This is a genomic window from Acidovorax sp. GW821-FHT11A03 (assembly GCF_058809075.1).
In genome coordinates this window covers 216,112-271,618 of the sequence record NZ_JBXASG010000010.1, presented here as the reverse complement: position 1 = coordinate 271,618, position 55,507 = coordinate 216,112, and the positions used below count along the sequence as shown (strand labels likewise).

Sequence of the window (55,507 nt, the reverse complement as noted above, 5' to 3'; positions counted from 1 at the left end):
GTAGGCCACGCCATTGCGCAGCAGCAACCGCGCCAGAGGGCGCAGCACATGCAGGGCGGAAGCCAGGACGATGGCGGAGCGGGAAGGCATGCGGGTGTGGGCGCGGGGCGTGTCAGGGGCGGGTGGCCATTGTCATACGGTTGACCGATGGAAATTTTGTGGGATATTATCCCACTTATCCAAATCGAGGCCGGTGGCGAAGGCGCCCGGGGCCCAGATCCATCCACAGGGAGAAAAATCGAATGGCATACCGAGGGTTGATGAAGAAGGTCGCGGGCGTGCCGCCCGCCTGGCTGGCCGTGGCAACGGCCGCATTCGTGTCCGGGTGCGGCGGGGGCAGCGGGGATGGCGGCGGGCCGCTCACGCCCAACGAGGCGCGGCTGCAGGTCACGCGCTCTGGCGATCTGGTGGCGTACTTCAAGGCCAAGATCGCCCAGCGGGCCGCGCTGGGCTACAGCGGCACGGCCATCACCGTGCCCACCGTGGGGGCGCTGAGCGCCGCGGGCAGCGTGGTCGCCAACACGGGCGTGCCGCTGGCCGGGCCTGCGGTGGAGGAAGACGGCCTCATCAAGGCCGAGGGCGGCATGCTCTACGGCCTGCACCGGGCCTACGCCACGGACGCGGGCCGCGAACCTCCGCGTTTCTCGGCCCTGGCCCGCGCGGCCGATGGCAGCCTGAGCAACGTGGGCCGCGTCACGCTGGACGCGAAGTTCATCCCCTATGGCCTGTACGTGGCGGGCGGCGGCACGCGTGCCGCCGTGTTGTCCCAGCAGGACCCGTATGCCGATCGGCAGCCCATCGTGGCGGCGGACGCGGGCATCACCGTGATGCCCGAATACAGCCGCATGCTGTCGCTGGACCTGTTCTCGGTCGGCAAGGACGCGGCCCCGATGCAGCTCAAGCAGATGCGCATCGACGGGCTGCTGGTGGGCAGCCGCCTGATTGGCAACACGCTGTACCTGGTCACCACCTGGTCGCCCGACCTTCTGCGCTTCAACGTGCCTGCCGGGGCTTCGGCATCGGCCGTGGAGGCCGCGCTCAAGGACCTGAACACCGCCGCGCTGATTCCGACCCTGCGCGTGGACGGCGGCCAGCCCCAGCCGCTGGTGAACGAAGCCGACTGCCTGGTGCAGACGGGCAATGCCTCGCTGTCGCTGCAGCTCACTTCCATCACGGCCATCGACCTGGTGTCATCGAACCTGGCGCGCACGAGCCGGTGCTTCGCGGGGGGCAGCGAGGCGGTGCACCTGGGCGCGCGCAGCGTGTACGTGGCCAGCTCGCGCCAGTACCGCTATGGCGGCGACGTGATCAACACCGTGTTCCCGGCGGGCAGCCGCACCGACATCCACAAGTTCACCTTCCGGGGCGCGCAGGTGGACTATGACGCATCGGGCAGCGTGGACGGCCACCTGGGCTGGGACCTGCGCCGCATGCCGTCGCGCCTGAACGAGCACCAGAACGACCTGCGCGTGCTGACCTTCACGGGCGCGGCGGGCCAAAGCGGCATGCCGCCGGTGACCATCCAGGCGCAGCAGGCCTCGCCCGCGCTGCTGACGGTGCTGCGCGACAGCGGCAGCGACAGCCGCCTGAGCGTGCAGGCCAAGCTGGCCCTCAAGCCGCGCACGGCACGCGGCGACCAGCAGGTGGACACCGTGTTCTTCGCGGGCCCACGGGCCTATGCCACCACCTTCGCCGCGGCCGAGCCCGTGTGGGTGCTCGACCTGGCCAGCCCGGCGAACCCCACGGTGGCGGGCGAGCTGGCGGCTGGCGGCCATGCGGACCACCTGGTCCCGCTGCCCGGCGGGCTGCTGCTGGGCGTGGGCAAGGACAGCACGCTCGGCGGCACGGCCGAGGGCATCCAGCTTGCGCTGTTTGACGTGCGCAACCCGGCGCAGGGCCGGCGGCTGGCGGCCGGGAAGCTGGGTGGCCGTGGCAGCATCACCACGCTCGACAGCACGCGCCCCGTGCTCGACGTGCAGGCCCTGGACACCCGGGTGCGCCTGGCGTTTCCCGCCCGGGTCTACCAGGCCCCGACGGCCGCCGGCACATCGCCTGCGCTGCGGGGCTACCAGGGGGCCGCACGGCTGGAAGTGAACACCAGCGCCGGCACGCTGGCGCTGCGCTCCATGGCCGTCTCCACGCCCATCCTGAACGGCGACACGCCCGAGCTCCACCAGCGTTTCGACATCACCAGCGAGCGCAGCCTGCAGGTGGACAACGCCGCCTACCAGCTCTCGGGCGGGCAGGTGTTCACCAAGGTGGGGGACTGAAGGCGGCGCCAGGATGAACGTCCCGGCGCGGCCAGTGGCGGGCTGGACGGGGACGCGTGCTCAAGGGAGAAAAAACTACAAAAATAATAGCTGCCAGCGCTTGTGTGGAAAGCGCTGCCGGCATCTCGAAGGCCTGTCCGCCAGGGGGCGGCAGGCTTCTTTTTTGCGTGCTGGCAGGCCCGTGCCCCGCTGCTCAGAGGTCCGTGCGCAGCTTCCAGATCTCGGGGAACAGCACCACGTCCAGCATCTTGCGCAGGTAGCTCACGCCGCCGGTGCCGCCCGTGCCGCGCTTGAAGCCGATCACGCGCTCCACGGTGGTCACGTGCCGGAAGCGCCACAGGCGGAATGCGTCTTCCAGGTCGGTGAGTTCCTCGCCCAGCTGGTACAGGTCCCAGTGCTCCTTGGGGTTGCGGTACACCACCAGCCAGGCCTGCTCCACGCCGTCGCTTTCCGCGTAGGGCTGGGTCCAGTCGCGCTCCAGGTGGCTGGCGGGCACGGGGATGCCGCGGCGCGCCAGCAGGCGCAGGGCTTCGTCGTACAGCGAGGGCGCCTCGTACGCGGCCTGCACCTGGGCCAGCAGGTCGGCACGGTGCTCGTGGGGCTTGAGCATGGCGCGGTTCTTGTTGCCCAGGGCGAACTCGATGCTGCGGTACTGGTAGCTCTGAAAGCCGCTGGACTGGCCCAGGTACGGGCGCATGGCGGTGTATTCGGGCGGTGTCATGGTGGCCAGCACGTCCCAGGCGTGCACCAGCTGCTCCATGATCTTGGAGACGCGCGCCAGCATCTTGAAGGCCATCTGCAACTCGTCGTTGGCGATGTGCGTTATGGCCGCGCGCAGCTCGTGCAGCATGAGCTTCATCCACAGCTCGCTGGTCTGGTGCTGCACGATGAACAGCATCTCGTCGTGCGCGGGCGAGAGCGGCTTTTGCGCGGTGAGGATGGCATCGAGCTGCAGGTAGTCGCCGTAGCTCATCGACTGGCTGAAGTCGAGCTGGGCGCGTTCCTCGTGCACGATGGACTCGGGCAGGGGCGTGGCGGACGCTGCGCCGGCAGCGCCTTGCGACGGGGTTTGCGAGAAGGGGCACATGGTCAATCTCCTTCCCGGTCAGGTCACGGCGTGCGTCTGGTTGAACTCGGGCTTTTGCCAGTCGCCGCTCTCCAGCACCTGGCGCAGGTGCTCCACGGCATTCCACACGTCTTCAAAGCCCAGGTACAGCGGCGTGAAGCCAAAGCGCAGGATGTCCTTGTGCGGGCCCTGGCCGCCGTCCCCCTTGCGGAAGTCGCCGATCACGCCGCGCGCGATCAGCGCCTGCACGATGGCATAGGCGCCGCTGCCCTGGCCGTTGACGCCGGCGCCTTCGTCGCGCGTCAGGCACACCTGCGAGCCGCGCCGGGCATGGTCGCGCGGCGTGGCCAGGCCCAGGCCGTGGCCCGCGCAGCGTTCTTCCACGAGCTGTATGAACAGGTCGGTGAGTGCCAGCGACTTGGTGCGCAGCGCGGCCATGCCGCCCAGCGCCTGCGCGACCGTGAACACGTCCAGCCCGCACTGCAGCGCCGACAGGCTGATGATGGGCTGCGTGCCGCACAGGTAGCGCGTGATGCCTGGTGCGGGTTTGTAGTCGGGGGTGAAGGCAAACGGAGCCGCGTGGCCCCACCAGCCCGACAGCGGCTGCCAGAAGCGGTCGGCGTGGCGCGGGTGCACCCACACGAAGGCCGGTGCGCCGGGGCCGCCATTCAGGTACTTGTAGCCGCATCCGATGGAAAAATCTGCACCCGCGCCGTTCAGATCGACGGGCACCGCGCCTGCGCTGTGCGCCAGGTCCCACACGCACAGGATGCCCTGGGCATGCGCTGCGGCGGTGAGGGCGGCCATGTCGTGCATGGCGCCGGTGCGGTAGTTCACGTGGGTGAGCATCAGCACGGCTACGTCGGGGGCCAGCGCGGCGGCGATCTCCTCGGGCTCCACCAGCACCAGCTCCAGACCGCGCTCCTTGCACAGGCCCTCGGCGATGTACAGGTCGGTGGGGAAGTTGCTGCGCTCGCTCACGACGCGCTTGCGCGCCGGGCCGTCCTCGCGGGCGATGTTCAGCGCCGCGCTCAGCACCTTGTACAGGTTGATCGAGGTGCTGTCGGTGCACACCACTTCGTTCGGGCCCGCGCCGATCAGCGGGGCCAGCTGGTTGCCCAGGCGCTGGGGCAGATCGAACCAGCTCGCGGTGTTCCAGGATTTGATGAGGTCCGTGCCCCACTCGCGCGTCACCACATCGGCCACGCGCGCTGCCGCGGCCTTGGGGGCCACGCCCAGCGAGTTGCCGTCCAGGTAGACCACGCCCGGGGGCAGGGTGAAGTGCCCGCGCAGCGGGGCGAGGGGGTCTTGCGCATCGAGGGCGCGGCAGTCTTGTGCGGTGAGGGTCATGGTGGCAGGTGGATGGTTTGCTTCTGTTTTGATAGCTATTGGCGCTTGTCCATCAAGCGGTGGTGGCCAAAAAGGCTTGAAAATGCGGTGGTTCAGGCCAGCCGCCGCAGCACGGCGCGCACCGGCGATGCGTCGGCGGTGGCGAGCCTGAGAGGCAGGGCGATGAGCTCGTAGTCGCCTTCGGGCACCTCGTCGAGCACCAGGTTTTCGAGCACGCGCAGGCCGCGGTGGCGGATGACCTGGTGGCTGTCGAGCGTCTTGCTGTCCGCCGGGTCGATGCTGGCGGTGTCGATGCCCACCAGCAGCACGCCCAGGTCGGCCAGGCGCTCGATGGTGCCGGGGGCATAGGCCGCCAGCGCGCCATCCCAGCGGTCCACCGGCATGTGTTCGTAGGTGCGCACCAGCACCCGCTGGGGCAGGGTGGCGTCCACCGCGTGCGTGATGTGGTCCCAGGTGATGAGCGGCCCGCGCGCGATGGCGTGGATCACGCGGCAGGGGCCCAGGAAGGCGTCGAGCGGCACGTCGCCGATGCTGGCGCCATGCTCGTCGTAGTGCAGGGGCGCATCGGCATGCGCGCCCACGTGGGGCGACAGCGTGATGGCGCTCACGTTCACCGGGCAGCCGGGCCCGATGGCGGCGCACCACTGCTGGCTGTAGGCCGTATCGCCCGGGAACACGGGGCTGCCCGCGTGCACGGGCGGCGAAATGTCCCAGAGCCTGCGGGCTGTGGAAGAAGAGGGGCTGGTTGGCATGGGACAAAGTTTGCATGTCCCGCAAAAACCATGGTGTCGGTTATTTCCAACACCTTTCGCATTTTGTTGAAGCCTAAACGATCTGCGTGGCAGGCCTGGAAGATCGGCCCTGCCCCCGCGGCGGCAGCCCGTGCCGCGTGCGCGCCCGGTGGCTGGCGCGGTCTCTGGCCTGGAACCCCCCGGCAGGGGGACGGGCGCCCTGCGCAGATGCCGCAGGCGGCCGGATGCGCCTGGCGGGGCGGCCCAGGAAGGGCCTGTCAGGCAGCGCGCGGGAGGGGAATGCCGACGAAAAAGCCCACGCCCCGGCCATTCAGGCCGTCCCCCAGCTGCACCTGCCCGCCCATGCGCAGCACGGCCTGCCGCACGATGGCCAGGCCCAGCCCCGAGCCGTTGGCGGCATGCCCCAGGCCCCGGTAGAAACGCTCGAACACCCGGCTGCGCTCGGCGGCGGGAATGCCCGGCCCGTCGTCCTGCACCGCCAGGTGGAGCTCGCCGGCTTCCTCGCGCAGGGTGAGCGACACGCTACCGCCCGACTCGGCATAGCGCACGGCGTTGTCGATGAGGTTGTGCGCGATGGATTCGAAGGCGGGCAGGTCGAGCCGCGCGGGCAGGCTGTCGGGAGCGTCCAGCGACAGCTCGATCTGCCGCGCCATCGCCTGCGGCGCGGCCTGTGCGAGCGCGGCGCGCAGCCACTGCGCCACGTCCAGGTCGCGCGGTGCGGGGCGCTGCGCCTCGTCGAGCGCGGCCAGGTCCAGCAGCTGCTGCGCCAGGTGCGAGGTGCGGGCAATGGCCTGCTCCAGGTGCGCCTGGGCCTGCGTGCGTTCGTCCTCGCTCTGCGAGCGCGCCATCACATGGGCCTGCGCCGTGATCACGGCCAGCGGCGTGCGGATCTCGTGCGCGGCATCCTGCACGAAGGCCCGCTCGCGCTCGACCTTCTGGCGCAGCTGGGCGAAGAGGTGGTCCAGCGACTGTTCCAGCGGCTTGAGCTCGCGGTGCCGCGCGTTGAAGCCCACGGGCTTCAGGTCGTCGGTGTTGCGCTGTGCGATGCGCCGGGCGAGTTGCTGCAGGGGGCGCAGGCCATTGCGCACCGACAGCCAGACGGGCAGCAGCACGAAGGGCGAGGCCAGCAGCAGGTAGGGCACCAGCGCACGGCCGTTGTACTGCAGGAAGTTGGAGTCCGTGCGTTTGGGCTCGATCACCCGCAAGGCCCAGCGCGCGTTGTGGCCCGTGTAGATGCGGTAGACGGTGCCGCCCAGACGGGCCTCCGTGATCACGCCCACCGCTTCTGGCGTGGCGGGCGGCGGCGTCAACGGTTGCAGTCCGGGCGATGCGAATACCGGCTGGCCGGTGGCGGCGTCTTTCAGTTCATGCAGCAATGTGCCGGGCAGCAGGCCGATCTGGCGGCGGCGGATGTTGGTCCAGTGGTCGGTCGAGGCCAGAGCGGCGGAGGCTTGCGAACGGTCCGTGAGGTGGGCCAGTGAGTCCAGCACCGCGTCGCCATACTTCTGCAGGCCCGGGTCATAGGTGATGGCCTGCTTGTAGTTGACGTAGTTGTAGCCGAGCAGGACAACCCACACCAGGACGAAGGCCACCATGACCGAGATCACGCTGCGGCGCACCAGCGTGGGCTCCGCCAGCCTGGTCCAGGCGGTGTGCAGCTTGCGGGGAAGGGAGACGGGGCGGGTCATGCCTGCAGCAGATAGCCCACCCCGCGCACGGTGCGGATCAGCTCCGGCCCGATCTTGCGGCGCAGGTTGGACACGTGCACTTCGATGGCGCCGAAATCCACGGGTTCGCCCAGCGGGTCCAGCCGCTGGGCGAGCACGCCCTTGGGCACCACGGCGCCGGGCTCGCGCGCCAGCTCCAGCAGCAGCTGGAACTCGCGCGGCGACAGATCCAGCGGCTCGCCGCCGCGCCGCGCCTGGTGGCGCCGGGGCTCGACCACCAGCTCGCCCAGCACCCACCGCTCGCTGGCCTGCCGCGCGCTGCGGCGCAGCACCGCACGGATGCGCGACATCAGCTCGGCCGTGGCGAAGGGCTTGATCACGAAGTCGTCCGCGCCGCCGTCCAGCCCCGCCAGCCGGTCCTCGACCGCCGAGCGCGCGGTGATCACGATGATGGGCACCTGCTGGCCCTGCGCGCGCCAGCGGGCGAGCAGGTCGAACCCGCTGCCGTCGGGCAGGGTCAGGTCCAGCAGCACGCAGTCGATGGTGTTTGCGTCCACCGTGGCCGGCGCATCCACGGCGCGGCGCAGCCATTCGCTGGTCAGGCCCTCCACCTTCAGCGCGGACTGCAGCGCGCGGCCCAGGTCGAGGTCGTCTTCGATGAGCAGGATGTGCATGGCGAGATTGTGGCGGGTGCCGTGCCTGCTGGGCGGAGCCAGAAGGTCCGCCTTTGGCTGACGTTAAGGCAGCGGTTTGCACAATGGCAGCGCGCGCAGCGCAACATGGCTTGCTCACCGACGTTTGAGAGAGAAGAATGAATGAAAGAAGCTGGGGAGGATGCCCTTGTGGGTGAGGACAAATCGATGATGGGGCTATCGGCACCTTCACGGCTGGTGCTGCGGCCCTTTCGCGGCCCATCGGACTTCCCGGGCATGGCCGAGGTAGCCAACGCCAGCTTTGATGCCGACGGGGTGCTCGCACGGCGTGCACCCGAAGACCTGGCGCGCGACTACGCCGCGTTCACCCAGTGCGATCCGTATCAGGACGCGGTGATGGCCGAGCTGGACGGTGAACTGGTGGGCTATGGCCGTTGCTGGCGATTCACGCAGGCCGACGGGTTGACGCTTCACTCGCAAATTGGCTTTGTGCCAGGGCGTTGGCGCGGACGCGGCATTGGCCGTCTGCTGCAGGGCTGGATCGAGCAGCGGCACCACACCGTGGCAGCGCAGCAGCCGGGCGGCCCGCATGTGCACCATGCGTATGTGCAACAAGGTGAAGATGCGCGCGCCAGGCTGCTGCAGGCCAGCGGCTATGCGCCTATGCGGTATTTCTTCGAAATGCTGCAGACGCAGCTGCATGCTGTGCCCGACTTTCCCATGCCCGAAGGGCTGGAACTGCGGCCCGTGTTGCCCGAGCACTACCTCACCATCTGGGATGCGCACCACACCGCGTTTGAGGACCATTGGGGGATGGCGCCGCCCACGCCTCAGGACTACGACGCGTGGCTGGACAGCAGAGTTTTCCGGCCCGCACGCTGGCAGGTGGCATGGGACGGCGATGAGATCGCAGGCCAGGTCCGCACGTACATCAACGAGGACGAAAACCGCCATCTGTCCAGGCGACGGGGCTACACCGAGTTCATCAGTGTGGGTCGCCGCTGGCGTGGCCGTGGCCTTGCCAGAGCGCTGATTGCCCGCAGCCTGCGCCTGCTGGCGCAGGAGGGCATGTCGGAGTCGGCGTTGGTGGTGGACGGCGAAAACCTGACGGGCGCCAACCGGGTGTATGAGGACTGCGGGTTCCACACGGTCAAGCGCCACACGATCTACCGAAAACCGCTAGTGGTACCCGAGGTATAGGCGCAACGTGCGCTGGCGCCGCAATTTGCCTGTCGCAGGGATACAGCAGTTCCGCGACGCCATGGGGCAGAACGTGCTGGTCTTAGGCTGCGCTTAAGCCTTGTCCCCGGACAATCCTTGGCAGAGAGGATGTCTATGAGAAAAAAACATACCCACCGCGTCGTTGTCTGGGCGGCGTGCCTGGCAGGTGGCGCCGCATGGGCCCAAGGGTCGCCCGATGGAACGGGGGCCGGGGCATCAACGCCGCAGCTCGATGGCGTCACGGTGACCGCGCGCCGCTCGCTGGAGCAGCGTTTTTTTGCCGCCGGTTCGCTGGTCGTGGTGGACCGCGCCGACATTGAGCAAATGGGTGCGTTCTCGGTGGCCGACGTGCTGCGCCAGTTGCCGGGTGTGCAGGTAGTGCCATCTGCCGATGGCAGCGTCGAGATCCGCATGCGCGGCATGGAGCGCGGCGCCACGCAGTTGCTGATCGACGGCCAGCGCGTGGGTGGCAAGCGCACGCAGCTGCCCATTGACCAGCTGCCGCCCGAACTGATCGAACGCATTGAGGTGGTGCGCGCGCCCAGCGCAGAGTTTTCGGGCGCCACGGGCGGCACGCTCAACATCGTGTTGCGACAGGCCACTGTGAAGCGCGAGACGGTGCTGCGCCTCACCGACAACCACGTGTGGGGACGCAATGCGGGCCAGGCATTCTTTTCGCGCACGGGGCCTTTGGGCGGCGCTGTGAAGCCTGCCAAGGGTGCCCAAGGCTCCGATGGCGCCGAGGAGGTGCTCGAGGCGGAGAACAGGGAGCCGTGGTCCTACTTCGTCGCGGCCTCTGCGACGGGTTTGTTGCTGGGCTCGGACACCCACCGCAGCACGCAGGTCGGCGGTGCGGAGGTCGCACAGTCCGATACCAGTGCCCGCTACAAGCGCACCGACTACGCACTGGTGCCGCGTGCCAGCGGAAAGATCGGTGCTGCGGATCAGCTGACGCTGCGTGCCACGCTCAGCAAGGCCGATTTTGGTGGTACAGCGGACAGCGTGGGCAGCGGCGATGGTACGTATGCGGCGCGTTCGCAGGAAGCGCACAACTACGACCGGCGCTATCTGCAGGCCGCAGCCGACTGGACGCACCGCTTTGCGGCCAGCAAGCTCGAAACGACGTTGTCAGCGAGCCGTGCCAGCGACACCGTGGACCGCAGGGGCGACTTGCTGCGCAACATCGGCGTTGGCGGTGCTGCAGTCACGGACAGCTATAGCTTTGTGGACGACCGGCGTGAAGACGTCTGGAACCTCAGCACCAAGCTCACGGGTACGGCCGCCGCACTGCTGTGGAGCGCCGGGGCGCAGCTGGAAGACCGCAAACTTTTTGTCAACACGACGGCGAGTGGCGATCTGCCGGTGAACTCGGGTCTGGATGCCGGCATCCGCCGGTGGGTGGTTTGGGGGCAAAACGAATGGGAGCTGCCCGCGACCACCACGCTCACGCTGGGCCTGCGCGGCGAGCGCGTGGAACTGAGCGGTGGAAGCTCTGCAGTGACGGGCAGCAAGCAGTGGAGCATCCTGCAGCCATCACTGCATACACGCACGCCCTTGTCCGAGGACCTGCAGTGGCGCGTGAATCTCGCGCGCGTCACCCAGTTGCCGCGCGTGTGGGATCTGGTGGACCGCGCCATCCCCAGCCAGGGCAGCAACAGCCTGAACAATCCTGACACCATTGGCAATCCGAACTTGCGTCCCCAGGTGGCCTGGACACTGGACACCGGTTTTGAGCGGCGTCTTGCCACGGGCCACGCGGGCGTGAACCTGTTCGTGCGCCGGATGAGCGACGTTCTGGCGCCCACACTGCAGTTGATCGGTGCACGCTGGGTGGAGCAACGTGGGAATGTGGGAGACGCCATCGTGTGGGGCCTGGAGGCCGATGCCCGCACGGGGTTGGGCTGGGTGGGCCTGGGGAGCGAATGGACGCTGTCGGCCAATGCCAGTGCGCTGCAGTCACGCATGACCAGCGGGCCCAACGAAGGACGGCGCATTCCTGGGCAGGCACGCTATGTGGCCACGCTGACAGCGGCAAAACCCATGCCGCGCAATGGCGGCTGGTATGGCGGAGCCACGCTGTCGATGACGGGGCCGGCCGACCAGGACATCAACGGGACGTTGACCGGGAAGAATCGCGCAAGCGCCATGCTGGATCTGTATGTGGGTCAGCTGGTACGCGGGCTGGGTTACTGGCGGTTGGGGGTCTACAACGTGGGTGATGCCCATTTCCGCCGGGATCGCGTCGACGCATCGGGCGTTGTACCGGTTGTGAGCACCAGCAGCATGCAGTGGACACCGCGCGCATACCTCACCGTGGGGACGCAGTTTTGAAGGCTGCAGGACGCCTGGGCTGGAGGCCATGGGCTCGGTGCGTGGTCTTCATTGCATGGTCATCGCTGGCCTCTTTGGTTTTGCCGGCGGGCGCAACCCCGATGGCACCTGCGACAGCACCCGGAGCAAGCGCTCCCACTGAACCGGTGTTCACCCGGGCGCGCCTGGTTTCGGTTCAGCAAGAAGATGGAAATCGGCTGTATGTGCGCCTGAAGCTGCTGCCAAGCACGAAGCTCCCTTTCACGACGCAGAGGTTCAAGGTGAGCGATCGGGCGCTGCTGACTGGTATCCTGGAGGGCTCATGGGTCAAGTTCACGGCGCGCCACATGGACGGCGAGAACACCCTGACCTCGATCCAGTTGACCCCGGAGTGCAAGCGCTTTCAGCCCTGCGACTAACGCGCGGAGCGTGAATGTGGGGGGTGGCGGGTGCGAGGTCTGTGCCGTCGCTGCACCCCTCAGGCGTACAGACGGCCGTCCTTCAAGGCGTGCAGCGCATGGGCCAGGTTGCTGCGGGCCTGCACCTCATAGCGTGTCTGGAACCATTCGGTGCCGTAAATGCGCGGCCGCTCCAGAAACCCCTGTAGCACCGCGCTGCGCCCCGCTGCATACCGTGGCCAGCGCACGAAGAAGTACTCACGCCGCACGTTGCGCTCGAACTGGCGGTACACCGCATCGCTCTGGCCGAGGATGGCCAGGTCGATGTCGACAACCCATTGCGCATCACCGGCCAGCGCGCCGGGGTTGTGGCGGGTGTCGAGGATGTGCTGGTGCACGCGCAGGACCATGGGCTCGGGCAGGTTCTGGCTGCGCAGGAAGCACATGGCCCCGTCGGCACTGCGCTCCTCGTTGTGCTTGCTCCACGGCCAATAGATCGCGTCATGGAACCACAGGGCGAGGGCGGTGGCATGGGGGTCTTGCAGGGCACCGGGCTGCTGATCCTGCACCGTTTGCAGGTGCCGCAGGCAGGCCCACAGATGGGTGGTGTCGTGGTACGCGCGGGGCCAGTGGGCCCAGCCCAGGATGAGGCGTCGGCCCTTGGCGCGCCAGGCGGGGGTGTCGCGGCCCAGCGACTGGCCCAGCGCGTTCCAGTGCGCCTGCAGTTCGGCGCAATGGACGGGCTGGCGGCGCCAGGGCATGGTGGAGAAGTGGATCAGGCCACGCGGCCGAGCAAAAGGTACTCCATGAGTGCCTTTTGCACGTGCATCCTGTTGTGGCTTCGGCGCGCGGCCTGCGGCCGCTTCACGTCCGCTGTGCGGACATGAGCCTGCGCCGAAACAGGCTGCCGGCGCGGGCGCGCCACCGGATCGCATGTCATGCAATCCGGCCGAGCAAAAGGTACTCCATGAGTGCCTTTTGCACGTGCATCCTGTTTTCTGCCTCGTCCCACACCACGGACTGCGGCCCGTCGATCACGTCGGCCTCGACTTCTTCGCCCCGGTGGGCGGGCAGGCAGTGCATGAACAGGGCGTCCGGCTTGGCGGCGGCCATCATTTCGGCGTCCACGCACCAGTCGGCGAAGGCTTTCTTGCGCTCTTCGTTCTCGGCCTCGTAGCCCATGCTGGTCCACACGTCGGTGGTCACCAGGTCGGCGCCTTGGCAGGCTTCCAGCGGGTTGCTAAAGAATTGATAGCTGCCAGCGCTGATTCCGCGGGCACCAGCGGCCAGTTTCTCATCCACTTCGTAGCCGCGCGGCGTGCTCACGTGCACCTTGAAGCCCAGCAGCGATGCCGCCTGCAGCCAGGTGTTGGCCATGTTGTTGCCATCGCCCACCCAGGCCACGGTCTTGCCCTTGATGGCGCCGCGGTGCTCGATGAAGGTGAAGATGTCGGCCAGGATCTGGCAGGGGTGGTATTCGTTGGTCAGGCCGTTGATGACCGGCACGCGCGAGTTGGCGGCAAAGCGCTCGATCTTGGCCTGCTCGTAGGTGCGGATCATCACCAGGTCGACCATGCGGCTGATGACCTTGGCGCTGTCCTCGATGGGCTCGGCGCGGCCCAGCTGGCTGTCGCCGGTGGTCAGGTGCACCACGGAGCCGCCCAGCTGGTACATGCCGGCTTCAAAACTCACGCGCGTGCGCGTGCTGGCCTTCTCGAAGATCATGGCCAGCGTGCGGTCCACCAGCGGGTGGTGCTTTTCGTAGGCCTTGAATTTCTTCTTGATGAGCGCGGCGCGCTCGAACAGGTAGGCGTATTCGTCGGCGGTGAGGTCGTTGAACTGCAGGTAATGTTTCATGGATGCAATGTATCGCGGCGGGCCTATTCGGCCAGGATGGCCTTGACCAGCGGGGTCAGCTTGGCGACGATCTCGTCGGCCTCGGCGGTGGTGAGGATCAGCGGTGGCACCAGGCGGATCACGCTGTCGGCCGTGACCGACAGCAGCAGGCCCGCCTCGGCCGCGCGGCCAATCAGCGCGCCGCAGGGCTTGGCAAGCTCGATACCCAGCATCAGGCCCTGGCCGCGAATCTCCTTCACGCCGGGCAGGCTGCCCAGCTCGCGCTGCAGCGCCGCGCGCAGGTGGTCGCCCACGGTGACGGCGTTGTGCAGCAGGCCGTCCTCTTCCATGATGCGGATGGTCTCGACCCCGGCGCGCATCGCCAGCGGGTTGCCGCCGAAGGTGGTGCCGTGGTTGCCGGGCTGCAGCACGTTGGCGGCCTTGGGGCCGGCCACCACCGCGCCGATCGGCACGCCCGAGCCCAGGCCCTTGGCCAGGGGCATCACGTCGGGCACGATGCCCGCCCATTGGTGGGCGAACCACTTGCCGGTGCGGCCCATGCCGCACTGCACTTCGTCGATCATCATGAGCCAGCCACGCTCGTCGCACAGCTTGCGCAGCTGCTGCAGGTATTCGATGCGCATCGGGTTGATGCCGCCTTCGCCCTGGATGGTCTCGAAGAACACGGCCACCACGTTGGGGTTGCCTTCGGTGGCCTTCCTGATGGCTTCGATGTCGTTCAGCGGCACGCGGATGAAGCCTTCCACCAGCGGGCCGAAGCCGCTGTAGATCTTGGGGTTGCCCGTGGCCGACATGGTGGCGATGGAGCGGCCGTGGAAGGCCTTCTCGTACACCACGATCTCGGGCTTGGCGATGCCCTTGTCCACGCCGAACTTGCGGGCGATCTTCAGGGCCGCCTCATTGGCCTCCAGGCCCGAGTTGCAGAAGAACACGTTCTGCATGCCCGACAGCTCCACCAGCTTGGCCGCGAGCTGTTCCTGCAGCGGCACGTGGTAGTAGTTGGAGGTGTGGATCAGCTTGGTGATCTGGTCCTGCAGCGCGGGCACGAGCTTGGCGTGGTTGTGGCCCAGGGTGTTCACGGCGATGCCGCCCAGGCCGTCCAGGTATTCCTTGCCGTTCACGTCCCAGACTCGGCTGCCCTGGCCACGGGCCAGCGCGATGGGTACGCGGCCATAGGTGTTCATCACGTGGGGCGAAGCTGCCGGGGTGGTGGCGGTCATGCAGAAATCTCCTGACGGTACGGTGATGGGCTGCCCTTGAGGGATCGAAGCCCGAGAAAGCGAAGCACGATTCTAGGGGGAGCACGATGAACGGCTGTTGACGATTGCGCATTACTGCAATGCGGCGCGGCCCACGCTGTTTCGGGGCCTGATCCGGAGTCCAGCATGTGGATTAGGGTCCCAGCTCTTATATAAGAGTTAGAATGCGCGTTGCGGTGCAGCATGCAGTGATCCTGCCTTGGCCGCGCCCCACTACCACTCCAATCCCGATGGTTTCCCCCACCTCCAAAGAAGTCTTCATCCAGGGCATTACCCATGACGGGAAGACCTTTCGCCCCAGTGATTGGGCCGAGCGGCTGGCCGGGGTGATGAGCAGTTTTCGCCCGGGCGGAGCCCGGCCCGGCAGCCATTTGAGTTACTCGCCCTGGTGCATTCCGACCACGCTCAACGGGGTGAAGTGCGTGGTGGTGCACCGCGACCTGCGCGACCACGAACCCATGGCCTGGGACTTCGTCATCAACTTCGCACGGGACAACAATCTGCAGGTGGCCGAAGCCTGCCTGTTGCCAGACCCGCCCCCGGCGCCTTCCACCAGGCCTTGACCACCAGGCCTTGACCTTTCCCCCGGTGCGCCGGCGGGTGCGGAGCGTCTTTCGTGGCGTGGCCGGCCACTTCCGGGGCCCCGGTTCCACCGCCGTTCAGTGTTTTGCGATCACGCTGCGCCGTGGTCAGGATCCGGTGCGGGGCTGGCGCGCAGGAGCTGGTCCGACCGCAGCCTGGCCATCCAGGCCTTCTCCACGAACGGGTCCGTCACCCCGTAGTGCCCGTGCCGGACGCGCATGAGCAGGTTGGCCGAGGTCATCATCCCGATCACGCCCTGCACCTCCTGGGCCGTGGCCTCGCGGCCAATCTGCGCTGCGTAGGCCTTGAGGGCGTCGGCGGTGAACACGCCCTTGACGTCGCCACCGATGCTGCAGATGCGCGAGAACACGGCCTCGGCCAGAGGGCCCATGGCTTCCACCTTCTGCAGTTCGACGTCGGCCGCGGCCGCGCCCAGCGATTGGGCGATGGTCGGCAGATGTTCGTCGGGCCGCGCGTCCGGCGGCAGGCTGCGCAGGATGTTCAGGGCCTTCATCAGCTCCTCGGGCCGGCTCCCCATGCTTTTGAAGGCCGCCTCCGCGACATCCGGGGCCGGGAGCATGGGCCCGAGCTGGGGGCGGACCTGCTCCAGCACGTAGTCGATGAAGTCCCGGCCCAGCACCGGAAACTCGTTGGTCACCGCGCCGTTGAACGCCTGGTTGCCCTTGAGCGTGAGCTCCTGCACCCGCGCGCGGTGGGAGCCCGTGCCCAGGAACAGGAAATAGCCGGGCGTGCCGGGGCGGGTGTTGATGGCGTCGCGCGCGGCCTTGAGCGCGTGCAGCATGTTGTCGCCGTCGGCGCTGCCCAGGGCGTGCTGGACCTCGTCGATGATGAGCACCACGTCCGTGCGGGCTTGGTCGATCAGTTCCTTGAACGCCTGGGCCAGGCTCACACCTTTTTCCTTGCCCACATCGGAGAGCTTGAACCCGAACTTGAACCCCGCCGCGCCGGCATCGACGCTGGAGACATCCTTGAGCCGCCTGAGGATGGCCGAGCCCGGCGTCTGGAGCTCCTTCAAGGCCTTGCGGATCGCCTCGTGCACCAGGTCGGCCGGGTTGGCCTGGGGCTGGCTCCACAGGTCCACATAGACCACGATGGCGCCCAGGGCCTCCAGCGCGGGGATCAGGTCGGTGGCCAGGAAGGTGGTCTTGCCCACGCGCCGCTGCCCCGCCAGGAACAGGCCCGAGCGCAGCGACGTGTCGAGAAACGAGGGCCGCAGCAATTGCGTGGCCATCTCCTGCGCGAGGGCGGTTCGCCGGAAGGTCATGGTTTATTGGTTTTTATGAAATTCCAATAATTATGGTTCTTCAATAATTTATCGTAAAGAGACGGGGCGCGCCATTTGCATCCAGAAACGAAAAAACCGCCCGAAGGCGGTTTGTTCGTTTGCTGGCAGCGCACCCGTTACAAACGGCGAACGGCGGATGCCGTTCGGGCTGTTTGCCTGAAGTGGGTCAGGCGGCCAGGGCCAGGGCTTTCACCTTGGCGGACAGACGGCTCTTGTCGCGAGCAGCCTTGTTCTTGTGGAAGATGCCCTTGTCAGCCACGGTGTCGACCACGGCCTGCATCTTGGCGAACAGTTCGGTCGCCTTGGTCTTGTCGCCCGCCAGAACAGCCTTTTCGACGTTCTTGACAGCGGTACGGTATTTGGAGCGCAGCGAGGTGTTCGCAGCGTTGATCTTGACGTCCTGACGGACGCGCTTGCGGCCCGACGCCAGGCGCGGGTTCTTCTTCTTGGGTTTAGCGGATGCCATGGTTTTGATTCCTTGAGTCTGAGGATGATGCCAGCAAAGCCCGCGATTATAGCCCAGAGCCACTTACCGTGGTCACGGCGGCTGCTGCCGGCGCGTTGCCATCGCCTGCGCACCCGTGGAACCGGCTCTGCCAGGCCACCGGGTGCGGCCTCCCTGGGAGACGCTCCTGGGGGACGGCGCGCAGCGGCACAGGGGGGCTACACTTCTTGCGGTGTCACTGTTCAAAGCCGCCTCCACCGTCTCCCTCCTGACCCTCGTCTCCCGCATCACCGGGCTGGTGCGGGAGCTGCTCATGGCCTCGGTCTTCGGGGTCAGCGCCATGACGGACGCCTTCAATGTGGCGTTCCGCATTCCCAACCTGTTTCGCCGGGTCCTCGGCGAAGGGGCCTTCAGCCAGGCGTTCGTGCCGGTGCTGTCCGCCACCCGTGCCCAGGAGGGCGACGAAGGGGCCCGGGCGCTGATCAACCATGTGGGCACCTTGCTCGCATGGACGCTGGTGCTGCTGTGTATTGCCGGTGTGCTGGGCGCCCCCTGGATGGTGTGGGGCATGGCCAGCGGGCTCCAGCAGTCGCCCCAGGGTTTTGACGCCGCCGTCACCATGACGCGCTGGATGTTCCCCTACATCGGCTTTATGTCGCTGGTGGCCCTGGCGGGGGGCATTCTCAATACCTGGAAGAAGTTCGCGGTGCCCGCGGCGTCGCCGGTGCTGCTCAACATCGCGCTCATTCTCTCCATCGTCCTGGGGGCGCCCTGGTTCGCCCGCCATGGCATCGAGCCCATCTACGCGCAGGCCGCCGGGGTCATGGTGGGGGGGCTGCTGCAGCTGGCCATCCAGGTGCCCGCGCTGGCGCGCCTGGGGCTGCTGCCGCGCATCGGGGTGCGCTGGGCGGCGATCCGGGCCGCCTGGTCGGACCCCACCACGCGCAAGGTGATCCGCCTGATGCTGCCCGCGCTGCTGGGGGTGAGCGTGGCGCAGGTCTCGCTGCTCATCAACACGCAGATCGCCTCACACCTGGCCACCGGCAGCGTGAGCTGGATCACCTACGCGGACCGGCTGATGGAGCTGCCGACCGCGCTGCTGGGCGTGGCGCTGGGGGTGGTGCTGATGCCGCAGCTGGCCAGCGCCCGCGCCAAGCAGGACGACGAAAGGTATTCGGCCATGCTTGACTGGGGGCTGCGCCTGGTGGTGTTGCTGTCGGTGCCCTGCATGGTGGCCTTGCTGGTCTTTTCAGAGCCGCTGGTGGCGGTGCTGTACCACTATGGGGCCTTTGGTGACCAGGACGTGCGCCAAACCACCCTGGCACTCACGGGTTATGGCGTGGGCCTGGTGGGCATTGTGGCCATCAAGGTGCTGGCGCCCGGTTTCTATGCCAAGCACGACATGCGCACCCCCATGCTCATTGCGGTGGCGGTGCTGGTGCTGACGCAGCTGATGAACCTGGTGCTGGTGCGCTACCTGCAGCACGCCGCCCTGACGCTGACCATCGGCATCGGGGCCCTCGTCAATGCCGCCTGGCTGCTGATCGGCCTGCTGCGGCGCGGCAGCTACCGGCCCTTGCCTGGCTGGGGCAAGTTCGCCCTGCAGGTGATCGCCGCGAGCGCCTTGCTGGCCCTGCTGCTGGCGTGGGGCGCGCAGCACTTCGACTGGGTGGCGATGAAGGGGCAGACCCTTCGGCGCATAGGGCTGCTGGCCGGGCTCATGGCTGCGGCGGCCGTGCTGTACTTCGGCGCGCTGTGGGCGGCCGGCCTCAAGCTGCGCCAGCTGCTGCGGCGCTGACGGCGGCAAAGGCCGCAAATGTGCTGCCAAGCGGTGTCTTCTGTCGCTTGACGCAGGCCGGCGCGGCACTTACAACCCTGCCATATGTCCCTGAGCTATTCCGTGCCCACCTCGCTGGAGTACTTTGCATCGCTGGTGCAGAGCGACGACCACTTTCCGCTGCTGGAGGCCGCGGCCAGCCTGGCCCACGACGAGTACCCGGAACTGGATGTGCAGCAGTTGCTGGGCGACATGGACCAGCTGCTCGCCCGCATCAAGCGCCGCCTGCCCGCCGATGCGCCCGCGCTGCAGCGCCTGCGCACCCTCAACCAGTTCTTCTTCGCCGACCTGGGTTTTGGCGGCAACGTCAACAACTACTACGACCCCGAGAACAGCTACCTCAACGCCGTGCTGCGCACGCGCCGGGGCATCCCGATTTCGCTGGCCGTGCTGTGGATGGAGCTGGCCCAGGGCCTGGGCCTGCATGCGCGGGGCATCGCGTTCCCCGGGCACTTCATGGTCAAGGTGCTGCTGCCCAAGGGGCAGGTGGTGCTCGACCCGATCTCGGGCCAGTCGCTCAGCCGCGAGGAACTGGCCGAGCGGCTGGAGCCCTACAAGCGACGCAATGGCCTGGTGGACGACTACGATGTGCCGCTGGGCCTGTACCTCCAGGCCGCCACGCCGCGCGACATCATCGCGCGCATGCTGCGCAACCTCAAGGAGGTGCACCGCACCCAGCAGGACTGGCAGCGCCTGATCACCGTGCTCGACCGGCTCATCGTGCTGCTGCCCGAGGCCTGGGGCGAGCGGCGCGACCGGGGGCTGGCCCATGCCGAGCGGGGCAATACCGCCGAGGCCGTGGCCGACCTGCAGGCCTATCTGGCCCATGCCGAAGACGGTCTGGACATCGACCTGATTGCCGACCGCCTCAACGCACTGCGCGGCTAGAACGGCGCGCTGTGCGCGGGCTGGTCGGCCCGTAGCTGTGCCAGCTGCCGGCGCAGCTCGGTGTTCTCGGCGGTGAGTTCCGCCACGCGGTGGCGCAGGGCCTGCAGCTCGTCGGCACTTCCCTCGGCGCCCGTGCCCGGCTGTGGCGCGGCCTTTTCTTCCTTTTCTTCTTCCTCTGAACGCGCTTCGTCGCGCGGCTTGCGCTTGTTGAGCTCGCGCACGCGCTTGGCGGCCTGCTTGAGCTCATCCTTGCCCGCGGCGACGGCCGCCACCTGCTCCTCGGCGGGCAGCGTGGACACGGCGGCGGCGGCGTTGATGGAAATGGTGCCGGACTTCACGGCGGCCACCAGCTCGGGGGCGGCCTGCTTCTGGATCTTCTCGATCATCACCACCTGGCTGCTGCTCAGCCGCGCGGCCCGGGCGATGGCCTCGCGGCTGGCCAGCGGATCGGGGGCGGGCAGGGCGGCAGCGGCCTCGGGCGCCGCCGGGGCGTCCGCGGCCAGGGTGTCGGGTGACTCCGAAGGCTCCGGGGCGCGCGCCTTGCGCTCGGCCATGATCTCGCGCTTGCGCAGGGCCAGCACACCGCGCTGGAAGTCCGACACGCTGCGGCGCCCCAGGTGCTGGTCGATCATCCACAGGTGCACGTCCTCCATCGACTGGAAACGCGGGTTCTGCACCGTCTGGAAGGGCAGGCCGTGCTTCTGGCAGATGCCGTAGCGGTTGTGGCCGTCCACCAGCACGTCGCCCCACAGCACCAGCGCGTCGCGGCAGCCCTCGGCCAGGATGCTGCGCTCCAGGGCCTCGTGCTCGTCGGGGGTCAGGGGTTCGATATAGGCTTTGAGTTCTTCGTTGACGACGATGTTCATGGTGGAAAGCGGTCCGGGAGCAGGGCAAGGGGCGCGATTGTAGACATGCCAGGGCCCGCACCTACCGATCGCGGGTGTCCCGCAGCGTCAGCCAGCCCGCCACCGCCGTGAAGGCGGCCACCACGGCCACGATGATCCAGAAACCGTGCCCGTTGTCCGCCAGCGGCACGCCGCCCACGTTCATGCCGAACAGCCCCGCCAGGATGTTAATGGGCAGGGCCAGCACGGTCACCACCGTCAGCACGAAGAGGCTGCGGCTGTTGGCTTCCTGCACGTTGGCGGCGATCTCTTCCTGCAGCAGCTTGATGCGCTCCTGCAGGCCCTGCATGTCGCGCAGCACCACCGAGAATTCCTCCGTGGAGTCGCGCAGCTCCTGGGCATCGTCCGCGCCCATCCATGCGGGCGGGTGCTGCAGCAGGCGAAACAGCGCGGCGGGCTCGGGGGCCAGCAGCCGCTGCAGGCGCACGAGCAGGCGCCGCAGCACCCCGAGCCGCGCGCGCTTGTGGTCCAGGCGGCCGGCCAGCAGCTCGTCCTCCACGTCGTCGATGCGCTGGGTCACGCCGCGCACGATGTCCACCAGGCCCGAGGCCTGGGTGCGCATCAGTTCGGCCAGCAGGGCCACGCTGGATCGCGGCGCCTGCCCGCTGCGCACCGCCGTGCGCAGCGCATCCACCGAGCGCAGCGGCCGCGTGCGCCCGGTCACCATCAGGCGCGGCGCCACGCTGGTCCAGAGCGTGGCGATGTCCGAGGGCTCGAACGCGAAGTCGAAGTGCGCGTCGTTGAGGACGGCGATCAGCGTGTCGTCGTCGCGCTCGATGCGCGTCGATACCGAGCGGTCCTTGAGCGCATCGAAGAAGGCCTCGGGCAGGCCGGCGTGCCGCTCCATCCAGCGCACGGCCTGCGCGTGGCTCAGGTTGAAATGCAGCCACAGGAAGGTGGTGGCGTGCTCCGCTTGCGGCGCTGCGGTGCCCGTGGCTGGCGGATGCCGCAGCGCGCTCAGCCACTGCGCGGCCTGCGCCGAATCGACTTCGCGCGGGGGTGCGTCGGCATCCAGCAGATAGCCGCAGATCAGCCCGGCGGCATCGCCGCCGTAGTTCAGGTGGGCATTCACGGCAAAGAGGGCGCGCGGCGGAAAGGAGGGAGACAGGCTGGCACCGCCGCATGTTGGCGCGCGGGCGTGACAGCGCCGTGACAGATCACGCCGATGTCACAACACTGTCACCTGCCGGCGCCACGATGGCGCATCTCTCTGTCTATTTGCCTGCACGGATCGGTTGCCCATGTTTCACCAGAACACCCTTGACACCCAGGACTTGATGCAGCGCATCGCCAACGACCTGATCGACAGCTACGACGAAGAGCTGGAGCTGGAGATCGAGGACCGCAACGTGGACGATCTCGGCGCGCCCCAGCCCACGGACAAGCTGGCGCGCCAGCTTTACTTCAAGGAGCTGTTCCGCCTGCAGGGCGAGCTCGTCAAGCTGCAGGACTGGGTGCAGCACAGCCGCCAGAAGGTGGTGATCCTGTTCGAGGGGCGCGACGCGGCGGGCAAGGGCGGGGTGATCAAGCGCATCACCCAGCGCCTGAACCCGCGCGTGGCCCGCGTGGCCGCGCTGCCCGCGCCCAACGACCGCGAGCGCACGCAGTGGTACTTCCAGCGCTATGTGGCGCACCTGCCCGCCGCCGGCGAAATGGTGCTGTTCGACCGCAGCTGGTACAACCGCGCGGGTGTCGAGCGGGTCATGGGCTTTTGCACCGACGACGAATACGAGGAATTCTTCCGCACGGTGCCCGAGTTCGAGAAGATGCTGGTGCGCTCGGGCATCACGCTCGTCAAGTACTGGTTCTCGATCACCGACGAGGAGCAGCACCTGCGCTTCCTCGGGCGCATCCACGACCCGCTCAAGCAGTGGAAGCTCAGCCCCATGGACCTGGAAAGCCGCGTGCGCTGGGAGGCCTATACCAAGGCCAAGGAAACCATGCTGGAACGCACCCACATCGCCGAGGCGCCCTGGTGGGTGGTGCAGGCGGTGGACAAGAAAAAGGCGCGCCTGAACTGCATCGCCCACCTGCTGTCGCAGCTGCCCTACCAGGAGGTGCCGCATCCGGCGGTGGTGCTGCCCGACCGCGTGCGCAACCCCGAGTACCTGCGCCAGCCGGTGCCCGCGTCGATGTACGTGCCCGAGGCGTACTGAAGCCCTCGGGGTAAGATGATTGCTATTATTTATATAGCTGTCAGCGCTTTCCCATCAAGCGCTGGAGGCCAGAAAAGCCTCAAGTACAGGACTGCGGCGCCGCACCCCTGAGCCTCTGGACCGTCGGGACCACATCCCGCTCCTGCAGCGCCTTCGCGAGGGGACTCTGGCACGGCGGTGTCCGTGTGGCCGGGGCAGGGCCCTTGTGGATTGGCCACGCCACGCCGCACAGTGGTCTCCTGGGTGTTCCTTCTCAGTGGGGCCGCCGCGCCGTGCCCTGGGACGGCGTGCCGCCCCGGCCGAACTGGTGCCAGGCGCGGCGCAGCTGCGTGTCGGAGCTGAAGCCCGCCATCTGCGCGGCCTGGGTGACGTTGCGCCCGGACTGCAGGGCCGCTTCGGCCGTGGCCAGTCGGATGCGGCGCAGGTACGCCAGCGGCGCGATGCCCGCATGCTCCAGGAACAGCCTTGTGAGGTGCCGGGGCGAGGTGTGCGCCACCTCCGCCATGGCGGGTACGCTCCAGTCGGCCTGGGGTTGCTGGCCCACGGCGTCCTGCACGCGGTGCAGCGCGGCGTGCAGGTGGTTGCGGTGGTGCAGGAAGGGCGAGAACTGCGGGTCGTCCGGGCCCCGGCGAAGCCCGATCACCATGGCCTGCGCCACCTGCACGGCCACGGTGGGGCCGCACAGGTCCGAGATGCGGTGCAGCAGCAGGTCGATGCCGGTGGTGACGCCCGCGCTGGTATAGATGGGCCCGTCGGTCACGAACACGCGGTTGGCGGCCACGTCGCAGCGCGGGTCCACCTCGGCCAGTTCGTCGAGGTGCAGGTGGTGCGTGGTGGCGCGCCGGCCGGTGAGCAGGCCGGCATGCGCGGCGAGCACCGCCCCGGCGCACACGGTGACCAGCTCGAGCTGCCCGGCCACCGGGCGCAGGCCGCGCAGCCAGTGCAGCAGCGCCTGGGCCTCGCCGTGGCCCACGTCGATGCGCCGGCCCGGCAGGCCCACCAGCACCACCCAGGCGGGGCTGGGCAGCACCTCGGGCAACGGCGCCAGGCCCGTGAGCGCGACGCCCACGGAGGTCATGGACTCGGGCGTGGGGCTCACGAAGTGCTGCACGAAGCGCTCGGGCAGGCCCCGTGCGCGCAGCGTCTGGTTGGCGATGCGCAGCGCCTCCGCGGGGCCTGCCCAGTCCAGCACCAGGCTGCCGGGCAGCAGCGCGAAATAGACGTGGATGGGGGCGGGTGGCATGTCCTGCATCAGTGTTTCCTTGCTTCGTCCGCGGCCTTGAGAACCGGCACGGCCGGGGCCCGTGCCCCCGGAGCCGGCCTTGCCAGGCCCCGGCGGGAGAGGGGGAGGGGCGGCACGGGCGGCCTTCAGGGCGCGGGATTCCAGGGCGTGTCCATCTGGCGGGCGGTGCGCTGGGAGAGCGCCGAGCCCGCCAGGCGCGTGACCAGATGCAGGCTCATGTCGATGCCCGCGCTGATGCCCGCAGACGTGACGAGCGCGCCCCGGTCCACCCAGCGCACATTCTCCTGCACGTTGAGCGCGGGAAACTGCGCGCGCAGGTCCGCGATGTCCTCCCAGTGCGTGGTGACGGGCCCTTCGGTGACCACGCCGGCCGCCGCCAGGATGAACGCGCCGGTGCATACCGAGGCCGTGACCCGCGCGCCGCGCGCGGCCCGGGCCACCCAGGCGCGCGTCTGGGCGCAGGCGGCGGCTGCATCGACCACGCCCCCGGGCACGATGAGCACGTCCGGCGCCACGGCGGTGGCGAAGTCGGCATCGGGCAGCACCCGCAGGCCGGCGCGCGCCTGCACCGGCTGCATGCCGCGCGCCACGCACTGCACGGCAAAGGGCGCGGGTGCGCCGGGCCGCAGGCGCTGCTGCATGCGGGTGGCGGTGGTGAACACTTCGTAGGGGCCCGCGAGGTCAAGGGCCTCCACGTCGTCGAAGACGAGGATGGCGATCTTCAGCGGATGGGGGGCAAGGGTGGCTTCGGTCATGGTGCGGTGGCGGGCTGGGGTGGCGTGGGGGTGGAAAAGACGTAGCGCGGGTAGGTGTCCTGCGCGGCGGCGACCGCCTGCAAGTCCAGGTCCACGGTGCAAAAGGGCTGTGCGGGCGTGGTGCGCGCGAGCAGGGCGCCGTCGGGGCTGATGGCCCAGCCCGCGCCGCCATAGGTGCCGGCGGCGGCATCCACGCGGTTGGACGACAGGCTGTAGGCCCCCGTGCGCACGGCGGCCACGGTGCCCACCGCCAGCCATTTGGCGGTGGTGGCCGCCGCCGTGGCACGCGGCGACAGGATGGCCTGCACGCCGCCGAGCGCGGCATAGGCGCCGTAGGTGTCCAGTGCCCAGAGTTCGGAGCAGATATTGAGCCCGAAGCCGAGCGCACCGGCCTGCAGGCGGGGGAAGGCGGCGTCGCCGCGCTCGAACCAGTGCGCCTCCCAGCCGCCGGGTTCGTCGGGCAGGTAGAACTTGCGCCGCAGCGGCAGGTAGCCGCCCTGGCGCGACCAGGCAAAGCCCTCGTTGAAGCGCTGTCCGCCCACCGTGACCGGGCGGGCGCCCACCACCCAGTCGGTGTCCAGCGCGTGCAGGCGGGCTTGCCAGGCGTCGCTCAGCGCCACGGCGGCATCCCAGCGGGCGGGTTCGGGGGGCAGGGTCTCCCACAGGGGTTCGACAAACGCGAACTCGGGCAGCAGCACCAGCCCGGACCGCTCGGCGCGGGTGTGCGCGCACAGGGCGGCCCAGGCGGCCTCCAGCAGCGCGGGTTGGCAGGGAAGTTCACAGACGGTGGCGCGCATGGCGGTGGATCCTCGTGGCATGGGCAGGGTGGAAGCGGGCGGACAAGGGTGCGGTGCCGATCACTATCGGACAAATCTCAAGAGGCCTGCTTCTGCAGCGGGTATCTTGCAGCGCTCATAGTGCCTGCGGGTACTGGATGTGTCCGAACTCGATGGGACAGGTTTCGATCAATTTGCGCCATATATCGGGCGACACCTGCCGCGTGGATGCCGGCAAGGTGCCCAAGGGCTCTGGAAAGTCCGAGGAAATGGCCCACCACGCTGGATGGACAAGGGGTTCCAGCTATCAAATTGAGAGTTTCGTGCGCGGGAGGCCAGATGCTGTTATGGTGATTAGGGTTTTCCCTTGTTCCGTGGGGCGCCCCACCGCCTGCATTGGCCACGCCCCACCGCCATTTGTTTGCCGCCCTTCATTTTTTTTCTATTCCCCCACACCAGCACACCATGGCCCCACGCTCCCGCCTGTTCTCCCTGTCAGCGCTGACGCGGGCGTACCAGCGCAACCTGAAGGCCCTGGTGCGCGCGACACGGCCCGCGCGCCCGGTGCGGCGCAAGGCGGCGGTGCCGCTGGCGGCGCCAGTCGCCGCGCGGGCTGGGGCGGCGGCACCCGGCGCGCGCGCGCCGCGCAGCGCCGCCGTGCGGGGCGAATGGCTGGCGGGGGTGGCGCCGGGGCCCGCGGGGGCGCGGCGTTACCACCTCTACATCCCGCCGGGGCTGGCGCCCAGGCCGGGTGAGCGTTTTCCGCTGCTGGTCATGCTGCACGGCTGCGGCCAGACGGGGCGCGATCTGGCCATCGCATCGCGCATGAACCGGCTGGCCGCGCGCGAGCGGTTTCTGGTGCTGTACCCCGAGCAGGAGCGCGTGGCCAACGCGCACGGCTGCTGGAACTGGTTCGAGCGCCGCAGCGGCAAGGCACAGGCCGAAGCCGCCACGCTGCTGGCCGCCGTGGACAAGGTCGCGCGCCGCCAGCCCGTGGACCTTGCCCGCGTGGCGGTGGCGGGCCTCTCGGCCGGCGCGAGCATGGCGGTGCTGATGGCCGCGCTGTATCCCCACCGGTTCTGCGCCGTGGCGATGCACTCGGGCGTGGCGCCGGGCACGGCCGAGTCCGCGGCCACCGCCATCGCGGCGATGCACGGGCGGCGCGAGGCGCAGCTGCCCGAGCCCCTGCAGCGGCGCGTGGCCAAGGCGCCGGCCATCGTGGCCGGTGGTGCGGCGCCCATCCCCGCGCTGCAGCCCGTGCTGCCTTCGCTGCTGGTGCTGCATGGGGACGCGGACGGCGTGGTGTCGGTGCGCAACGCCGCGGCCACGGCGGTGCTGTGGGCCCAGGCGCTGGGCGCGCGCGCCGGAGCGGTGCGCACCCTGCAGCGTGGCCAGCGGCACGCCATGCAGGTCACGGAATACAAGGCCCGGGGCCGCACGGTGGTGGCGCTGCGCGAGGTGGTGGGCCTGGCCCATGCGTGGAGCGGCGGCGCGGCCCACCAGCCGTACAGCGATCCGGCGGGGCCTGATGCCTCGGCCCTGGTCTGGGCCTTCGTGGCGCGGCAGTTCGATCGCAGGCGGTTTTGAGTCAAATGGCGTCCGGGCGCTTGCTGGATAAGCGCTGAATGCTATTGATTATGTAGCAAAAGAGTCGCGCGGCGTGCCATGGCCGGGCGGTGCGCGAGAAGGACGCGCGCGCGGTGCGAAGCCCCGCCGTCAGCGCAGCTGGCGCGGCGCCGCGGCCGCGGGCAGGGAGGGCGCCGCGTGGCCGGCGCCATGCGCGCCGTTCAGGTGAAAGGCCGCGACCACCTGCTTGAGCTCGTGCGCCTGCTGCTGCAGCGCGGCGGCGGCGGCGGTGGCCTGCTCGACCAGCGCCGCGTTCTGCTGTGTGCCCTGGTCCATCTGCGCGATGGCCTCGTTGATCTGCTCGATGCCGTCGGTCTGCTCGCGGCTGGCCTGGCTGATCTCCTCGATCACGGCCGACACGCGCAGCACGCTGTCCACCACGTCCTGCATGGTGGCACCGGCCTCCTGGGCGAGCTGGGCGCCGGCTTTCACCTGCTCGGCGGAGTTCCCGATCAGGGCCTTGATTTCCTTGGCGGCTTCGGACGAGCGCTGCGCCAGGCTGCGCACCTCGGTGGCCACCACCGCGAAGCCCCGGCCCTGTTCCCCGGCGCGCGCCGCTTCCACGGCGGCATTGAGGGCCAGGATGTTGGTCTGGAACGCGATGCCTTCGATCACACCGGTGATGTCGGACACCTTGCGCGACGAGGCGTCGATGGACCCCATGGTCTGCACCACCTTCTCCACCACCGCGCCGCCCTTGCGCGCCACGTCGGAGGCGGACTGCGCCAGCACGCTGGCCTGGTGGGCGTTGTCGGCGTTCTGCTTGACGTTGGAGGTCATCTCCTCCATCGACGCCGCCGTCTGCTCGAGCGCGCTGGCCTGCGATTCGGTGCGCGCGGAGAGGTCCTGGTTGCCGGACGCGATCTGCTGCGAGGCGCTCGCGATGTGCTCGGTGCCGTCGCGCACGCGCTGCACGATGCGGTGCAGGCTGCCCTGCATGCCCTGCATGTCCAGCAGCAGGCTGGAGCGATCGCCCTCCCGGGTCTCCACCGACACCGACAGGTTGCCCTCGGAAATGCTGCGGGCGATGGTGCGCGCGTAGCCGGGCTCGCCGCCCAGCTGGCGCAGCAGGTTGCGCGAGATCAGCGTGCCCACCACCAGCAGCGCCGCGCCCAGCAGCAGCGCCACGGCACCAAAGCCCAGCGCGCGCTGCCAGATGGCGGAATTGACCGTGTCGATGTACACCCCCGAGCCGATGACCCAGTCCCAGGGCGCGAATCCCTTCACGTACGAGGTCTTCTCCACCGGCGTGTCGCTGCCGGCCTTGGGCCACAGGTAGGGCACGAAGCCCGCGCCGCCGGCCTGCACGGTGCGCACGAACTCGACGAACAGCTGTTTGCCGTTGGGGTCTTTGTTGGCGGTGAGGTCCTGGCCGTTCAGCTCGGGGCGGATGGGGTGCATCACCATGCGCGGGTGCATGTCGTTGATCCAGACATACTCGTTGCCGCTGTAGCGCAGCGCCTGGATGGCCGCCGCCGCGCGCTTGCGGGCCTCGTCATCGGGCATACCGCCCTTGGTGCTCAGGTCGTGGAAATGCGTGGCGATGCCGTGCGCCGCCTCCACGACCTGGCGCACGCCGGTCTGGCGTTCTTCCAGGATCAGCTGGCGCTCCGACACCAGGAACCATGCTGTCATCACCACGATGCCGAGGATCGCGCTCAGCACCAGAAGGGCCAGTTTTCTTGCGATGGTCATGGGAAGCCTTTACAACGGGAAGGTCTGGACGCGGTGGTCCTGCGGGCTGCACGGCACTGTCAGGCAGGGTACTGCCGCAGCCTTTGCGCAAGCCTTGGCGAAAACCCGCATGAGCAGGGCACGGCCGGCGAAAGAAGGCGGCCCAGGCGGGGCCCGGGGCGGGGATGGCGCCGGCGTTGTCCGGCCCCGGCACCCCCGGCGCGGGGGGGCGCGGCGTCTACACGAGCCGCGCCGCCACCAGTTCCTTCTTGAGGTAGGCGTAGAACAGCGGCGCCGCGACCAGCCCCGCGGGACCGAAGACGGCCTCGGCCACGAACATCACGCTGAGCAGCTCCCACACCCCCATCTGCGTGCGGCGGCCCACCACCTTGGCGTTGATGACGTATTCGGCCTTGTGGATGAGGATCAGAAAGCCCAGGCAGGCGGCAGCGGCCAGCGGCGATACCGACAGGCCCACGATGGTGATCACCACGTTGCACACCAGGTTGCCCACGATGGGCACGAGCCCGGCCACGAAGGTGAAGGTGATGAGCACGGTCGTGTAGGGCAGCGCCAGGCCCCACAGCGGCAGCACGAACAGCAGGAACAGCGCCGTGAGCAGCGTGTTGAATGCCGCGATCCAGAACTGCGCCGCCACGATCTGGCGGAACGCCTCGCCGAACAGCGTGATGCGCAGCTTCAGCTGCTGGGCCAGCGGCCCCCGCGCCAGGGCAGGCGGGCGCACGGCGGCCAGCGCGCCGATCAGCAGGCCCACATAGGCAAACAGCAGGCCGGCCAGCCAGGCGCGCCCCGCCATGGCCAGCGCACCCGCCTTGGCGCCCAGGTAGCCGGCGATGATGCGCTGGATTTCCGCCGCGCCTTCCGGCAGGTGGGCCGCGACGTCGGCGGGCAGCTTCAGGCGCAGTTCCAGCACGGTGCGCGCCATGTAGTCCAGCAGCTCGCGGTACTGCTGGGGCGCATCGACCAGGTAGCCCCGCGAATGGGTGAGCCCCGCCGCCAGCAGGGCCAGGGGCAGCAGCATGACCAGGCCGGCGGCCACGACCTGGGCCGCCCGCACGCTGCCGGCGGAGGGCGTGGCCTGGCGCTGCGCCCGGCCCAGGCCGTGGGCGAACCAGCGCGTGAGGGCGCGGGCGAGCAGGAAGCCCAGGCACACGCACAGCAGGCCCGGGAGCAGGCCGCGCCACATCACCAGCAGCAGCACGGCCGCCACCAGCAGGTAGCTGGCCACCACGATGCCCCGGGTCAGGGTGCGCGGCGGCAGCGTGGCGGGCGTGGGTTCTGGCGGCGCAGAGGAGAGGGGGGCCGAAGGGGGACGCTGCGCCATGCGCGGAAGCGGGCTGGGGTGGTGGGGCGAAGTCGATCGGTCAGGCCACGACCACGGCGGCGCCATCGCCGCGCGGCGCGATCGCACCGATGGTGTACACCTTCTCGCCCGCGGCGGCCAGCGTGGCGGCCGTGGCGGCGGCGTTGGCGGCGTCCACCACCACGACCATGCCGATGCCGTTGTTGAAGGTGCGGTTCATCTCGATGTCGTCGATGCCGGCGGTCTTCTGCAGCCAGGCGAACAGCTCGGTCTGGGGCCAGCTGCCCTTGGTGAGATGGGCGGCCGTGCCGTCGGGCAGCACGCGCGGGATGTTCTCCAGCAGCCCGCCGCCGGTGATGTGGGCCAGGGCCTTGATGGGGTGGGCGGCCAGCGCGGCCAGCACGTTCTTCACGTACAGGCGCGTGGGTTCCATGATGGCCTGCTTGAAGGGCTTGCCGTCCAGCGTGGCGGGGGCGGTGGCCCCTGCGCGGTCGATGCACTTGCGCACCAGCGAGAAGCCGTTGGAATGCACGCCCGCCGAGGCCAGGCCCAGCACCACGTCGCCGGGGGCCACGTCCCTGCCGGTCAGGATCTTCGACTTTTCGACCGCACCGACCGCGAACCCGGCCAGGTCGTATTCGCCGGCGGGGTACATGCCCGGCATTTCGGCCGTTTCCCCGCCGATCAGGGCGCAGCCCGAAAGCTCGCAGCCCCGGGCGATGCCGCCGACCACGGCCGCGGCCGTGTCCACGTCGAGCTTGCCGCAGGCGAAGTAGTCGAGGAAGAACAGGGGCTCGGCGCCCTGCACCAGCACGTCGTTCACGCTCATGGCCACCAGATCGATGCCCACGGTGTCGTGCATGTTCCACTCGAACGCCAGCTTGAGCTTGGTGCCCACGCCGTCCGTGCCGGAGACCAGCACGGGCTCCTTGTAGCGCTTGGGCACCTCGAACAGGGCGCCAAAGCCGCCGATGCCCGCCAGCACGCCTTCGCGCATGGTCTTCTTGGCCAGCGGCTTGATGCGCTCGACCAGGGCGTCGCCCGCGTCGATGTCAACGCCGGCGTCTTTGTACGAAATGGGGGTGGAGGGGGCAGAAGAGCTCATGGGTGGTGTGGTGCAGATAGGCCCGCGCGGCGGGCTGGAATCCGGGGATTTTAAGGGGCATGCCCCGCCGTGCCTCCTCAGCCCTGTGCCGGCGGGGGCTTTGGGGTGGCGCGGCGGGCCGCCGCGGCCTGCAGCAAGACGCCCGCCAGCGCCAGGGCGGCAAAGCACATTCCGGCGCCGAAGGTGGCACTTGCGCCCCATTGGTCCCACAGCAGGCCGGCCAGCGCGCTGGCCACCAGCAGGGCCAGGCCGCTGACCAGGTTGAACATGCCGAAGGCCGTGCCGCGCAGGTCGGCGGGGGCGGTATCGGCCACCATCGTGGCCAGCAGGCCCTGCGTCATGGCCATGTGCAGCCCCCACAGGGCGATGCCCAGCCAGGCGGCGATGCCCTGCCCGGTGAAGGCCAGCAGCGCATCGGCGGCGATCAGCACCACCAGCCCCCCGGCGAGCAGCGTGGTGTGCCGGGCCGTGTCGGAGAGCTTGCCGAGCGGGTACGCGCCCAGCGCGAAGACCACGTTCATCAGCACCAGCACCAGGGGCGTCAAGGCGAGGGGCAGGCCGCCTTGCTGCATGCGCAGCACCAGGAAGGCTTCGCTGAAGCGGGCCAGGGTGAACACCGCGCCCAGGGCCACCACCCCCCAGTAGGCGGGGCCCAGCCGCCGCAGGCTCTCGCGGCGGATGGGGTTGGCGCGGGCGGCGCCGGCGGGGCGCTCCGGCTCGCGCACGCCCACGACGAGCAGCACCACGCACAGCGCGGCCGGGAGCACCGCCACCCAGAAGACCGCACGGAAATCGTTGGCCCAGAGCAGCATCAGCCCCATGGCGAGCAGCGGGCCCAGAAAGGCGCCCACGGTGTCGAGCGACTGCCGCAGTCCGAAGGCCGCGCCGCGCATGCCGGGCGGGGCCAGGTCGGCCACCAGCGCATCGCGGGGCGCGCCCCGGATGCCCTTGCCCACGCGGTCCAGCAGCCGCGCCGCCACCACAAGGCCGACGGTGGTGGCCAGCGCGAACAGCGGCTTGGACAGGGCCCCGAGCCCGTAGCCCAGGATGGCCAGCGGCTTGCGCCGGCCCCACCAGTCGCTCAGGACGCCCGAGAACACCTTCAGGATGAGGGCCGTGGCCTCGGCCGCGCCCTCGATGAGGCCCACGGTGAGCATGCTGACCCCCAGCGCCGCGACCATGAAGACGGGCAGCAGGCTGTGGATCATTTCGGACGAAATGTCCATGAGCAGGCTCACCAGGCCCAGGGCCCAGATGCTGGCCGGCAGGCGCTTGGAGGGGGAGGGTGGAAGGGCCATGGGTGCTGACGAGGCAGAGCGTGGGGAAGCCGGCGGCCGAAGGGGGCCGGCGGCAGACTAAAATCGGCTCCATTGTCGTTGCCGGGCCTCTTCGCAAGGAGTTCCTGCCCTGGCAACGGGCCGTCGGCCACCACTTTCGCCGCACCCGCCGCAGTCACCTACGGCCGGGCGCTTCCAACTTCATCCGTGATGCTGCTGCTGATCCCTTCCTTGTCTGCCGCTCCCGCACTGAATGCCACGGGCCTGGCCATGCTGCCCGGGTGCCGCGCATGAAGCAGCTGGCGCTGGACATCGGCCTGGCCACCGGCCCCACCCTGGCCCGTTTTTTCGCGGGCCCCAACGAGGCGGCCCTGCAGCACCTGCGCCTGGCGGTGGGCGAGGGCAGCAGCCAGGCCACCCGCTCGCCGGTGCCCACCTACCTCTGGGGCGAGCCCGGCAGCGGCAAGACGCACCTGCTCACGGCCGTGCGCCACGCCCTGCGCGAGCAGGGTGCCAGCGTGGGCTGGCTCGACCCGTCGGTGGCCGAGCCGCCGGATTTCGATGAGCGCTGGGCCGCCATCGTCATGGACGACGTGCACCTGTACAGCACCGCCCAGCAGGCCACGGCCTTCAACTGGTTCGTGAATGCCATCAGCCCGGCCAGCGGCAGCCAGCGCTGGGTGCTGGCCGCGGGCGACCTGCCGCCGGCCGACCTGCCCCTGCGCGACGACCTGCGCAGCCGCCTGGGCTGGGGCCATGTGTTCCAGCTGCAGCTGCTGGGCGAAGCCGAGCGCCGCTCCGTGCTGCGCCAGGAAGCCGACGCGCGCGGCGTGTTCCTGGGTGACGAGGTGATGGACTACATGCTCAACCGGTTCTCGCGCGACCTGGGCAGCCTCATGCAGCTCTTGGACCAGCTCGACGCGTTTGCCTTGCGCACCCAGCGCGCCATCACGATTCCCTTGCTCAAGACGATGCTGGAATCGGAATGACGCCGACCCATGCGCCCCTTTTTGTCTGTGAAACTGAATGACTTCTGAACCCCGCCGCCTGCGGCTTGCGCTGTTTGACCTGGACCACACGCTGCTGCCGCTCGACTCCGACTACGAGTGGGGCGAGTTCACCATCCGCATCGGCTGGAACGACCCCGTGGAGTTCGCGCGCCGCAACGACGAGTTCTACGCCCACTACCAGGCGGGCACGCTCGACGTGCACGACTACGTGCGCTTCGCGACCGAGGCCGTGCGCCTGCGCGGGCCGGAGGCGGCAATGGCCGCACACCAGCAGTTCATGCACGATGTGATCACCCCCGCCATCAAACCCCAGGCGCTCGATCTCATCCGCCAGCACCAGGCTGCCGGCGACGAGGTGCTGATCGTCACCGCCACCAATGAGTTCGTGACCACCCCCATCGCCCAGGCGCTGGGTGTGCAGCAGCTGCTGGCCGTGCAACTGGCGCGCGACGCCAGCGGCTGGTACACCGGCGAGATCGACGGCATTCCCACCATGCGCGAAGGCAAGGTGCGGCGCATGGAACAATGGCTGGCCGAGCGGCAACTCGGCTGGGGCGATGTCGACAGCACGTTCTACAGCGATTCCATGAACGACGTGCCCCTGCTGGAGAAGGTGAACCACCCGGTGGCCACCAATCCCGACCCGCGCCTGCGGGCCCTGGCCCAGGAGCGCGGCTGGCGCATACTGGATCTGTTCACGGCCCCAGCCGGCCAGGATGCCGCCTGACACCTGCGCCCCGCGCCAGACCCCCCTGATTACTCCCTACCCATGATCAAGAAGTTCATCGACAAATTGCTGGGCAAATCGACGCCCGGCACCTCGGGCGGCAAGCCGCATTTCGGCAAGCGCGAAGAGGTGCCCGCCTCGGTGCACGGCATCAACCCCGAGCTGGTGGACCGCCGGGCCGCCGAGGTGGTGGCCACGCTCAAGCAGGCGGGCTTCGAGGCCTACATCGTGGGCGGCGCCGTGCGCGACCTGCTGCTGGGCCTGCGCCCCAAGGACTTCGACGTGGCCACCAACGCCACGCCCGAGCAGGTCAAGGGGCTGTTCCGCCGCGCCTTCATCATCGGCAAGCGCTTTCGCATCGTGCACGTGGTGCACGGACGGGGCCGCGAGCACGAGGTGATCGAGGTGTCCACCTTCCGCGCCTACCTCGACAACGCCGCCGCCGGCCAGGTGGCGGGCAACGAAAAGACCAGCAAGGCCCAGCTGTCGGGCATGCAGCATGCCGTGGACGCCAGCGGCCGCGTGCTGCGCGACAACGTCTGGGGCCCGCAGGACGAAGACGCCACGCGCCGCGACTTCACCGTGAACGCCATGTACTACGACCCGGTGAGCCAGATCGTGGTGGACTACCACAAGGGCCTGCAGGACGCCAAGAAGAAGACGCTGCGCATGATCGGCGATCCGGCCACGCGCTACCGCGAAGACCCGGTGCGCATCATCCGCGCCGTGCGCTTCGCGGCCAAGCTCAGCCCCCTGGGGTTCAGCATCGACGCCAAGTCGGCCGCGCCGCTGGTGCAGTCGCAGGCCCTGCTGGCCGAGGTGCCGCAAAGCCGCATGTTCGACGAAATGCTCAAGCTGCTGCAGACGGGGCACGCCATTGCCACCATCGAACAGCTGCGCAAGCTGGGCATGGCCAAGGGCATCTACCCGCTGCTGGACGTGGCCGTGGAGCGCGCCGACACGCCGTTTGTGAAGGCTGCCCTGGTGGACACCGACCGCCGCGTGAACGAAGGCAAGCCCGTGGCCCCGAGCTTCCTGCTGGCCTGCGTGCTGTGGGAAGACGTGCGCAATGGCTGGCAGGAGCGCCTGAACCAGCGCCAGCATCCGCTGCCCGCGCTGCAGGAGGCCATCGACGAGGTGTTCGACAAGCGCATCGGCGACGTGTCGGGCCGCGGCAAGCTGGCGGCCGACATGCGCGAGATCTGGGTCATGCAGCCGCGCTTTGAAAAGCGCGTGGGCAACACCCCGTTCGGCATGGTGATGCAGCCGCGCTTTCGCGCCGGGTTCGACTTCATGCGCCTGCGCGCCGATGTGGGCGAGGTGGAGGAGGCGCTGGCCGAATGGTGGCAGGACTTCCAGGCGGCCGACGACGAACGCCGTGACGACCTGATGGACCAGGCCAAGGAAGAGCAGAAAGCCCGCCAGAAAGCCCAGCCGGTGGTCAAGCGTGTGCCGCGCCAGGCCCCTGCCGCCGGGCCAAGGGCTGCGGGTGGGGCGGACGCGGAGGGGGATGGGGATGCCGCCCAGGGCGCGGCCGACTTTCCTTCCGAGGGCGGCGCTCCCAAGAAGCGCCGCCGCCGCCGCCGCAAGCCCGGCGGGGGCGACGGTGGGGCGGGCCCCGGCGGGTCCGGTTTCGCGGTGGATGCCTGACCCGCTGCGGTCCGATGCCGTGCGCCCCGGCACCGCGCAGGCCCTGGTGCCCATGAAGGGCCACCGGAAGAACCGATGACGCCGATCCAGCCCACGGCCGCTCGCCCGCCACCCCTGGCAAGCACCGGCAGCACGGCCTACATCGGCCTGGGCGCGAACCTGGGCGACGCCCCCGCCGCGCTGCGCGCCGCCGTGCAGGCCATTGCCGCCTTGCCGGCCACCCGGGTCCTGCGGTGGTCGGCGCTGTACCGCAGCGCACCCGTGGATGCCGCCGGCCCGGACTATCACAACGCCGTGGTGGCCGTGCAGACCGCGCTGACACCCCACGGCTTGCTGGCCGCGCTTCAGGCCATCGAGGCCGCGGCCGGCCGCGAGCGCCCCTACCGCAACGCGCCCCGCACGCTGGACCTGGACATCCTGCTCTTTGGCGGGCAGGTGCTCGACACCCCCGCACTCACCGTGCCCCACCCGCGCCTGCGTGAGCGGGCCTTCGTGCTGCTGCCCCTGGCCGAGATCGCGCCAGAGCACGTCCACCCCGCATGGCTGGCGGCGGTACAGGACCAGCACATCGAGCGGCTGCCAGCCGCATGGTGCGAGGCCGTGTAGCCTTTCCGCTCCGCTTTCCGCAAAGCGGTAGCTGGCGTGGCACGGGCCCCGCGCCGCCACGTCCCGGATGTGAAGCGCACGCGTGGGCAGGCGCAGGGGCGCCTCAGGGGCTCACCCCTGCCTGGCGCGCTGGTTCGAGGCAAACACGTTGTCCTTGGGCAAGGCCTGGCCTGCCTGCACGGCCGCCACCCAGTCGCGGGTCGAAGCGGCGGCGGCAAAGTTGCTGTGGAACACCACGCTGAACACACGGTGGATTTCCTCGGCGCTGGCGCTGCCTGCCGCATTGGCATACGGCAGGGCGCCACTCGCGTCGCTCAGGAACTCCACGGCCAGCCCCCGGTGCGAGGCCTCGTAGATGGTGCTGGCATCGCAGTTGTGCGTCATGTAGCCCACCACGGTCAGGGTGTCGATGCCACGCCCGGCCAGCCACTCGGCCAGGCCAGTGTTCGTGAAGGCGCTCGCCATGCCTTTTTCGATGTGGTGGTCGGCAGGGCGGCGCGCCACTTCGGGGTGCAGCTGCCAGCGCTCGGTGGCCTTGTCGAACACGGGGGCACCGGGCGGGGCGGTGTGCTGTACCACGACCACCGGCACACCGGCCGCGTGGGCGGCATCCATCGCGCGGGCGATGTTGGGCAGCGTGTCGGCCACGGGCGGGTATTCGATGGGCAGGTTGCCGCCCGCGAAATACTCGTTCTGCACGTCGATGACGATCAGGGCGCGGCGCGGAGCGGTGGTGGAAGAGGAGGTCATGGTCACAGTCCTTTGATGGGGTGAAAGAAGTAGGTTGCGGGGAAGGAATGGAGTGATTGTTCGCGTGGCCGCCCGTCCTTTAAAGTGGCTTGATTGACACTCATCGATAGAATCGGGCCATCGTGCCCCATCCTGCCCAATCCTCCATCCGCCTGGTTTCCTCCTCTGTCCCGGACACCGTGGCGGTGGTGGCCTTCGACGGTATCAGCCCCTTCCACCTCTCGGTGCCCTGCCTCGTGTTTGGCGAGGACCGCACGGCCGAGGGCATCAACCGCTACAAATTGGTGGTGTGTGGCATGGCGCCGGGCCCGCTGCGCACCTCCGCCGGGTTCGGCATCGAGGTGGGCCATGGCCTCAAGGTGCTGCGGCGTGCACAGACCATCGTCGTGCCTTCCTGGCGCGACGATCTGGCGCCCGTGCCCCCGGCATTGCTGGCCGCGCTGCGGGCCGCGCACCGCCGGGGTGCGCGCATCGTGGGCCTGTGCCTGGGCGCTTTTGTGCTGGCCGAGGCGGGGCTGCTGGATGGCCGCGCAGCGACCACGCACTGGGCGCTGGCGCAGGAGTTCGCGCGACGCTACCCGCAAGTCGTGCTGCGCCCCGAGGTGCTGTACGTGGAGGATGGCACGGTGCTCACCTCGGCCGGTACGGCTGCGGGCATCGACTGCTGCCTGCACCTGCTGCGCCAGCAGCACGGCGCCGAGGCCGCCAACCGTGCCGCGCGCCGCATGGTGGTGGCGCCCCACCGCCAGGGCGGCCAGGCGCAGTACATCCAGCAGCCCGTGGCGCCGTCGGTGCGGGGCGACCGGCTGGCGCCGCTGCTGCAGTGGCTGGGCGAGCACCTGCACGAAACCCACACCCTGGAGGCCCTGGCCGAGCGCGCGGTGATGAGCCCGCGCACCTTCACGCGGCGCTTTCGCCAGGTCACCGGCACCACGGTGGGCCAGTGGCTGCAGAACCAGCGCGTCGCGTTCGCGCAGCAACTGCTGGAGGGTGGAGACCTGTCCGTCGAGGCCGTGGCCATCGAGGCGGGCTTCGGCTCGGCCGTCTCGCTGCGGCAGCACTTCGCCGCCACGCTGGGCATTGCGCCGTCGGCGTACAGGCAGCAGTTCCGCAGCACTGGCTAGCGGCGGATGCTATCGACGGGATGGAGTCGGGCCGGGTTCAAAAGATCGCTCAGTTGCAGGTTCTTGCTGAGAAGGCGCGGCCCTCGGCGCCCCGCATTCGTTGCAAGGGGGTGGGCGACCCCGCCACCGCTCATGCGGAACACGCGGCCTGCGGCCAGGCACGCCCCGTCTCCAGCATGGTGACGATGCGGTCGACCTGGCCGCGCAGGTTCTTGTGCTTCTTCATCTTCTGTGCGTTCCGTGCCAGGTCCAGGAGGGACTGGCCGTGCGAGGCCGGTGTGGACGGGTCGGCGCCGCAGGCCAGCAGTGCACCCACGGCAAGGTCGCTGCAGGAGACGACGGCCACCCACAGCGGCGTGCGGAGCGGGTCGCCGGCTTCGGGGGCATGCACGTCGCGCGACAGGCGGATCAGCTCGGGCACATAGCGGTTGTTGCCCTGGCAGATGCGGTGCAGCACCCGCGAGCTGTCGTCCCAAGGTGCGTCCACGTCGAGCACGCCCGCGTCCAGGATGCGCTGGAACATGGCGTCGGAGCGCGCATCCAGTTCGCGGTCATGCAGATCGGTGAGGCGCAGCACCGGCATGTGGTCCCGCGTGGTGGAGTGGCAGGCTGCACCCAGGTCCAGCGCGGCCATCACCGCCGCATGGCACCCGGGCCGCCACAGGGCGGCCAATGTCAGTGGTTCGACCGCTCCGTAGGTCTTCTGCGCCACGAGGGCGTTGTGGTACAGCGGCATGCCGCCCTTGGCCAGCAGGTGCACCATGTCCACGTCATTGCCTTCGATGGCCAGGACCATGGGGTAGGTGTCGTCGAAGTTTTCGCCCTGCCACAGGGCCCTGGCGTCGCCACCGTCTACCAGCCAGGTGCGTGCGGCGCCGTGGTCCTGGGCCAGCACTGCGGCCTGCAGCGCGCGTTGCGAGGTGAGCAGGGCCAGTCGTTCGTTTCTATTCATGGTGATGTGTGTGGCCCCTTCCAACAGGTTCATGGAAGGGCCAGGGTCGCGGCGTTGCAAGAGTCGCCATTTTGCAAGCGCAAGGCAGTTTGGCGGCTGACAACTTGTCCACCGCGAAAAGCCTGGAACGGGCGCATTTCTCCGTATATTTCCTGGGTCCTGAGCCGACTGCAAAAGTGTCCCTTGCAGCCAGGACGGCACGAGGAGGAGTTTTTCTTGACGCGAATCTTGACGCGAACCCTGACGCGAAAGCCCCTGCGGAGCTGCTTGAAGGGAGAAGATTGCTTTGGTGGGCGTGCCCGGCACGGAAAACCATGTTGATCAACATCGTCGGCAACTTCACTTTCGAGCAGCGCGGCGATGCGATGTTCATTGGCACCGAAGAATCGGCGGCGCTGATCTGCAACGGCCACGCACGGCTGGTGCCCCCGGAGCCAACCTTCCTGCGCTTCAGCGCGCCGGGCGTTGCTGCCCGCGTGCACTACGCCGAGGGCCCGCCGACCATCGTCCGACATGGCGACAAGGAATGGCACCTTCACGGCGTGCTGCTGGGGGGCTCGGATGCGTATTGCGCGGCGTCCCCGCGCAATGAACGCATCGTCATCCTGCACGATTGGGATGGCGAACGCCTGGCGTCGCTACCCCAACGGCTGGGCCCCAAGCATTTCGGCCGTGCCGCCATCGTGCTGACCGACACCTATACCTATCCCCAAAGCGAATACACGGAGATCTATCGCCCGGATGGCGAGTTCCTCATCCGCTACACCTTGCAAAGCCGCGGGGCGGGGCGCCAGGAGCTGGCGCACTTCACGGACGCACGGGCTTTTCTGCGCACGGGCAACGCCCCCTCCACGTACCAGCTCTTCGACCTGCACAGCTTGCAAGCCTGCAGCGTCCTGCCCGTGGCAGGCGCGATCCTGGGGGTCTGCGCATTGCCGGATGGCAGCAACCTGTGGGTGGATGCCGAGGGCATGCACCGGCTGGCGCCGCAAGGCCAGGACCAGCCGCCGCAGACGCTGCACCGCTTTGCCGATCCCCTGGACGTGGAGCAGGCCAAGCTGCTGCTGTGGCACGACACGCAACGCGTCTATGCGGCGATCGACCATGACCGGGAGCGCCAGAGCCTGATCGCCCTGCCGCTCGAAGGTGTCAACGCCGCAGCGCAGGAGCTGCATTGGTCCGACACCTGGATCATCGCTTTTCAAGGCGGTTTCCTGGCCGGGCAGAACTATCTGCAGCTCAAGCGCAAGACGCTGCTGGCGGACAACGCGGTGGTGCTGTGGCAGCCCGGCGATGTGCTGAGCCCCGCTTTGCTCCAGACGGATGCGAGCCCGGTCGTCGAAGTCAGCCAGACGCGCTCCACCGTCAAGGGCAAACACGGTTACCGCCTGCGCATCCAGGATGCTTGCCCCAACCGTGCGATCCGCTGTGCCGCGCTGGAGCTTGGCCGGTTGTTGGGCGACACCTGCAAAGGCGCGTACCAACAGGGCGATGACGTGCCGGACCGCAAGTTCGACGGGTGCTTCACCATCGACATCGCCACTGCCAGCGCGCCCACTGCGTTCGAGCAGGCCTTCCTGCCGGCCTATCTGGCCTATTACCGCGACATCGGCGACCTCTCGCCGGAAGGCAGCAGGGCACGGCTGGCGCCGCTGGCAATCACCTGGGCCATTGACGAAACGCTATACAAAACGTAGCCCAAAGCGCTTTCCAGAGTAAGCAGAGAGACTGATTTGATGACCAAAACGTCCCAAATTATTGCCGCCATCCTCAAAAAAGCAGGCATCGCCTTCCAGCCCCTGCCCAAGGACTGGGACGGCTCCCACCTGGGCCAGATCTTCCACCACATGGTTCCCGAGCGGATCTGCGAGCTGGACCCGAAGTGCATCGCCGAGGCGGCCGACTACGTGGGGGTGCTCCAGGAATTCGCACAGGCCACCCAGGGAGAGTTCGCCCCCGAAAGCGCGCGAGCCGAAGGGAGCGTCGGCGGCAAGGTGGTGCTGGAGTTCCTGCATGCAGGGCAGGCCATCCGCTTCAAGTTCACGCAGGAAGGCCGCTGGGTGGCCGACGACTTTTACGAGCAACTGCGCAAGTTCTGCAAGAAGCACCTCAGCGGCAGTTACCTCAGCGTGGGCAGCGATCTGGCCACCGAGGTCTATTTACCGCACAAGGTGGTTGCGCAGATTCAGAAGAAGACGCGCACCTTTGATAGCGTCGAGGCGCTGGTGCAGTTCGTGGTGGAGGGCGCATCCCAGAGCGACCTGATCAAAGCAGGGGAGAGCCTGCGTTGGCAGTTGAAGGCGGGCTATACCCGCGACGGCGACAGCCTGCTGACCGCGCTGCTCAAGTCCGAGGCGGACACGGACAGATGCCTGAGTGCCTATGAGCTGCTCGAAGCTCCCGCACTGCCCAGTCGCCATGGCGAATCGCCCCTGGAACTGGCGCAGCGCCTGCGGGGGGTGGACCTGAGAGGCGAGTACGGCGGCGAGGCCAAAGCCACCCTGGGCTATGCCGAGATCCGCGAGAAGTGGAGTCAGCGGCTCTGGCACAGCTATCTCCCCGAATACATGCGCATCGTCGATGCGCTGGAGGCGGACCTGGCATCCATGCGCTTTTCCGAAGCAGGCAACTTGTACGGCATCGCCATGTGCCATGCGCCGCTGCTGGACTGCGGGTCGGAAGTCGCGCAAGTGCACTACTACGAATACAACGGCGCGTACACCCTGAATTTGCTCACCCAGGGACCTGGAGGCGGCGCCTTGCACTTGCAACTGCCCCTCGATCAGGTCGACACGGTGATCGACCTGCTGCGCAGGTATTGCCGCCGTACGTTGTGGACAACGCCCGGCCAAGACGGCGCTTGGCTGGTTGCCCCAGAATAGCCTGCTGCCACGGGCGCAAAGCCAGCGCGCGCCGAACGCACATGGATACCGGGCAGCCGGTGCAGGCGGTTCGTGCCCGCCTGACGATTGCTATATAAAAGGTAGCAAAAAGCGCTTTCTGGAAAAGCGCCAGAGGCCGATGGAGCTCGAAGTTCTCAATCCACCTTCGCGCCCGAGGCCTTCACCACCTGCTGGTACTTGGCGCGCTCGGCGGCCATGAAGCTGTCGAACTGCGCGGGCGTGGTGGCCACGGGTTCGGCGAGCAGGGCGCCGAAGCGGGTCTTGGTCTCCGGCGCGTTCAGGGCCGCCACGAAAGCCTTGTTCAGCTTGTCGATGATGGGCTTGGGCGTGGCCGCGGGCGCTACGAGGCCCCACCAGGTGTCGATGGAAAAGCCCTTGAAAGTAGCAGACAGGGGCGGCACGCCCGGCAGCGAGGCCGATGCGTCCAGCGAGGTCACGGCCAGCGCCTTGAGCTTGCCCGCGCGGATGTTGGGCGCGGCGGCGGCCAGGTTGTCGATGTTGAAGTCCACCTCGCCCGCCAGCAGTGCCAGCTGCGCAGGGTTGGCGCCCCGGTAGGGGATGTGCAGCGCGAAGATGCCGGCGCGCTGCTTGAACATTTCGCCCGCCAGGTGGCCCGCGCTGCCGTTGCCGCCGCTACCGTAGTTCAGCTTGGCGGGGTTGGCCTTGGCGTAGGCGATCAAATCGGCCACGGTGTGGATCTTGAGCTGCTCGGCCTTGGCCGCGTTGATGACCAGTACGTTGGGCACGCGCACCATCTGCGTGATGCCCGCGAAGTCCTTGGCGGCGTCGTAGGGCATCTTGGAATAGAGCCACGGGTTGACCGCGTGCGTGGCGGTGGCGGAGATGCCGATGGTCAGGCCGTCGGGCGCCGCCTTGGCGATGGCGTCGGCACCGATGTTGCCGCCCGCGCCGCCCTTGTTGTCGATGATCACCGTGCCCAGCGAGTCGCGCACGCGCTCGGCCAGGGCCCGGGCGGTCACGTCGATGGGGCCGCCGGCCGCATACGGCACGATCAGCCGGATGGGCTGGCCCGAGTCCTGCGCGAGCGCGGTGTGGGAGGAGAAAGCCGCTGCGATAGCGGCGCTGGCGAGGAGGATGTTTCTGCGGTTCATGGGTGCCATTGTGCAAAAAAATCGTAAGAAGGCTTACGAAAACCTTGAAGCGGGGTGTTCAGGGCGTGCGGGAGGGGTTTTCCGAGAGGCCCAGGTCCTCCACCAGCATGCCCAGCTCGTGCGACGAGCGGATGTCCAGTTTCAGGAAGATGGCCGAGCGGTGCGTGTCCACGGTGCGCGGGTCGATGGGGCGCCCGGGGTCGCGCTGGGCCAGCGCACGGGCCGCTTCCTTGCTGCTGATGCCGGTGGCCAGCAGGCGCGCCACCTCCTGCTGGCGCGGGCTCAGCGCGTTCCAGCGCTCCCGCAGCAGGGCGTGCCGCTGCGCGCGCGCGGCCACGCCGTGCGACAGGGTGGCCGCGCGGTGCACGGCGGCCAGCAGGGTGGCCTCGTCGCAGGGTTTTTCCAGCCAGTCCACCGCGCCTTGCTTGACGGCCGCCACGGCCGAGGCCAACTCGCCGTGGGCGGAGAGGAACACGGTCTTGAGCACCGTGCCCCGCTGGCGCATGGCCTCGAAGACCTGCAGGCCGCTCATGCCGTCCATGCGCAGGTCGAGCAGCACGCAGCCGGGCCGGGCCAGGTCGGCGCCAGCCAGGAAATCCGGCCCGCTCGCGAACGACTGGGCCGCGTGGCCGCCGGCCAGCAGCAGCGCGGCGAGGGAATGGCGCACGCCTTCGTCGTCGTCCACGATGTAGACGCGCAGCGGGGCAAGGGTGGGGCCGGGGGCGGTGGGGTGATCGGTCATGGGGAGGCCACGGGCGGCGTTGCGTGCAGGGGAAGCCGGATCTCGAAGACCGCGCCGCCGCCCTCGCGGTTGCGCGCCAGCAGTTCGCCGCCCATGCTCTCTACGATGGAGCGGCAGATGTTCAGGCCCAGCCCCAGGCCGTCGGAGCGCGTGGTGAAGAACGGCTCGAACAGGCGCTCGGCGATCTCGGGGGGCAGGCCAGGGCCCCGGTCCTGCACTTCGAGGCAGGCGTGGCCGGCATCGGCCCGGGTGCGCAGCAGCAGTTCGTGGTCCATCGGGGGCGTGGCGTGCACCTGCATGGCCTGCAGCGCGTTGAGGCCGAGGTTCAGGACCACCTGCTCCAGGAGCACGCGGTCGGCGCGCACCCGCAGCGGTTCGGGCGCGAGGTCCAGGCGCACCGCCACCCCATGCCGCCGTGCCTCGGCGCGCAGCAGCAGGCCCAGGGACTGGTCCACGGCGGCATTGAGGTCGCAGGGTTCGCGGGCCTCGGGATGCTGGCGCACCCAGCGGCGGATGCGCCCCACGATGTCGGCCGCGCGCAGCGCCTGGGTGGACAGCGCGGCGAGGCTTTCGTTGAGCAGTTCGGTCCGGCCCTGCGCGGCGAGCGCGCGCGCCGCGGCCGCGTAGTTGACCAGGGCCGCCAGCGGCTGGTTGAGCTCGTGCGCGAGGGTGGAGGCCATCTCGCCCACGGTGATCACGCGCTGCACGCGCTGCAGCTGCGCCTCGCGCTGCTGCTGCTGTTCCTCGGCGCGCTTCTGGGCGGTGATGTCCACCACCGAGCTCATCCAGCCGATGTGCCGGCCATCACCGTCGATGAGCCGCGCCGTGTAGAACATGGTGTAGACGTCCGAGCCGTTGCGGTGCCGCAGCCGGTTCTCGTTGCCCTGGGGCGTGGCCTTGCCCGCCAGCGAGGTGTCGCTGTCGTTCCAGTGACGGTCGAGGTCGTCGGGATGCCAGTAGGGGTAGGGGGGCAAGCAGCCGATGAGTTCGGAGGCGGCATAGCCCACCATGTCGCACATGGCGGCGTTCACGTACACGATGCGGCCCTGCAGGTCGCGCGCACGCATGCCGACGAGCAGGGAGTCTTCCATGGACTGGCGAAAGGCCTGCGCCTGCTGCAGCGCGTGGGTGCGCTCGTGCACGCGCTGTTCGAGTTCGATGCGGGCCTGGCGGTTCTCCTGCAGGCGCCGCTCGCGCAGCTGCCAGTAGAGCGCGCCCAGCACCAGCAGGCCCGACGCGAGGCTGGCCAGCGCCCAGGCCTGCTGGCGCGCCAGGGCCACCACCTTGCTGTCGGCCGTGAGGGTGAGGGTCCAGCCCAGGTCGGGCAGGTGTTCCGCGAAGGCGAGATAGTGCTTGCCGCTGCCGGGCAGCCGAAGCTCGGCACCCGGCTGGTCCGGGCGCTGCAGGAGCTTCCAGGGCACCGGCGCGGGCTGCCACTGCGCGCCGTACTGCTCATCGTGCTGCACCTGCCGCACGGCCTCGGCGGGCAGGGGCTTGCTGGTCTTGTAGAGCCAGGACGACACGGAGCCCAGAAACAGAATGCCGCGCTCATCCGTGACGAACACCGGGTCGAGCAGTTGCGCCCAGGTGTCCACGATGGGCTGCATGCGCACCTTCACGGCCACCACGCCGATCACCTTGCCATCGCGCTGCACGGGGGCCGAGGCGAACAGCCCGGGCTCGCCCGTGGTCTTGCCCACGCCGTAGAAGCGCCCCGCCTGCCCGTGCAGTGCGTCGCGGAAGTAGGGACGGTTGCTGTAGTTCTGGTCGACGAAGCTGCTGGGCGTGTCCCAGTTGCTGGAGGCCAGCGTGAGGCCCTTGTCGTCCATGAGGTACAGCGTGTCGGAGCCGGCGTGCGCATTGACGGCCTGGAGGTACGCGTTGGCCGCCTCCCGCACGCTCTGCGATGCGGGATGGCGCAGCAGGTCCGCGACCAGGGGCTGCTGCGCCGCCGTGAAGGGCAGGTAGCTGTAGCGCGTGGCCACGCCGCGCAGGGCCAGGGCCTGGACCTCGCTGGAGCGGCGCAGGTTGTCCCATTGGGTTTCCAGCTCGTTGCGGGTGGCCCATTCGCCGGCGCCCAGGATCAGCAGCACGGCCAGGCCGAACACGGCGGCCATGGGGCCGGCTCCGCGCAGCCCATCGCGCAGGCGTCCCAGGGGCCTGGGGGGAGGCAACGGTGCTGTCACGGGTGTGGCTGTGGCCGGTGGTGGCGCGGGCGGCAAACCCGCACCCTCCCGCTCATCCGCCGTGCTTGTCCGCCTCGGAGGTGAAGGAGTCCGCATAGAACTCTTCCGCTGGCAGGCCCCGCTGGGCGCTGTAGGCCACGCGGGCGGAATCGACCACGATGGGGGCGCCGCAGGCGTACACCTGGTGGCCCGACAGATCGGCGTGGTCGTCCATCACGGCCTGGTGCACAAATCCGGTGCGACCGGTCCAGCCGTCCTCCGGCAAGGCGTCGGAGACGACGGGCACGTAGGTCAGGTGGGGCATGTCGGCCGCCCGGGCCAGCACCCAGTCGTGCATGTACAGGTCGCCGGGGCGGCGGCCGCCCCAGTAGAGCACCGTGGGGCGCGTGATGGCCTTGAACTGCATGTGCTCGATGAGCGCCTTGATGGGGGCAAAGCCCGTGCCCGAGGCCAGCAGCACGATGGGCTTGTCCGAGTCCTCGCGCAGGAAGAAACTGCCGAACGGGCCTTCCACGCGCAGGATCTCCTTTTCCTTCATCGCGCCGAACACGTGGTCGGTGAACTTGCCGCCCGCCATGTGGCGGATGTGCAGTTCCACGCCGGGTGCGTCGGCCTGCGTGTGGGGTGCATTGGCCATCGAATACGCCCGGCGTGCTCCGTCGCGCAGGATGAATTCGATGTACTGGCCCGCGTGGTAGCGGAAGGTGTCGGCCGCCGGCAGCTGCAGGCGCACCCGCATCACGTCGTGCGATTTCTTTTCGAGGGCGGCCACCCGCACGGGCATCTTCTTGACGGGGTAGGCGCTTTCGTCGGTGACCTGGCGCGATTCGAGCACCACGTCCGTCAGGGGCTGGGCGCAGCAGGTCAGCACGAGGCCGGCGGCCTCTTCGTCGGCCGTGAGCGCCTTGGACTGGTGCTCGCCATGGTGCACGGTGCCGCTGAGCTTCCTGCACTTGCACGAACCGCAGGCGCCGTCCTTGCAGCCATAGGGCAGGCCGACGCCGCTGCGGATGGCGGCGGCCAGGATGGCCTCGCCAGCGTTGGCCTGGAAAGCGCGGCCGCTGGGCTGCACGGTGATCTGGAATGCTGCGGTGCTCACAGCCTCGGCGCTGGTCATCTTGTGGGTATCCTCGGGACGTAGATCTTCAAGAACCGGTTGGTGCCGCCGTGGGCCCCTGCCAGGAGATGCCGGCTGGTTCTTTACAAACGGACCCGATTTTGCCTTCAAACCAAAACCCCCTTGGCGCCCTGCCGGCGCGCTTTCGCCGCGAACGCCTGCTGATCGTGGGGTGTGGTGACGTGGGCCAGCGCGTGGCGCGCCTGCTCCAGGGCGGCCCGGGCGCCGGGCGCGTCCAGGTGCTGGCGCTCACCTCCAGCCCCGAGCGCAAGCCGGCGCTGCGCGCCCTGGGCATCCGCCCCCTGTGCGGAAATCTGGACGATGGGACCACGCTGCGCCGCCTGTCGGGCCTGGCCACGCGCGTGCTGCACCTGGCCCCGCCACCCGGCGAAGGCGCCGGAGGGGATGGCTGGTGGCGCGATCCGCGCACGGTGGCCCTGGCCCGCGCGCTGCGCCTGCGCAGCCTGCCCGCCTCCCTCGTCTACGCCTCCACGAGCGGCGTGTATGGCGACTGCCAGGGGGCGATGGTGTCCGAGACACGGCCCGTGGCCCCCGCCACGCCGCGCGCGCAGCGGCGCGTGAATGCCGAGCGGGCGGTGCGGCACCTGGGCCGCGGGGGGGTGCGGGCCAGCGTGCTTCGCATTCCGGGCATCTACGCCCCCGACCGGGACGGTGGCACGCCCGAAGCGCGCCTGCGCCGAGGCACGCCGGTGCTGGAGCGCGAGGACGATGTGTTCACCAACCACATCCACGCCGACGACCTGGCGCGCATCTGCCTGGCCGCGCTGTGGCGTGCGCGGCCGCAACGCGTCTACAACGTGAGCGATGCCACGGAACTGAGGATGGGCGACTACTTCGACCTGGCGGCCGACCTGTACGGCCTGCCGCGTCCCCCGCGCGTGCGCCGCAGTGCCGCGCAGGAGCAGCTGTCGCTGATGCTGCTGAGCTTCATGAGCGAATCGCGGCGGCTGGACAACCAGCGCATGCTGCGGGAGCTGGGTGTGAAGCTGCGCTACCCGACCGTGGCCGAGGGGTTGCGGGCGGCGCGCCCGTCGCCTTAGGGCGGGCGCGTCCGCCGGGTTCAGCAGGGCGCCTGGCCTCCATTGGAGCGGCACACACCGCCGGGACCGGGGAACCGCCCGGGACCGGCGCGGGGATAGGTATTGCCCTGGTTGTCGGTGCAGCGAAAGTCACCGCATTGCGTCAGGCGAGGTGGAGGTTGCGGTGTGCCTGTCTGCGGGAAGGGGTCAGGAAAAAGGGGGCGATGCCGCGATGGCGGCACGACCACCACCCGGGGCTGGTGGGCACGCGCTTTTTCGACTTCCGCATACCCTTGTGGGCCCAGGCAGTCCAGATCCACTTGCCGCTGCGCCGCCTCCAGGCGCAACTCCTGTTCATAGGTCGAGCGGGCCAGACCCGCAGCCACCATATCCAGGTTGCGCCGCGAGCGCGCGCATTCGGGGGATCGGGCGTAGTCCTGGGGCTGGGGCGTGGCCGCCGCGGCCTGTGCGGCGCGGGCACGGTCGCGTTCGGCGTTGCGGCGGGCATCGGTTTCCGCCGCGGTGGCCTCTGCCTGCAGCCGCTGTTGCTTGCGCTCCAGTGCTTGCGTTGCCAGCTCCCGTTCCTGCTGGATCTCCTCGGGGGTTTTCCGCGCTTCGACTTCGCGCGCGGTGGCGCCACCGGTGCATGCGCCGTCGGTATAGGTCACCTGTCCCGTGCGGGCATCGGTGCAGCGAACCACCTGGGCGCTGGCGCCCGTGGCAAGCACGGCGGCACCCAGGCAGAGAATGAAGAGGCAGGGGCGGATCGTCACGGTCGGCTGCCAGGCAGGGGGAACGACGGCGCGGGACGGCAGCGCGTTCAGGGTTTTTCGGGGCTGTTCGACTGCTGGCGTGAACGCCAGTCGAGCGGGTGCGGCGTGTAGCTGTCTGGCGCCATGCGGCCAGGGCGGGCTTCACGGTTGCGGCGGTCTTCCGCGGCGCGGCGGTCGCGTTCCGCCTGGTCTCGCAAGGCCTGCTCCCGGTCCCGGTTGCGGCGATCGGCCTCGCGCGCCTGCTGGTCGCGGCGGTCGCGTTCACGCTCCCGGGCTACGCGATCGCGCTCGGCCCGTTCTCTGTCACGCTCGCGCTCGCGCCAGTCGTTGCGGTTGCGATCGCGTTCCCAGCGGTCGTCGCGATCACGTCCGCCGTAGTAGATGACAGAGGGCGGGGCCGAATACGCAGGGTAGACGGGGGGCGGACTGGAGTACACCGACGGGGTGTTGTAGATGTACCCCGGCTGCTCGTAGACCCTGTACGGCGTGGGTTCGTAATAGGGGTCGCCCGGCACGGTGGCGCAACCCGTCACCACGGCGCCCAGGACCGTGGCAGAAATGATGCGGGCGAGTGTGTATGTCATGCTGTTCAGACCCCCTACAGGGCGTGGGCGTTCCGCGCTGTACGTAAAGCCCCCGAAAAGCACCCCGGCGGGGTGTTACAAGTTTCGGAGTGGCGTTTTTCAATGCCTCCCACTGTAGCGCCCGGGGGGCCCATTTGGTTGACCTGCATGCCGATGCAACGGGTAGGACGAAATCCCATGCCGTGCCGGGCTGGTGCCTTGGCGCACCGGCTTTTGAAATCAAAATTGATAGCGAAAGCGCGTGGCTGGCAATGCGCGAGCCGCCCTTTTTATGCGCGGCGTGTACGCCGTGGCGAAGGGCGCGCGGGAAGCTGGCCTGCTTCCCGTTTATTTGGGCAGCACCCGGCGGATGGTTTCCGCCAGATCTTCCGCCACGAACTTGGCGACATAGCCGTCGGCGCCGACGCTGCGCACGTGGTCTTCGTTGGCCGAGCCGGACAGCGAGGAGTGGATGACCACCGGCAGCCCGTGGAAGCGCGCATCCTGCTTGATGTTGCGCGTGAGGGTGAAACCGTCCATTTCCGGCATTTCGAGGTCGGTCAGCACCATGGCCACGCGGTCCAGCACGCTCTTGCCCTCGGCTTCGGCGCTCCTGGCGATGGCGTTGAGCCGGTCCCAGGCTTCCTTGCCGGATTTCACCATTTCATAGGGCGCATGCAGCACCTTGAGTTCCTGCTCGATGAGCGAGCGCGCCACGAACGAATCGTCGGCCGCCAGGATGATGGTGCCGGGCTTGAGCTTGAGCTTGGCGCCGACCTTCTCTTCGGTGACCTCGTGGCCGTCCGAAGGCGACACCATCTGGAGGATGGCTTCAACGTCCAGCACCTGGGCCAAGCGGGATTCGTCGGTGTTGCCATCCAGGCGGGCAATGCTGGTCACCAGCTTGCCGGCGGCGCCGCTGGTTTCGGCGGAAAGCACCTGCTTCCAGTCCAGCCGCACGATGTCTTCCACCGACTCCACCGCAAAAGCCTGCGTGGTGCGCGCGTATTCGGTCACCAGCATGATGTTCAGTCCCGTCTGGGGCTTGCAGCCCACGATGGAAGGCAGGTCCAGCACCGGAATCACCTGGCCGCGCAGGTTCACGACCCCCAGCGAATGCGGCGTGGTGCCCGCGATCGGCGTGATGCTGGGCATGGCCACGATCTCGCGGATCTTGAACACGTTGATGCCGAACAGTTCGGATTTGCCCAGGGCACTGTCGGTGCCCAGACGAAACAGCAGCAGTTCGAACTTGTTGGTGCTGGTGAGGTTGGTCCGCTCGTCGATGTCCTGCTGCACTGCTTTCATGATGGGTCCTTCGCGCAGAAAAGAAGAAGAAACGCGCGTTTACAAATTCTAGGATCAGAACGGCATGTGCAGTGCGCTAAATGTTCAGGCAATACCCGAATAGTGCGCTGCAGCATCCAGGCGTCGCGGCGCCGTCACACGCTGGCGGCGCGGGTCATGCCGAGGGCGGCAGCGCCACGGGGGTGAAATGCACCACCGTGGGGAACGGGTCGTAGAAATGGTGCAGCAGCCGTTTCCATTCCTGGTAGGGCGCCGACTGGCGAAAGCCGATTTCGTGGTCCTCGAGCGTGGCCCAGCGCACCAGCAATGCGTAGTCCTGCGGGCGTTCCACGCAATGGGCCAGTTCGTGCGACAGGTAGCCGGGCATCGAGGCGATGATCCGCTGCGCCTGGGCAAAGGCTTGCTCGAACGCGGCATTCTGGCCGGCGCGGACGGTGAGGTGGGCGATTTCAAGGACCATGGTGGCAGGTGTGGGCTGGGGACAACCCCCTTTGTACCGCACCTTGCCTGCCGTGCCAGCGGCGGGCTCCACCTCAGGCCGCGCTGCTGCGGGAAAGGTCCGGTGGCGTCTTGAGGCTGGAGGCGAGGCGGCCCAGCAGCGCGAGCAGGGGCGCGTCCGATGCGTCGCAGGCCAGGCCCAGATGGCGCGAGAAAGCCAGCGGACCGTCCAGGGGCCGCACGACCGAATGGCGTGCGTGGGCCGCGTAGGACTGCGGCACGACGGCCACGCCCAGGCCGCTGTCCACCATGTGCAGCAACAGCTCTTCGCGCGCGGCGCTGGCCTGCACCTCCAGCGCGATCCCGCGCTCGGCCAGCAGGCGGACGAACGACTGGTGCAAGGGGCAGTACGGCCATTCGATGAGCGGAACGCCCTGCAGGTCGGCCAGGCCGAATTTCTTCTTGAAACGCAGCGGGTGCTGTTCGGGCAGGAGCATCACATAGGGCTCGCGCCACAAGGACATGAAGGTGTCGCCAGACGGCTTGCAATGCTCGGCCACCAGACGCAGGCGCGCCTCCTGCGCGCTGGCCGTGAGCCGCACCAGGGCGTTGGGCATGAGCTCGCCAATCTGCGCGAACAGCGGCGCGGCCGGGCCCACCATCAGGTCGTCCTGCAGGAACACGCCCAGCGTTTCGCGCGGCGCATCGCGGAAGTCGCGCACCATGGCGCTCGACTGCGCCAGCAGGCTGCAGGCGCGCGGGTACAGGCGGTGGGCGGCGGGCGTGGGCGCCAGGCCCTGGCGGCTGCGCTCGAACAGCACGGTGTCGAGCGCATCCTCCAGCCCCTTGATGGCCATGCTGATCGAGGGCTGCGCCACGAAGCAGCGGCGCGCGGCCGTGGTCACGGAGCGTTCTTCGTAGGCCGCCACGAAGTAGCCCAGGGCGCGCAGGTCAAACAGCATGGTGCGGGGGCCACGGAGGGCCGCGGTCAGGTCGGGGTGATGGTGGTGACGGTTTCGCGGAAGTAGTCGAGCTGGCCGTTGCGCGAGTGGCTCACGATCCAGGTCAGCGATTCCACTTCGCGCTGTTGTACCGCATAAAAGAAGCGCTGGTGGAATTTCGTGATCACCCAGTCGTCGCCCAGGGGCTGGCTGTGGGTGTGCACGATCTTCGTGCCCTGCGGAAAGACTTCGGTGCCCAGGCGCTGCACCACGGCCAGCACGTCGGCCTTGTGGCGGGCGACCTGCCAGCTGGTGTCCGCCTCGTCGCGGTAGTGGTCGATGCGGAAATCCACGTCGTCGGAGATGCTGTCCAGCAATGTGGGCACGTCACCCTTTTCAAACGCGGCCAGTACGCGGTCGATGGGGAAGTGGGTGGTGGGGTTGGTCGTCATGTGCGTTCTCCGGTCGGGTTGAAGAAAGGTCGTGGAAGCAGGTACCGGAAGGCGACTGTAGGCAGCCCGCGCGGCACGCACAACGATGGAATTTGTGGGGCGATGCGATAAAAAAATGATGGATGGAAGGATGCCGGGCGCTGCGTTCACGCCACTGCCATCCGCCACCGTGCTGCGCGCCGGCCAGGGCCGGTGAAACCAGCGCGGCCAGGCCGCCGCGTCTTCTTTTTCTTTTTTCTTTTCCCTCCTCCCACGCCGCAGGACAGGGAACGGGTCCAAAGGCGGCCCCGAGAGCCGCCCCTCAATCCGTGACGCCCGGCACCTGGCTCAGATAGCCGTGCAGCGCCGCGATGGCCTGGCGCACCTTGGCGGGCTGTGCGTCGCGCTGGGGCGTGACGGCCCAGATGTCGAGCGTGCCGAAGGACCAGTCGGGCAGCAGTCGCACCAGCTGCCCGGTCTGCAAGGCCTCGTGTGCGTCCATGCTGCCCACGAGCGCAAGGCCCAGGCCGGCCTCGCACATCTGCTGGATCGACAACTGGTTGTTGCTGGCGATGCGCGGCTCCACCCGCAGCGCGCGCGGTTCGCCCGTGGGGCTGCGCAGATCGATCAGCAGGCCGCCGCTCCCGCGCGCAAAGCCCAGCCAGCTGTGCGACAGCAGGGCGTCGGGGTCCTGCGGCACGCCATGGTTGGCCACCCACCCGGGCGAGGCGCACAGGTACCACCGCATCCCGCCCAGGCGCCGGGCAGCCCAGCTGGAGTCGGCCAGCCGCCCGTAGCGCACCGCCAGGTCGATGCGGGCGTTGATCAGGTCGATGGGCGAATCGTCCACCAGCAGCCTCAAGCGCAAGGCAGGGTGGGCGGCCAGCAGCTCACCCAGCGCGGGCGCGATGTGCCGTGCAAAGCCCACGGTGGCCGAAAGGCGCAGCTCGCCGCTGGGCGCATCGCGCGATGCCGCCAGCTCGGCGCGTGCCTGCTCGGCCGCGGCCCACATGGCGGCGCAGCGCGCGTGGTAGCGCTGGCCCGCCTCGGTGAGGGCCAGCTTGCGGGTGGAGCGGTGCAGCAGCGTCACACCGCCGTCGCTCTCCAGCCTGCGCACCTGCTGACTCACGGCCGAGGTGCTCATGCCCAGGGCGCGGGCCGCGCCGCTCATCGAGCCGTGCTGCACCACGGCGGCGAACACGGCCATGCGTTTGAGGTCTTCCATCGGTGAATTTGCTTGATCGTGAAGCTGGTCTTCAAAGTGAAGGCATTTTTAGCCCTCTAGTGCGGTCTTTGACAAGCCCATATTCTCACCCTATCGCAACTTTGAACCGAGGAACTCCCCATGAACATCGCCCTGATTGGTGCCACCGGCTTCGTCGGCTCGGCCGTGCTCGATGAACTGCTGCAGCGCGGCCACCGCGTGACCGTGCTGGCCCGCAACCCCGGCAAGCTGCCCGCGCGTGAAGGCCTGACCGTCGTCGCCGCCGACGCGCAGGATGCCGCCCAGGTCGCCAAGGCCGCCGCCGGCCACGATGCGGTGGTGAGCGCCTACAACCCCGGCTGGACCGTGCCGGACATCCATGACCAGTTCCTCAAGGGCACCCGCGCCATCATCGACGGCACCAAGCAGGCGGGTGTGCGGCGCCTGCTCGTGGTGGGCGGCGCCGGCAGCCTGTTCGTGGCGCCCGGCGTGCAACTGGTGGACACGCCCCAGTTCCCGGCGGAATGGAAGCAGGGGGCCCTGGCCGCGCGCGAGGCACTCCACTGGATCCGCACCGAAAGCACCCTGGACTGGACCTTCCTCTCGCCCCCCATCCTGCTGGCTCCCGGCGAACGCACGGGCCAGTACCGCCTGGGCACCGAAGCCCCGCTGATGAACGGCGACCAGCCCGGCGGCATCAGCGTGGCCGATCTGGCCGTGGCCATTGCCGATGAGCTGGAAACGCCGCGGCACCTGCAGCAGCGGTTCACGGTGGCGCACTGAGCCTGGGCATCCCGGCCGGCGCGGCGGCGGGCCACCGGGGGTGCGGGCGGGGGCTGCATCCCGGCCGACGGCATCTCAGCCGGTTCGCCTACAGGCGCATGGGGCCGCAGCACCTGCAGGCGGCGGGATTGATGTGTAGATTGGTGGTGCCGGCGACGCCTGCAAGCGCAGGCAGGCCGGCCGGCCACGCTGCTGCCCTTGCCGCCCACCCGGGTGCGGCGCCAGAGCAGGGCGTGTTATCCCGCCCCACTGCTGCCTGTCGGAGTACCTTCGTGCATTCGATCTCTACCGCCTTGCCACCCGTCCCCGCCCCCGCAGCATGCGGCGGGGCGCAACGTCCTCCCTCTCCCGTTTCCTGGCCGCGTACCCTGGCGCTGCTGGGAGTGTTGGGGGCACTCGCCACGGCGGCGGGTGCCCAGGATGCGGCGCTGCAGACCGCCCCCGA

52 protein-coding genes (2 of these 52 running past the window's edge) are annotated in these 55,507 nt (G+C 68.9%); 19 read left to right on the top strand and 33 right to left on the bottom strand.

The features are described from left to right. A protein-coding gene (locus AC1RVY_RS24070) for a DUF6502 family protein (RefSeq protein WP_492808607.1) crosses the window boundary here: on the bottom strand, positions 1 to 90 show its 5' portion. Its footprint begins 750 nt before the window's first position; only the first 90 of its 840 coding nucleotides appear in the window; the start codon lies at positions 88 to 90; its stop codon lies beyond the left edge, outside the window. A 170-nt stretch (positions 91 to 260) separates the two neighbouring features. On the opposite strand from AC1RVY_RS24070, the gene AC1RVY_RS24065 reads away from it, so the two are divergent. Beyond that, on the top strand, positions 261 to 2,270 hold the full coding sequence (locus AC1RVY_RS24065; protein ID WP_492808605.1) for a beta-propeller domain-containing protein: 2,010 nt from the start codon (positions 261 to 263) through the stop codon (positions 2,268 to 2,270). 193 nt (positions 2,271 to 2,463) lie between these two features. On the opposite strand, the gene kynA is transcribed toward AC1RVY_RS24065, so the two are convergent. The 5 genes from kynA to AC1RVY_RS24040 form a co-directional block, all read right to left on the bottom strand. Continuing rightward, positions 2,464 to 3,357, bottom strand: a complete 894-nt coding sequence (kynA, locus tag AC1RVY_RS24060; RefSeq protein ID WP_218341868.1) for a tryptophan 2,3-dioxygenase — start codon at positions 3,355 to 3,357, stop codon at positions 2,464 to 2,466. An 18-nt stretch (positions 3,358 to 3,375) separates the two neighbouring features. Further along, a complete protein-coding gene (gene kynU, locus AC1RVY_RS24055) occupies positions 3,376 to 4,686 on the bottom strand; it encodes a kynureninase (protein ID WP_492808603.1) in 1,311 nt (436 codons plus the stop codon). A 92-nt stretch (positions 4,687 to 4,778) separates the two neighbouring features. Further along, on the bottom strand, positions 4,779 to 5,438 hold the full coding sequence (kynB, locus tag AC1RVY_RS24050; RefSeq protein ID WP_218293666.1) for an arylformamidase: 660 nt from the start codon (positions 5,436 to 5,438) through the stop codon (positions 4,779 to 4,781). Between the two features lie 257 nt (positions 5,439 to 5,695). After that, positions 5,696 to 7,126, bottom strand: a complete 1,431-nt coding sequence (locus AC1RVY_RS24045; protein WP_218293667.1) for a sensor histidine kinase — start codon at positions 7,124 to 7,126, stop codon at positions 5,696 to 5,698. After that, positions 7,123 to 7,779 carry a response regulator gene (locus AC1RVY_RS24040; RefSeq protein WP_218293668.1) on the bottom strand — a complete coding sequence of 219 codons (657 nt, stop codon included), beginning with the start codon at positions 7,777 to 7,779 and terminating at the stop codon, positions 7,123 to 7,125. Before AC1RVY_RS24040 ends, AC1RVY_RS24045 begins: the two co-directional genes overlap by 4 nt. A gap of 141 nt (positions 7,780 to 7,920) precedes the next feature. On the opposite strand from AC1RVY_RS24040, the gene AC1RVY_RS24035 reads away from it, so the two are divergent. The 3 genes from AC1RVY_RS24035 to AC1RVY_RS24025 all read left to right on the top strand — a co-directional run bounded on the left by AC1RVY_RS24035 (position 7,921) and on the right by AC1RVY_RS24025 (position 11,708). Next, on the top strand, positions 7,921 to 8,958 hold the full coding sequence (locus AC1RVY_RS24035; RefSeq protein WP_492808600.1) for a GNAT family N-acetyltransferase: 1,038 nt from the start codon (positions 7,921 to 7,923) through the stop codon (positions 8,956 to 8,958). A 135-nt stretch (positions 8,959 to 9,093) separates the two neighbouring features. Continuing rightward, entirely contained in the window at positions 9,094 to 11,310 is a 2,217-nt protein-coding gene (locus AC1RVY_RS24030; protein ID WP_492808598.1) for a TonB-dependent receptor plug domain-containing protein, read from the top strand. Positions 11,311 to 11,351: 41 nt separating this feature from the next. After that, the gene (locus AC1RVY_RS24025; protein WP_492808596.1) at positions 11,352 to 11,708 is read left to right on the top strand and encodes a hypothetical protein; all 357 of its coding nucleotides are present in this window, start codon (positions 11,352 to 11,354) and stop codon (positions 11,706 to 11,708) included. Positions 11,709 to 11,767: 59 nt separating this feature from the next. Here AC1RVY_RS24025 and AC1RVY_RS24020 read toward each other — a convergent pair whose 3' ends face one another. The 3 genes from AC1RVY_RS24020 to AC1RVY_RS24010 form a co-directional block, all read right to left on the bottom strand. After that, positions 11,768 to 12,448, bottom strand: coding sequence for an HD domain-containing protein (locus AC1RVY_RS24020; protein ID WP_492808594.1), 681 nt, complete (start codon positions 12,446 to 12,448; stop codon positions 11,768 to 11,770). A 175-nt stretch (positions 12,449 to 12,623) separates the two neighbouring features. Next, a complete protein-coding gene (argF, locus tag AC1RVY_RS24015) occupies positions 12,624 to 13,544 on the bottom strand; it encodes an ornithine carbamoyltransferase (protein WP_218293673.1) in 921 nt (306 codons plus the stop codon). A gap of 23 nt (positions 13,545 to 13,567) precedes the next feature. After that, entirely contained in the window at positions 13,568 to 14,764 is a 1,197-nt protein-coding gene (locus AC1RVY_RS24010; protein WP_218293674.1) for an aspartate aminotransferase family protein, read from the bottom strand. A gap of 269 nt (positions 14,765 to 15,033) precedes the next feature. Between AC1RVY_RS24010 and AC1RVY_RS24005 the strand changes: the two genes are divergently transcribed. Beyond that, a complete protein-coding gene (locus tag AC1RVY_RS24005) occupies positions 15,034 to 15,366 on the top strand; it encodes a DUF3579 domain-containing protein (RefSeq protein ID WP_218341861.1) in 333 nt (110 codons plus the stop codon). Between the two features lie 110 nt (positions 15,367 to 15,476). Here the strand turns inward: AC1RVY_RS24005 and AC1RVY_RS24000 are convergent, their stop codons facing one another. Together AC1RVY_RS24000 and rpsT are read right to left on the bottom strand one after the other, a co-directional pair. Continuing rightward, positions 15,477 to 16,670, bottom strand: coding sequence for an AAA family ATPase (locus AC1RVY_RS24000; RefSeq protein WP_218341860.1), 1,194 nt, complete (start codon positions 16,668 to 16,670; stop codon positions 15,477 to 15,479). A gap of 187 nt (positions 16,671 to 16,857) precedes the next feature. Continuing rightward, a complete protein-coding gene (gene rpsT, locus AC1RVY_RS23995; protein ID WP_218293677.1) occupies positions 16,858 to 17,157 on the bottom strand; it encodes a 30S ribosomal protein S20 in 300 nt (99 codons plus the stop codon). A 211-nt stretch (positions 17,158 to 17,368) separates the two neighbouring features. On the opposite strand from rpsT, the gene murJ reads away from it, so the two are divergent. After that, the gene (murJ, locus tag AC1RVY_RS23990) at positions 17,369 to 18,934 is read left to right on the top strand and encodes a murein biosynthesis integral membrane protein MurJ (protein WP_218293678.1); all 1,566 of its coding nucleotides are present in this window, start codon (positions 17,369 to 17,371) and stop codon (positions 18,932 to 18,934) included. Positions 18,935 to 19,018: 84 nt separating this feature from the next. Next, entirely contained in the window at positions 19,019 to 19,861 is an 843-nt protein-coding gene (locus AC1RVY_RS23985; RefSeq protein ID WP_218293679.1) for a SirB1 family protein, read from the top strand. On the opposite strand, the gene AC1RVY_RS23980 is transcribed toward AC1RVY_RS23985, so the two are convergent. Next, positions 19,858 to 20,727, bottom strand: a complete 870-nt coding sequence (locus tag AC1RVY_RS23980) for a plasmid replication/partition related protein (protein WP_492808592.1) — start codon at positions 20,725 to 20,727, stop codon at positions 19,858 to 19,860. The two genes, AC1RVY_RS23985 and AC1RVY_RS23980, sit on opposite strands and share 4 nt — an antisense overlap. Before the next feature lie 61 nt (positions 20,728 to 20,788). After that, positions 20,789 to 21,838: a transporter gene (locus tag AC1RVY_RS23975; RefSeq protein ID WP_492808590.1), complete on the bottom strand. Its 1,050-nt coding sequence runs from the start codon at positions 21,836 to 21,838 to the stop codon at positions 20,789 to 20,791. 169 nt (positions 21,839 to 22,007) lie between these two features. On the opposite strand from AC1RVY_RS23975, the gene ppk2 reads away from it, so the two are divergent. Continuing rightward, the gene (gene ppk2 / locus AC1RVY_RS23970) at positions 22,008 to 22,922 is read left to right on the top strand and encodes a polyphosphate kinase 2 (RefSeq protein WP_218293682.1); all 915 of its coding nucleotides are present in this window, start codon (positions 22,008 to 22,010) and stop codon (positions 22,920 to 22,922) included. A gap of 253 nt (positions 22,923 to 23,175) precedes the next feature. Here the strand turns inward: ppk2 and AC1RVY_RS23965 are convergent, their stop codons facing one another. From AC1RVY_RS23965 to AC1RVY_RS23955, 3 genes are all read right to left on the bottom strand, one after another. Next, positions 23,176 to 24,174, bottom strand: coding sequence for a GlxA family transcriptional regulator (locus AC1RVY_RS23965; protein WP_218293683.1), 999 nt, complete (start codon positions 24,172 to 24,174; stop codon positions 23,176 to 23,178). A 116-nt stretch (positions 24,175 to 24,290) separates the two neighbouring features. Beyond that, on the bottom strand, positions 24,291 to 24,920 hold the full coding sequence (locus tag AC1RVY_RS23960) for a DJ-1/PfpI family protein (protein WP_492808588.1): 630 nt from the start codon (positions 24,918 to 24,920) through the stop codon (positions 24,291 to 24,293). Further along, complete coding sequence (locus AC1RVY_RS23955) at positions 24,917 to 25,717, bottom strand: carbon-nitrogen hydrolase family protein (RefSeq protein ID WP_492808587.1); 801 nt, start codon at positions 25,715 to 25,717, stop codon at positions 24,917 to 24,919. The genes AC1RVY_RS23960 and AC1RVY_RS23955 overlap by 4 nt, the downstream gene beginning before the upstream one ends. Positions 25,718 to 26,161: 444 nt before the next feature. Between AC1RVY_RS23955 and AC1RVY_RS23950 the strand changes: the two genes are divergently transcribed. Next, entirely contained in the window at positions 26,162 to 27,283 is a 1,122-nt protein-coding gene (locus tag AC1RVY_RS23950; protein ID WP_492808586.1) for an extracellular catalytic domain type 1 short-chain-length polyhydroxyalkanoate depolymerase, read from the top strand. 129 nt (positions 27,284 to 27,412) lie between these two features. Here AC1RVY_RS23950 and AC1RVY_RS23945 read toward each other — a convergent pair whose 3' ends face one another. The 4 genes from AC1RVY_RS23945 to AC1RVY_RS23930 form a co-directional block, all read right to left on the bottom strand. Continuing rightward, a complete protein-coding gene (locus AC1RVY_RS23945) occupies positions 27,413 to 29,017 on the bottom strand; it encodes a methyl-accepting chemotaxis protein (protein ID WP_492808585.1) in 1,605 nt (534 codons plus the stop codon). Between the two features lie 217 nt (positions 29,018 to 29,234). Continuing rightward, a complete protein-coding gene (locus AC1RVY_RS23940) occupies positions 29,235 to 30,341 on the bottom strand; it encodes an AI-2E family transporter (RefSeq protein ID WP_492808584.1) in 1,107 nt (368 codons plus the stop codon). A 40-nt stretch (positions 30,342 to 30,381) separates the two neighbouring features. Next, complete coding sequence (purM, locus tag AC1RVY_RS23935; protein WP_218293688.1) at positions 30,382 to 31,425, bottom strand: phosphoribosylformylglycinamidine cyclo-ligase; 1,044 nt, start codon at positions 31,423 to 31,425, stop codon at positions 30,382 to 30,384. Positions 31,426 to 31,502: 77 nt separating this feature from the next. After that, positions 31,503 to 32,723 (bottom strand): MFS transporter, encoded by a 1,221-nt coding sequence (locus tag AC1RVY_RS23930; RefSeq protein ID WP_218341715.1) that lies wholly within the window; start codon positions 32,721 to 32,723, stop codon positions 31,503 to 31,505. Between the two features lie 269 nt (positions 32,724 to 32,992). On the opposite strand from AC1RVY_RS23930, the gene hda reads away from it, so the two are divergent. The 4 genes from hda (at position 32,993) to folK (ending at position 36,695) form a co-directional block, all read left to right on the top strand. Continuing rightward, positions 32,993 to 33,691 carry a DnaA regulatory inactivator Hda gene (gene hda, locus AC1RVY_RS23925; protein ID WP_218293690.1) on the top strand — a complete coding sequence of 233 codons (699 nt, stop codon included), beginning with the start codon at positions 32,993 to 32,995 and terminating at the stop codon, positions 33,689 to 33,691. A 37-nt stretch (positions 33,692 to 33,728) separates the two neighbouring features. Further along, positions 33,729 to 34,439, top strand: coding sequence for a histidinol-phosphatase (locus AC1RVY_RS23920; RefSeq protein WP_218293691.1), 711 nt, complete (start codon positions 33,729 to 33,731; stop codon positions 34,437 to 34,439). Positions 34,440 to 34,481: 42 nt separating this feature from the next. After that, positions 34,482 to 36,089, top strand: coding sequence for a polynucleotide adenylyltransferase PcnB (pcnB, locus tag AC1RVY_RS23915; protein ID WP_218293692.1), 1,608 nt, complete (start codon positions 34,482 to 34,484; stop codon positions 36,087 to 36,089). A gap of 75 nt (positions 36,090 to 36,164) precedes the next feature. Then, positions 36,165 to 36,695 (top strand): 2-amino-4-hydroxy-6-hydroxymethyldihydropteridine diphosphokinase, encoded by a 531-nt coding sequence (folK, locus tag AC1RVY_RS23910; protein WP_492808581.1) that lies wholly within the window; start codon positions 36,165 to 36,167, stop codon positions 36,693 to 36,695. A gap of 111 nt (positions 36,696 to 36,806) precedes the next feature. Here the strand turns inward: folK and AC1RVY_RS23905 are convergent, their stop codons facing one another. Beyond that, a complete protein-coding gene (locus AC1RVY_RS23905) occupies positions 36,807 to 37,445 on the bottom strand; it encodes a cysteine hydrolase family protein (protein ID WP_492808580.1) in 639 nt (212 codons plus the stop codon). A 122-nt stretch (positions 37,446 to 37,567) separates the two neighbouring features. Between AC1RVY_RS23905 and AC1RVY_RS23900 the strand changes: the two genes are divergently transcribed. Then, a complete protein-coding gene (locus tag AC1RVY_RS23900) occupies positions 37,568 to 38,569 on the top strand; it encodes a GlxA family transcriptional regulator (RefSeq protein WP_492808578.1) in 1,002 nt (333 codons plus the stop codon). Between the two features lie 130 nt (positions 38,570 to 38,699). On the opposite strand, the gene AC1RVY_RS23895 is transcribed toward AC1RVY_RS23900, so the two are convergent. Continuing rightward, the gene (locus AC1RVY_RS23895) at positions 38,700 to 39,521 is read right to left on the bottom strand and encodes an ankyrin repeat domain-containing protein (protein ID WP_492808576.1); all 822 of its coding nucleotides are present in this window, start codon (positions 39,519 to 39,521) and stop codon (positions 38,700 to 38,702) included. A gap of 314 nt (positions 39,522 to 39,835) precedes the next feature. On the opposite strand from AC1RVY_RS23895, the gene AC1RVY_RS23890 reads away from it, so the two are divergent. Further along, a complete protein-coding gene (locus AC1RVY_RS23890; protein ID WP_492808626.1) occupies positions 39,836 to 41,218 on the top strand; it encodes a hypothetical protein in 1,383 nt (460 codons plus the stop codon). 39 nt (positions 41,219 to 41,257) lie between these two features. After that, positions 41,258 to 42,403 (top strand): hypothetical protein, encoded by a 1,146-nt coding sequence (locus AC1RVY_RS23885; RefSeq protein WP_492808574.1) that lies wholly within the window; start codon positions 41,258 to 41,260, stop codon positions 42,401 to 42,403. 155 nt (positions 42,404 to 42,558) lie between these two features. Here the strand turns inward: AC1RVY_RS23885 and AC1RVY_RS23880 are convergent, their stop codons facing one another. From AC1RVY_RS23880 to AC1RVY_RS23865, 4 genes are all read right to left on the bottom strand, one after another. Then, positions 42,559 to 43,536, bottom strand: a complete 978-nt coding sequence (locus tag AC1RVY_RS23880; protein WP_369641807.1) for a Bug family tripartite tricarboxylate transporter substrate binding protein — start codon at positions 43,534 to 43,536, stop codon at positions 42,559 to 42,561. 58 nt (positions 43,537 to 43,594) lie between these two features. Then, positions 43,595 to 44,278 (bottom strand): response regulator transcription factor, encoded by a 684-nt coding sequence (locus tag AC1RVY_RS23875; protein WP_369641808.1) that lies wholly within the window; start codon positions 44,276 to 44,278, stop codon positions 43,595 to 43,597. After that, positions 44,275 to 46,395 (bottom strand): ATP-binding protein, encoded by a 2,121-nt coding sequence (locus tag AC1RVY_RS23870; protein ID WP_218294422.1) that lies wholly within the window; start codon positions 46,393 to 46,395, stop codon positions 44,275 to 44,277. The genes AC1RVY_RS23875 and AC1RVY_RS23870 overlap by 4 nt, the downstream gene beginning before the upstream one ends. 121 nt (positions 46,396 to 46,516) lie before the next feature. After that, positions 46,517 to 47,581, bottom strand: a complete 1,065-nt coding sequence (locus tag AC1RVY_RS23865) for a CDP-6-deoxy-delta-3,4-glucoseen reductase (RefSeq protein WP_492808572.1) — start codon at positions 47,579 to 47,581, stop codon at positions 46,517 to 46,519. A gap of 101 nt (positions 47,582 to 47,682) precedes the next feature. Between AC1RVY_RS23865 and AC1RVY_RS23860 the strand changes: the two genes are divergently transcribed. Further along, positions 47,683 to 48,642, top strand: a complete 960-nt coding sequence (locus tag AC1RVY_RS23860; protein WP_492808570.1) for an SDR family oxidoreductase — start codon at positions 47,683 to 47,685, stop codon at positions 48,640 to 48,642. 20 nt (positions 48,643 to 48,662) lie between these two features. On the opposite strand, the gene AC1RVY_RS23855 is transcribed toward AC1RVY_RS23860, so the two are convergent. The 7 genes from AC1RVY_RS23855 to AC1RVY_RS23825 form a co-directional block, all read right to left on the bottom strand. Further along, a complete protein-coding gene (locus AC1RVY_RS23855) occupies positions 48,663 to 49,388 on the bottom strand; it encodes a DUF4124 domain-containing protein (protein WP_492808623.1) in 726 nt (241 codons plus the stop codon). 53 nt (positions 49,389 to 49,441) lie between these two features. Beyond that, a complete protein-coding gene (locus tag AC1RVY_RS23850) occupies positions 49,442 to 49,978 on the bottom strand; it encodes a hypothetical protein (protein ID WP_255594515.1) in 537 nt (178 codons plus the stop codon). Positions 49,979 to 50,305: 327 nt separating this feature from the next. Beyond that, positions 50,306 to 51,265, bottom strand: coding sequence for a chemotaxis protein (locus AC1RVY_RS23845; RefSeq protein ID WP_218293700.1), 960 nt, complete (start codon positions 51,263 to 51,265; stop codon positions 50,306 to 50,308). Between the two features lie 154 nt (positions 51,266 to 51,419). After that, positions 51,420 to 51,725 (bottom strand): antibiotic biosynthesis monooxygenase family protein, encoded by a 306-nt coding sequence (locus tag AC1RVY_RS23840; RefSeq protein ID WP_369641812.1) that lies wholly within the window; start codon positions 51,723 to 51,725, stop codon positions 51,420 to 51,422. Between the two features lie 73 nt (positions 51,726 to 51,798). Continuing rightward, complete coding sequence (locus AC1RVY_RS23835; protein WP_492808567.1) at positions 51,799 to 52,665, bottom strand: LysR family transcriptional regulator; 867 nt, start codon at positions 52,663 to 52,665, stop codon at positions 51,799 to 51,801. Positions 52,666 to 52,691: 26 nt separating this feature from the next. Next, on the bottom strand, positions 52,692 to 53,096 hold the full coding sequence (locus AC1RVY_RS23830; protein WP_369641813.1) for a nuclear transport factor 2-like protein: 405 nt from the start codon (positions 53,094 to 53,096) through the stop codon (positions 52,692 to 52,694). A 301-nt stretch (positions 53,097 to 53,397) separates the two neighbouring features. Then, complete coding sequence (locus AC1RVY_RS23825) at positions 53,398 to 54,300, bottom strand: LysR family transcriptional regulator (protein ID WP_369641814.1); 903 nt, start codon at positions 54,298 to 54,300, stop codon at positions 53,398 to 53,400. A 120-nt stretch (positions 54,301 to 54,420) separates the two neighbouring features. Between AC1RVY_RS23825 and AC1RVY_RS23820 the strand changes: the two genes are divergently transcribed. Further along, entirely contained in the window at positions 54,421 to 55,062 is a 642-nt protein-coding gene (locus AC1RVY_RS23820) for an NAD(P)-dependent oxidoreductase (protein ID WP_218341705.1), read from the top strand. Positions 55,063 to 55,445: 383 nt separating this feature from the next. Beyond that, positions 55,446 to 55,507 carry the 5' end (the start) of an acyloxyacyl hydrolase gene (locus AC1RVY_RS23815; RefSeq protein ID WP_492808565.1) on the top strand. Its footprint extends 478 nt past the window's final position, so 62 of the gene's 540 nt are visible here — the first part of the coding sequence; its start codon is at positions 55,446 to 55,448; its stop codon lies beyond the right edge, outside the window.

Coding starts and splice junctions, on each gene's coding strand:
- AC1RVY_RS24065 (WP_492808605.1), top strand. CDS start 261: ATGAAGAAGGTCGCGGGCGTGCCGCCCGCCTGGCTGGCCGTGGCAACG.
- kynA (WP_218341868.1), bottom strand. CDS start 3,357: ATGTGCCCCTTCTCGCAAACCCCGTCGCAAGGCGCTGCCGGCGCAGCG.
- kynU (WP_492808603.1), bottom strand. CDS start 4,686: ATGACCCTCACCGCACAAGACTGCCGCGCCCTCGATGCGCAAGACCCC.
- kynB (WP_218293666.1), bottom strand. CDS start 5,438: ATGCCAACCAGCCCCTCTTCTTCCACAGCCCGCAGGCTCTGGGACATT.
- AC1RVY_RS24045 (WP_218293667.1), bottom strand. CDS start 7,126: ATGACCCGCCCCGTCTCCCTTCCCCGCAAGCTGCACACCGCCTGGACC.
- AC1RVY_RS24040 (WP_218293668.1), bottom strand. CDS start 7,779: ATGCACATCCTGCTCATCGAAGACGACCTCGACCTGGGCCGCGCGCTG.
- AC1RVY_RS24035 (WP_492808600.1), top strand. CDS start 7,921: ATGAAAGAAGCTGGGGAGGATGCCCTTGTGGGTGAGGACAAATCGATG.
- AC1RVY_RS24030 (WP_492808598.1), top strand. CDS start 9,094: ATGAGAAAAAAACATACCCACCGCGTCGTTGTCTGGGCGGCGTGCCTG.
- AC1RVY_RS24020 (WP_492808594.1), bottom strand. CDS start 12,448: ATGCCCTGGCGCCGCCAGCCCGTCCATTGCGCCGAACTGCAGGCGCAC.
- argF (WP_218293673.1), bottom strand. CDS start 13,544: ATGAAACATTACCTGCAGTTCAACGACCTCACCGCCGACGAATACGCC.
- AC1RVY_RS24010 (WP_218293674.1), bottom strand. CDS start 14,764: ATGACCGCCACCACCCCGGCAGCTTCGCCCCACGTGATGAACACCTAT.
- AC1RVY_RS24005 (WP_218341861.1), top strand. CDS start 15,034: ATGGTTTCCCCCACCTCCAAAGAAGTCTTCATCCAGGGCATTACCCAT.
- AC1RVY_RS24000 (WP_218341860.1), bottom strand. CDS start 16,670: ATGACCTTCCGGCGAACCGCCCTCGCGCAGGAGATGGCCACGCAATTG.
- rpsT (WP_218293677.1), bottom strand. CDS start 17,157: ATGGCATCCGCTAAACCCAAGAAGAAGAACCCGCGCCTGGCGTCGGGC.
- AC1RVY_RS23985 (WP_218293679.1), top strand. CDS start 19,019: ATGTCCCTGAGCTATTCCGTGCCCACCTCGCTGGAGTACTTTGCATCG.
- AC1RVY_RS23980 (WP_492808592.1), bottom strand. CDS start 20,727: ATGAACATCGTCGTCAACGAAGAACTCAAAGCCTATATCGAACCCCTG.
- ppk2 (WP_218293682.1), top strand. CDS start 22,008: ATGTTTCACCAGAACACCCTTGACACCCAGGACTTGATGCAGCGCATC.
- AC1RVY_RS23965 (WP_218293683.1), bottom strand. CDS start 24,174: ATGCAGGACATGCCACCCGCCCCCATCCACGTCTATTTCGCGCTGCTG.
- AC1RVY_RS23960 (WP_492808588.1), bottom strand. CDS start 24,920: ATGACCGAAGCCACCCTTGCCCCCCATCCGCTGAAGATCGCCATCCTC.
- AC1RVY_RS23955 (WP_492808587.1), bottom strand. CDS start 25,717: ATGCGCGCCACCGTCTGTGAACTTCCCTGCCAACCCGCGCTGCTGGAG.
- AC1RVY_RS23950 (WP_492808586.1), top strand. CDS start 26,162: ATGGCCCCACGCTCCCGCCTGTTCTCCCTGTCAGCGCTGACGCGGGCG.
- AC1RVY_RS23945 (WP_492808585.1), bottom strand. CDS start 29,017: ATGACCATCGCAAGAAAACTGGCCCTTCTGGTGCTGAGCGCGATCCTC.
- AC1RVY_RS23940 (WP_492808584.1), bottom strand. CDS start 30,341: ATGGCGCAGCGTCCCCCTTCGGCCCCCCTCTCCTCTGCGCCGCCAGAA.
- purM (WP_218293688.1), bottom strand. CDS start 31,425: ATGAGCTCTTCTGCCCCCTCCACCCCCATTTCGTACAAAGACGCCGGC.
- AC1RVY_RS23930 (WP_218341715.1), bottom strand. CDS start 32,723: ATGGCCCTTCCACCCTCCCCCTCCAAGCGCCTGCCGGCCAGCATCTGG.
- hda (WP_218293690.1), top strand. CDS start 32,993: ATGAAGCAGCTGGCGCTGGACATCGGCCTGGCCACCGGCCCCACCCTG.
- AC1RVY_RS23920 (WP_218293691.1), top strand. CDS start 33,729: ATGACTTCTGAACCCCGCCGCCTGCGGCTTGCGCTGTTTGACCTGGAC.
- pcnB (WP_218293692.1), top strand. CDS start 34,482: ATGATCAAGAAGTTCATCGACAAATTGCTGGGCAAATCGACGCCCGGC.
- folK (WP_492808581.1), top strand. CDS start 36,165: ATGACGCCGATCCAGCCCACGGCCGCTCGCCCGCCACCCCTGGCAAGC.
- AC1RVY_RS23905 (WP_492808580.1), bottom strand. CDS start 37,445: ATGACCTCCTCTTCCACCACCGCTCCGCGCCGCGCCCTGATCGTCATC.
- AC1RVY_RS23895 (WP_492808576.1), bottom strand. CDS start 39,521: ATGAATAGAAACGAACGACTGGCCCTGCTCACCTCGCAACGCGCGCTG.
- AC1RVY_RS23890 (WP_492808626.1), top strand. CDS start 39,836: ATGTTGATCAACATCGTCGGCAACTTCACTTTCGAGCAGCGCGGCGAT.
- AC1RVY_RS23885 (WP_492808574.1), top strand. CDS start 41,258: ATGACCAAAACGTCCCAAATTATTGCCGCCATCCTCAAAAAAGCAGGC.
- AC1RVY_RS23880 (WP_369641807.1), bottom strand. CDS start 43,536: ATGAACCGCAGAAACATCCTCCTCGCCAGCGCCGCTATCGCAGCGGCT.
- AC1RVY_RS23875 (WP_369641808.1), bottom strand. CDS start 44,278: ATGACCGATCACCCCACCGCCCCCGGCCCCACCCTTGCCCCGCTGCGC.
- AC1RVY_RS23870 (WP_218294422.1), bottom strand. CDS start 46,395: ATGGCCGCCGTGTTCGGCCTGGCCGTGCTGCTGATCCTGGGCGCCGGC.
- AC1RVY_RS23865 (WP_492808572.1), bottom strand. CDS start 47,581: ATGACCAGCGCCGAGGCTGTGAGCACCGCAGCATTCCAGATCACCGTG.
- AC1RVY_RS23850 (WP_255594515.1), bottom strand. CDS start 49,978: ATGACATACACACTCGCCCGCATCATTTCTGCCACGGTCCTGGGCGCC.
- AC1RVY_RS23845 (WP_218293700.1), bottom strand. CDS start 51,265: ATGAAAGCAGTGCAGCAGGACATCGACGAGCGGACCAACCTCACCAGC.
- AC1RVY_RS23840 (WP_369641812.1), bottom strand. CDS start 51,725: ATGGTCCTTGAAATCGCCCACCTCACCGTCCGCGCCGGCCAGAATGCC.
- AC1RVY_RS23835 (WP_492808567.1), bottom strand. CDS start 52,665: ATGCTGTTTGACCTGCGCGCCCTGGGCTACTTCGTGGCGGCCTACGAA.
- AC1RVY_RS23830 (WP_369641813.1), bottom strand. CDS start 53,096: ATGACGACCAACCCCACCACCCACTTCCCCATCGACCGCGTACTGGCC.
- AC1RVY_RS23825 (WP_369641814.1), bottom strand. CDS start 54,300: ATGGAAGACCTCAAACGCATGGCCGTGTTCGCCGCCGTGGTGCAGCAC.
- AC1RVY_RS23820 (WP_218341705.1), top strand. CDS start 54,421: ATGAACATCGCCCTGATTGGTGCCACCGGCTTCGTCGGCTCGGCCGTG.